57 protein-coding genes and 1 other RNA gene (1 of these 58 running past the window's edge) are annotated in these 57,671 nt (G+C 35.4%); 31 read left to right on the top strand and 27 right to left on the bottom strand.

The window, feature by feature from the left end; all coding sequences use genetic code 11:
• Together KXJ69_RS12865 and KXJ69_RS12860 are read left to right on the top strand one after the other, a co-directional pair.
• On the top strand, nt 1-1,017 hold the 3' portion of the coding sequence (locus KXJ69_RS12865; RefSeq protein ID WP_219053528.1) for an elongation factor G. The gene continues 1,101 nt to the left of window position 1, outside the view; 1,017 of the gene's 2,118 nt are visible here — the last part of the coding sequence; its start codon lies off the left edge, out of view; its stop codon occupies nt 1,015-1,017.
• A gap of 84 nt (nt 1,018-1,101) precedes the next feature.
• Nucleotides 1,102-2,007 carry a mechanosensitive ion channel family protein gene (locus KXJ69_RS12860; RefSeq protein WP_219053527.1) on the top strand — a complete coding sequence of 302 codons (906 nt, stop codon included), beginning with the start codon at nt 1,102-1,104 and terminating at the stop codon, nt 2,005-2,007.
• A gap of 563 nt (nt 2,008-2,570) precedes the next feature.
• Here the strand turns inward: KXJ69_RS12860 and KXJ69_RS12855 are convergent.
• Nucleotides 2,571-3,290 (bottom strand): SOS response-associated peptidase, encoded by a 720-nt coding sequence (locus KXJ69_RS12855; protein WP_219053526.1) that lies wholly within the window; start codon nt 3,288-3,290, stop codon nt 2,571-2,573.
• A 97-nt stretch (nt 3,291-3,387) separates the two neighbouring features.
• On the opposite strand from KXJ69_RS12855, the gene KXJ69_RS12850 reads away from it, so the two are divergent.
• Nucleotides 3,388-3,990 (top strand): outer membrane beta-barrel protein, encoded by a 603-nt coding sequence (locus KXJ69_RS12850; protein WP_219053525.1) that lies wholly within the window; start codon nt 3,388-3,390, stop codon nt 3,988-3,990.
• Nucleotides 3,991-4,021: 31 nt separating this feature from the next.
• Here KXJ69_RS12850 and KXJ69_RS12845 read toward each other — a convergent pair whose 3' ends face one another.
• Both KXJ69_RS12845 and KXJ69_RS12840 read right to left on the bottom strand, forming a co-directional pair.
• The gene (locus KXJ69_RS12845) at nt 4,022-4,483 is read right to left on the bottom strand and encodes a cold-shock protein (RefSeq protein WP_219053524.1); all 462 of its coding nucleotides are present in this window, start codon (nt 4,481-4,483) and stop codon (nt 4,022-4,024) included.
• Nucleotides 4,484-4,594: 111 nt separating this feature from the next.
• On the bottom strand, nt 4,595-5,488 hold the full coding sequence (locus KXJ69_RS12840; protein WP_219053523.1) for a winged helix-turn-helix domain-containing protein: 894 nt from the start codon (nt 5,486-5,488) through the stop codon (nt 4,595-4,597).
• A gap of 110 nt (nt 5,489-5,598) precedes the next feature.
• On the opposite strand from KXJ69_RS12840, the gene KXJ69_RS12835 reads away from it, so the two are divergent.
• The gene (locus KXJ69_RS12835) at nt 5,599-6,192 is read left to right on the top strand and encodes a hypothetical protein (protein ID WP_219053522.1); all 594 of its coding nucleotides are present in this window, start codon (nt 5,599-5,601) and stop codon (nt 6,190-6,192) included.
• A gap of 19 nt (nt 6,193-6,211) precedes the next feature.
• On the opposite strand, the gene KXJ69_RS12830 is transcribed toward KXJ69_RS12835, so the two are convergent.
• From KXJ69_RS12830 to KXJ69_RS12815, 4 genes are all read right to left on the bottom strand, one after another.
• On the bottom strand, nt 6,212-8,089 hold the full coding sequence (locus KXJ69_RS12830; RefSeq protein WP_219053521.1) for a CocE/NonD family hydrolase: 1,878 nt from the start codon (nt 8,087-8,089) through the stop codon (nt 6,212-6,214).
• A gap of 139 nt (nt 8,090-8,228) precedes the next feature.
• A complete protein-coding gene (locus tag KXJ69_RS12825) occupies nt 8,229-8,471 on the bottom strand; it encodes a cold-shock protein (RefSeq protein WP_308701044.1) in 243 nt (80 codons plus the stop codon).
• Between the two features lie 16 nt (nt 8,472-8,487).
• On the bottom strand, nt 8,488-9,492 hold the full coding sequence (locus KXJ69_RS12820) for a fatty acid desaturase family protein (protein ID WP_255571370.1): 1,005 nt from the start codon (nt 9,490-9,492) through the stop codon (nt 8,488-8,490).
• Nucleotides 9,493-9,908: 416 nt separating this feature from the next.
• Nucleotides 9,909-10,325: an OsmC family protein gene (locus KXJ69_RS12815; RefSeq protein ID WP_219053520.1), complete on the bottom strand. Its 417-nt coding sequence runs from the start codon at nt 10,323-10,325 to the stop codon at nt 9,909-9,911.
• 238 nt (nt 10,326-10,563) lie between these two features.
• Here KXJ69_RS12815 and KXJ69_RS12810 point away from each other — a divergent pair, with 238 nt between their 5' ends.
• Entirely contained in the window at nt 10,564-10,824 is a 261-nt protein-coding gene (locus KXJ69_RS12810) for a SemiSWEET transporter (RefSeq protein WP_219053519.1), read from the top strand.
• Nucleotides 10,825-10,876: 52 nt separating this feature from the next.
• On the opposite strand, the gene KXJ69_RS12805 is transcribed toward KXJ69_RS12810, so the two are convergent.
• Together KXJ69_RS12805 and KXJ69_RS12800 are read right to left on the bottom strand one after the other, a co-directional pair.
• A complete protein-coding gene (locus KXJ69_RS12805; protein ID WP_219053518.1) occupies nt 10,877-15,799 on the bottom strand; it encodes a RemA C-terminal-like gliding motility protein in 4,923 nt (1,640 codons plus the stop codon).
• A 113-nt stretch (nt 15,800-15,912) separates the two neighbouring features.
• Entirely contained in the window at nt 15,913-17,568 is a 1,656-nt protein-coding gene (locus KXJ69_RS12800) for a T9SS type A sorting domain-containing protein (protein ID WP_219053517.1), read from the bottom strand.
• Nucleotides 17,569-17,730: 162 nt separating this feature from the next.
• On the opposite strand from KXJ69_RS12800, the gene KXJ69_RS12795 reads away from it, so the two are divergent.
• From KXJ69_RS12795 to KXJ69_RS12785, 3 genes are read left to right on the top strand one after another with little or no spacing between them, the layout of a single operon-like run.
• Nucleotides 17,731-18,369, top strand: coding sequence for a hypothetical protein (locus tag KXJ69_RS12795; protein ID WP_219053516.1), 639 nt, complete (start codon nt 17,731-17,733; stop codon nt 18,367-18,369).
• Nucleotides 18,369-18,806, top strand: a complete 438-nt coding sequence (locus KXJ69_RS12790; protein WP_219053515.1) for a hypothetical protein — start codon at nt 18,369-18,371, stop codon at nt 18,804-18,806. Before KXJ69_RS12795 ends, KXJ69_RS12790 begins: the two co-directional genes overlap by 1 nt.
• Before the next feature lie 60 nt (nt 18,807-18,866).
• Nucleotides 18,867-19,421: an ExbD/TolR family protein gene (locus KXJ69_RS12785; protein ID WP_219053514.1), complete on the top strand. Its 555-nt coding sequence runs from the start codon at nt 18,867-18,869 to the stop codon at nt 19,419-19,421.
• Nucleotides 19,422-19,425: 4 nt separating this feature from the next.
• Here the strand turns inward: KXJ69_RS12785 and KXJ69_RS12780 are convergent, their stop codons facing one another.
• Nucleotides 19,426-20,079: a hypothetical protein gene (locus KXJ69_RS12780; RefSeq protein WP_219053513.1), complete on the bottom strand. Its 654-nt coding sequence runs from the start codon at nt 20,077-20,079 to the stop codon at nt 19,426-19,428.
• Between the two features lie 35 nt (nt 20,080-20,114).
• Nucleotides 20,115-20,291, bottom strand: coding sequence for an adenylosuccinate synthetase (locus KXJ69_RS12775; RefSeq protein ID WP_219053512.1), 177 nt, complete (start codon nt 20,289-20,291; stop codon nt 20,115-20,117).
• A gap of 186 nt (nt 20,292-20,477) precedes the next feature.
• Here KXJ69_RS12775 and KXJ69_RS12770 point away from each other — a divergent pair, with 186 nt between their 5' ends.
• Entirely contained in the window at nt 20,478-21,332 is an 855-nt protein-coding gene (locus tag KXJ69_RS12770; protein ID WP_219053511.1) for an OmpA/MotB family protein, read from the top strand.
• 61 nt (nt 21,333-21,393) lie between these two features.
• On the opposite strand, the gene KXJ69_RS12765 is transcribed toward KXJ69_RS12770, so the two are convergent.
• Entirely contained in the window at nt 21,394-22,119 is a 726-nt protein-coding gene (locus KXJ69_RS12765) for an SDR family oxidoreductase (protein WP_219053510.1), read from the bottom strand.
• A 57-nt stretch (nt 22,120-22,176) separates the two neighbouring features.
• Here KXJ69_RS12765 and KXJ69_RS12760 point away from each other — a divergent pair, with 57 nt between their 5' ends.
• Genes KXJ69_RS12760 through KXJ69_RS12750 form a run of 3 tightly spaced genes read left to right on the top strand, consistent with a single transcriptional unit; the run spans nt 22,177 to nt 24,388 of the window.
• Nucleotides 22,177-22,782 (top strand): M15 family metallopeptidase, encoded by a 606-nt coding sequence (locus tag KXJ69_RS12760; protein ID WP_219053509.1) that lies wholly within the window; start codon nt 22,177-22,179, stop codon nt 22,780-22,782.
• Nucleotides 22,783-22,842: 60 nt separating this feature from the next.
• Nucleotides 22,843-23,127 (top strand): DUF3817 domain-containing protein, encoded by a 285-nt coding sequence (locus KXJ69_RS12755; RefSeq protein ID WP_219053508.1) that lies wholly within the window; start codon nt 22,843-22,845, stop codon nt 23,125-23,127.
• Nucleotides 23,120-24,388, top strand: a complete 1,269-nt coding sequence (locus KXJ69_RS12750; protein ID WP_219053507.1) for a mechanosensitive ion channel family protein — start codon at nt 23,120-23,122, stop codon at nt 24,386-24,388. The genes KXJ69_RS12755 and KXJ69_RS12750 overlap by 8 nt, the downstream gene beginning before the upstream one ends.
• A 5-nt stretch (nt 24,389-24,393) precedes the next feature.
• On the opposite strand, the gene KXJ69_RS12745 is transcribed toward KXJ69_RS12750, so the two are convergent.
• Nucleotides 24,394-24,789, bottom strand: coding sequence for an acyl-CoA thioesterase (locus KXJ69_RS12745; protein ID WP_219053506.1), 396 nt, complete (start codon nt 24,787-24,789; stop codon nt 24,394-24,396).
• Nucleotides 24,789-25,676 (bottom strand): DUF72 domain-containing protein, encoded by an 888-nt coding sequence (locus KXJ69_RS12740; protein ID WP_219053505.1) that lies wholly within the window; start codon nt 25,674-25,676, stop codon nt 24,789-24,791. The genes KXJ69_RS12745 and KXJ69_RS12740 overlap by 1 nt, the downstream gene beginning before the upstream one ends.
• 125 nt (nt 25,677-25,801) lie before the next feature.
• Here KXJ69_RS12740 and KXJ69_RS12735 point away from each other — a divergent pair, with 125 nt between their 5' ends.
• The 3 genes from KXJ69_RS12735 (at nt 25,802) to KXJ69_RS12725 (ending at nt 30,281) form a co-directional block, all read left to right on the top strand.
• Complete coding sequence (locus KXJ69_RS12735; RefSeq protein WP_219053504.1) at nt 25,802-26,581, top strand: LolA-like protein; 780 nt, start codon at nt 25,802-25,804, stop codon at nt 26,579-26,581.
• Between the two features lie 65 nt (nt 26,582-26,646).
• Entirely contained in the window at nt 26,647-29,739 is a 3,093-nt protein-coding gene (locus tag KXJ69_RS12730) for a VPS10 domain-containing protein (protein ID WP_219053503.1), read from the top strand.
• Between the two features lie 134 nt (nt 29,740-29,873).
• Complete coding sequence (locus KXJ69_RS12725; RefSeq protein WP_219053502.1) at nt 29,874-30,281, top strand: glyoxalase; 408 nt, start codon at nt 29,874-29,876, stop codon at nt 30,279-30,281.
• Here KXJ69_RS12725 and KXJ69_RS12720 read toward each other — a convergent pair.
• Nucleotides 30,278-30,958 (bottom strand): DUF2461 domain-containing protein, encoded by a 681-nt coding sequence (locus KXJ69_RS12720; RefSeq protein ID WP_219053501.1) that lies wholly within the window; start codon nt 30,956-30,958, stop codon nt 30,278-30,280. The two genes, KXJ69_RS12725 and KXJ69_RS12720, sit on opposite strands and share 4 nt — an antisense overlap.
• 76 nt (nt 30,959-31,034) lie before the next feature.
• On the opposite strand from KXJ69_RS12720, the gene KXJ69_RS12715 reads away from it, so the two are divergent.
• Entirely contained in the window at nt 31,035-31,466 is a 432-nt protein-coding gene (locus KXJ69_RS12715; RefSeq protein WP_219053500.1) for a hypothetical protein, read from the top strand.
• A gap of 39 nt (nt 31,467-31,505) precedes the next feature.
• Here the strand turns inward: KXJ69_RS12715 and KXJ69_RS12710 are convergent, their stop codons facing one another.
• Complete coding sequence (locus KXJ69_RS12710) at nt 31,506-32,021, bottom strand: DinB family protein (RefSeq protein ID WP_219053499.1); 516 nt, start codon at nt 32,019-32,021, stop codon at nt 31,506-31,508.
• Between the two features lie 142 nt (nt 32,022-32,163).
• Between KXJ69_RS12710 and KXJ69_RS12705 the strand changes: the two genes are divergently transcribed.
• From KXJ69_RS12705 to KXJ69_RS12695, 3 genes are read left to right on the top strand one after another with little or no spacing between them, the layout of a single operon-like run.
• Nucleotides 32,164-33,141: an OmpA family protein gene (locus tag KXJ69_RS12705; protein ID WP_219053498.1), complete on the top strand. Its 978-nt coding sequence runs from the start codon at nt 32,164-32,166 to the stop codon at nt 33,139-33,141.
• The gene (locus tag KXJ69_RS12700; RefSeq protein ID WP_219053497.1) at nt 33,141-33,743 is read left to right on the top strand and encodes a helix-hairpin-helix domain-containing protein; all 603 of its coding nucleotides are present in this window, start codon (nt 33,141-33,143) and stop codon (nt 33,741-33,743) included. The genes KXJ69_RS12705 and KXJ69_RS12700 overlap by 1 nt, the downstream gene beginning before the upstream one ends.
• Before the next feature lie 3 nt (nt 33,744-33,746).
• Nucleotides 33,747-35,495, top strand: a complete 1,749-nt coding sequence (locus KXJ69_RS12695; protein WP_219053496.1) for a sodium:solute symporter family protein — start codon at nt 33,747-33,749, stop codon at nt 35,493-35,495.
• A gap of 44 nt (nt 35,496-35,539) precedes the next feature.
• Here the strand turns inward: KXJ69_RS12695 and KXJ69_RS12690 are convergent, their stop codons facing one another.
• Complete coding sequence (locus KXJ69_RS12690; protein WP_219053495.1) at nt 35,540-36,046, bottom strand: outer membrane beta-barrel protein; 507 nt, start codon at nt 36,044-36,046, stop codon at nt 35,540-35,542.
• A gap of 164 nt (nt 36,047-36,210) precedes the next feature.
• Complete coding sequence (locus KXJ69_RS12685; protein WP_219053494.1) at nt 36,211-36,756, bottom strand: porin family protein; 546 nt, start codon at nt 36,754-36,756, stop codon at nt 36,211-36,213.
• Nucleotides 36,757-36,839: 83 nt separating this feature from the next.
• On the opposite strand from KXJ69_RS12685, the gene xerD reads away from it, so the two are divergent.
• A complete protein-coding gene (gene xerD / locus KXJ69_RS12680) occupies nt 36,840-37,736 on the top strand; it encodes a site-specific tyrosine recombinase XerD (protein ID WP_219053493.1) in 897 nt (298 codons plus the stop codon).
• Nucleotides 37,737-37,815: 79 nt separating this feature from the next.
• Entirely contained in the window at nt 37,816-38,763 is a 948-nt protein-coding gene (locus tag KXJ69_RS12675) for an aldo/keto reductase (RefSeq protein ID WP_219053492.1), read from the top strand.
• Nucleotides 38,764-38,810: 47 nt separating this feature from the next.
• Here the strand turns inward: KXJ69_RS12675 and rny are convergent, their stop codons facing one another.
• The 4 genes from rny to KXJ69_RS12655 form a co-directional block, all read right to left on the bottom strand.
• Entirely contained in the window at nt 38,811-40,376 is a 1,566-nt protein-coding gene (gene rny / locus KXJ69_RS12670) for a ribonuclease Y (RefSeq protein ID WP_219053491.1), read from the bottom strand.
• 54 nt (nt 40,377-40,430) lie between these two features.
• Nucleotides 40,431-40,538, bottom strand: a non-coding RNA gene (ssrS, locus tag KXJ69_RS12665) — 6S RNA.
• A 57-nt stretch (nt 40,539-40,595) separates the two neighbouring features.
• Nucleotides 40,596-40,886: a cell division protein ZapA gene (locus tag KXJ69_RS12660; RefSeq protein ID WP_219053490.1), complete on the bottom strand. Its 291-nt coding sequence runs from the start codon at nt 40,884-40,886 to the stop codon at nt 40,596-40,598.
• An 11-nt stretch (nt 40,887-40,897) separates the two neighbouring features.
• Nucleotides 40,898-41,188: a coiled-coil domain-containing protein gene (locus tag KXJ69_RS12655; protein ID WP_219053489.1), complete on the bottom strand. Its 291-nt coding sequence runs from the start codon at nt 41,186-41,188 to the stop codon at nt 40,898-40,900.
• Nucleotides 41,189-41,336: 148 nt separating this feature from the next.
• On the opposite strand from KXJ69_RS12655, the gene KXJ69_RS12650 reads away from it, so the two are divergent.
• Together KXJ69_RS12650 and KXJ69_RS12645 are read left to right on the top strand one after the other, a co-directional pair.
• Entirely contained in the window at nt 41,337-43,028 is a 1,692-nt protein-coding gene (locus KXJ69_RS12650) for a M23 family metallopeptidase (RefSeq protein ID WP_219053488.1), read from the top strand.
• 9 nt (nt 43,029-43,037) lie between these two features.
• Nucleotides 43,038-45,500 (top strand): TonB-dependent receptor, encoded by a 2,463-nt coding sequence (locus tag KXJ69_RS12645; protein WP_219053487.1) that lies wholly within the window; start codon nt 43,038-43,040, stop codon nt 45,498-45,500.
• Here the strand turns inward: KXJ69_RS12645 and KXJ69_RS12640 are convergent.
• Nucleotides 45,497-46,645, bottom strand: coding sequence for a cysteine desulfurase family protein (locus tag KXJ69_RS12640; RefSeq protein ID WP_219053486.1), 1,149 nt, complete (start codon nt 46,643-46,645; stop codon nt 45,497-45,499). The genes KXJ69_RS12645 and KXJ69_RS12640 overlap by 4 nt on opposite strands.
• Before the next feature lie 106 nt (nt 46,646-46,751).
• Between KXJ69_RS12640 and KXJ69_RS12635 the strand changes: the two genes are divergently transcribed.
• Nucleotides 46,752-47,639 carry a hypothetical protein gene (locus tag KXJ69_RS12635; RefSeq protein ID WP_219053485.1) on the top strand — a complete coding sequence of 296 codons (888 nt, stop codon included), beginning with the start codon at nt 46,752-46,754 and terminating at the stop codon, nt 47,637-47,639.
• Here the strand turns inward: KXJ69_RS12635 and KXJ69_RS12630 are convergent.
• Complete coding sequence (locus KXJ69_RS12630; protein ID WP_219053484.1) at nt 47,636-48,190, bottom strand: DUF8465 domain-containing protein; 555 nt, start codon at nt 48,188-48,190, stop codon at nt 47,636-47,638. The genes KXJ69_RS12635 and KXJ69_RS12630 overlap by 4 nt on opposite strands.
• 146 nt (nt 48,191-48,336) lie before the next feature.
• On the opposite strand from KXJ69_RS12630, the gene KXJ69_RS12625 reads away from it, so the two are divergent.
• The 3 genes from KXJ69_RS12625 (at nt 48,337) to KXJ69_RS12615 (ending at nt 50,924) form a co-directional block, all read left to right on the top strand.
• Nucleotides 48,337-50,226 (top strand): DUF8693 domain-containing protein, encoded by a 1,890-nt coding sequence (locus tag KXJ69_RS12625; RefSeq protein WP_219053483.1) that lies wholly within the window; start codon nt 48,337-48,339, stop codon nt 50,224-50,226.
• 12 nt (nt 50,227-50,238) lie between these two features.
• Nucleotides 50,239-50,526: a DUF2752 domain-containing protein gene (locus tag KXJ69_RS12620; RefSeq protein WP_219053482.1), complete on the top strand. Its 288-nt coding sequence runs from the start codon at nt 50,239-50,241 to the stop codon at nt 50,524-50,526.
• A gap of 74 nt (nt 50,527-50,600) precedes the next feature.
• Nucleotides 50,601-50,924, top strand: coding sequence for a CCC motif membrane protein (locus tag KXJ69_RS12615; RefSeq protein WP_219053481.1), 324 nt, complete (start codon nt 50,601-50,603; stop codon nt 50,922-50,924).
• A 75-nt stretch (nt 50,925-50,999) separates the two neighbouring features.
• Here the strand turns inward: KXJ69_RS12615 and rocD are convergent, their stop codons facing one another.
• Nucleotides 51,000-52,280: an ornithine--oxo-acid transaminase gene (rocD, locus tag KXJ69_RS12610; protein WP_219053480.1), complete on the bottom strand. Its 1,281-nt coding sequence runs from the start codon at nt 52,278-52,280 to the stop codon at nt 51,000-51,002.
• Between the two features lie 154 nt (nt 52,281-52,434).
• Between rocD and rlmD the strand changes: the two genes are divergently transcribed.
• From rlmD to KXJ69_RS12595, 3 genes are read left to right on the top strand one after another with little or no spacing between them, the layout of a single operon-like run.
• Nucleotides 52,435-53,850 carry a 23S rRNA (uracil(1939)-C(5))-methyltransferase RlmD gene (gene rlmD, locus KXJ69_RS12605; protein WP_219053479.1) on the top strand — a complete coding sequence of 472 codons (1,416 nt, stop codon included), beginning with the start codon at nt 52,435-52,437 and terminating at the stop codon, nt 53,848-53,850.
• Nucleotides 53,850-54,347 (top strand): DUF6452 family protein, encoded by a 498-nt coding sequence (locus tag KXJ69_RS12600; RefSeq protein ID WP_219053478.1) that lies wholly within the window; start codon nt 53,850-53,852, stop codon nt 54,345-54,347. Before rlmD ends, KXJ69_RS12600 begins: the two co-directional genes overlap by 1 nt.
• Nucleotides 54,313-55,020 carry a DUF6048 family protein gene (locus KXJ69_RS12595; RefSeq protein ID WP_219053477.1) on the top strand — a complete coding sequence of 236 codons (708 nt, stop codon included), beginning with the start codon at nt 54,313-54,315 and terminating at the stop codon, nt 55,018-55,020. Before KXJ69_RS12600 ends, KXJ69_RS12595 begins: the two co-directional genes overlap by 35 nt.
• 1 nt (nt 55,021) lies before the next feature.
• On the opposite strand, the gene KXJ69_RS12590 is transcribed toward KXJ69_RS12595, so the two are convergent.
• Nucleotides 55,022-56,179, bottom strand: coding sequence for a THUMP domain-containing class I SAM-dependent RNA methyltransferase (locus KXJ69_RS12590; RefSeq protein WP_219053476.1), 1,158 nt, complete (start codon nt 56,177-56,179; stop codon nt 55,022-55,024).
• Between the two features lie 63 nt (nt 56,180-56,242).
• On the opposite strand from KXJ69_RS12590, the gene KXJ69_RS12585 reads away from it, so the two are divergent.
• Complete coding sequence (locus KXJ69_RS12585; protein ID WP_219053475.1) at nt 56,243-56,911, top strand: ZIP family metal transporter; 669 nt, start codon at nt 56,243-56,245, stop codon at nt 56,909-56,911.
• Here the strand turns inward: KXJ69_RS12585 and trhA are convergent.
• Nucleotides 56,908-57,525 (bottom strand): PAQR family membrane homeostasis protein TrhA, encoded by a 618-nt coding sequence (trhA, locus tag KXJ69_RS12580; protein WP_219053474.1) that lies wholly within the window; start codon nt 57,523-57,525, stop codon nt 56,908-56,910. The genes KXJ69_RS12585 and trhA overlap by 4 nt on opposite strands.
• Nucleotides 57,526-57,671 lie beyond the last annotated feature (146 nt).

Here is a 57,671-nt window from a genome sequence, read left to right as displayed (position 1 = left end):
ACCACCAAACTAAAAGGCACCGAAACAAACGATACCTTATCGCAAAATGAAAATGGGCCTACCATTAAACCCATTCAATTTCCTCAATCGCGGTTAGAAAAATCGGTTTCTGCAAACAGTAGTAGCGAAGAGGAGAAACTCAACGAAGCATTGCGACGCATTAACAGTCAAGATCCTACCATTACCATGCAGTACAATCAAGAAACACATCAAACCATCGTGGGCTGTCAAGGAGAATTGCATTTAGCGGTTTTGGAATGGCAATTAGAAAACAGCTACGGACTTAAATGCAATTTCCAAGCGCCTCGCATATCGTATCGGGAAACCATACAGCGGTCTGCCAACGCCAATTACCGCCATAAAAAACAATCGGGAGGGTCTGGCCAGTTTGCTCAAGTGCATTTAAAAATAGAACCGTATTATGAAGGAATGCAAGAACCAGAAGGGTTTAACATTCGTGGTAAAAATGAAATTGACTTAGACTGGGGCGGGAAACTGGTATTCTATAATTGTATTGTAGGCGGTGTGATTGACACCCGCTTTTTACCTTCCATTATGAAAGGCATTTTGGAAGTCATGGAACAAGGTCCATTAACCAAATCCTATGCACGCGATATACGCGTGATGGTATACGACGGAAAAATGCACTCGGTAGACTCTAACGACATTTCGTTTAAAATTGCGGGAGCAACCGCCTTTAAGGATGCCTTTAAACAAGCAAATCCTAAATTATTAGAACCCATTTTGGATGTGAGTATTAAAGTTCCAGAATCGATGGTTGGTAATGTGATGACCGAATTACAAACCCGCCGTGCCATGATTCAAGGAATTAATAGTGAGGACCAATATCAAATCCTGAAAGCGATGATACCCAAAGCGGAAATGAGTGATTTTTCAACCAAATTGAGGTCTGTCACACAAGGACGTGCGAATTTCACATCTACATTTTCAAAGTACGATGCAGTACCCACACACGTACAAAAGGAATTGGTGGCGTTAAATGAGTCGCAAGAATAGAGAATAATCTTATGATGCCTTCAGTGAGATAGGGGTTTTAGTAGTATTTTTAGTCCATCATTCTAAATAGAAAGAAACAAAACTATGGAAGAACAGCTTAAAGAGCTATTATTTAACCCTACCGTTGGGAAGATAGCAACAGTAGTAATAGGGGTGGTTATTATTTGGCTCGTCATTAAGATGATTCAAAAAAACCTAATCACAAAAATAAAGGAAGACAATAACAGGTATCGCGCAAAGAAGCTCGGGAGTTTTATAGGATTCTTTTTAACCATCGTCCTAATTACGGTAGTGTATAGCAATAAATTAGGCGGACTTACAGTTGCCTTGGGAGTTGCGGGTGCGGGGATTGCTTTTTCATTACAGGAGGTCATTACATCCTTTGCCGGCTGGTTGGCTATTATACTAGGAGGCTTTTATAAATCGGGGGATCGTGTGCAGTTAGGTGGAATTAAAGGAGATGTGATGGATATTGGCGTGTTACGAACCACCTTAATGGAAACCGGGCAATGGGTAGATGGCGATTTGTACAACGGACGTATTGTACTAATTGCCAACAGTTATGTGTTTAAAGAGCCTGTTTTTAACTATTCTGGTGATTTTCCTTTTTTATGGGATGAAATTAAAATTCCCATACAATTCGGAAGCAATTACGAAAAAACCACACAGATCCTGTTAAAAGTAGGAAATGAAGTGGCAGGAGATCTTTCAACCAAATCTAGAGAGCAATGGCAAGAATTAAAATCTAAATATAGATTGGAAGAAGCACAAACCGAACCCATGGTATCGTTAGTGGCGAATGACAATTGGGTAGAATATACGTTACGTTATATTGTAAACTACAAAAAGAGACGCGCTACAAAAACAGCGCTATACACCAAAATTCTAACAGAGGTGGATGCCACCCAGGGAGAAATTAAATTTGCCTCTGCCACATTTGAATTGGTAGGAGCACCCGACTTTAAAGTAAACGTACAAAACAAAGCCTAGGTATTTGAGGTGTGCAACAGCTATCATTACCGACCTAAGATTCTCGTATTTCATAAAAGAAGGAGTGAGTCCCTAAATATTCTATTTTACATAATATACATTATAGAACATTTCACACATATCAGGATTTACGTATAGCTCCGCTATTTTGCATAATTACAGATATGACTGCCGTTAGGCTAATATCGATGGTAATTATGTAAAAGTAAATCCACAAGACATGGTTTAACTAACCCTCCATTTTAGATAGCTACGCTATTTGAGCATAAAACCAGTTATTGGGCTTTAGCACTATAACGTTCGGTTTTATGTCAAAGCAATTTGATAAATAAACTTATAGAACATTTCCATACATCAGGATTTACGTGTAGCTCCGCTATTTTGCATAATTACAGATATGACTACCGTTAGGTTCATATCGATCGTAATTATGTAAAAGTAAATCCATTAGACTCATTGTACAACAACCATGCCTTTTTAAAATTAACTTGTGTTTAAAAATCGTATTTTTTATAAATTATAAAAAATATAAAATTTTAAACAATTGTAAGAGCCGTAACCAATTAAAACAATGTATCCATATCCACAGGCTCCACAATATACGGTTTGTTGGTATCGATGCCCCGTTTATACAAATCCCTACTTACGGGATGTGCTTTAAAGGGTGAATTGGTAAATCCCGTGGCAATAAGTTCGTTTATTTGGCTTTTGTTAAGATCGTCCAGCCAATCTTCAAAATAATGTTCATCCAGCACCAAGGGCATTCTTTTTTTACGGTTATGGATTTCTGCAAAGAAAGGATTCGCGGGTACCGTTAAAATAGAACAGCTGTATTGGTTCTCTTCTAGTTGCGAATAGATACCCGCAAAAGCAAAAAGATCGCTCCCGTCTTGGTACCTATCTGTAGGTTGGTAACAGAAATACGGTATGGATACCCCGTTTTCGTGATGGGGTTCAAAAAAACCATCTACCACAATAAGGCAACGATGTTCTTCGATGCTGTCTTTATAGGTGTTAGACTCAAACACCGTTTCGCTTTTGGCATTAAGGGTGTTGTATTTCTTTAAAAATGCGAAGGGGTCTCCACTCGCCCAGTCTGGCACCAAGCCCCACATAGCAGGGATGATGACCGTTGGGTCGTGAATAGGTATGATTTGCAGGTTGTTATGTGTAAAGCCAGACATATGAAAAAAGGGATCATAGGTGGCATCCAGCATCTTCGCAACTTCCAAACGATGAACGATTTCTTCTCTTTTTTTACGGAGGCTTGTTTCGAAACACATAGCTTAAAAGTAATAATTATTTGAGAATTGCTACCCCTGTGATGACATTTTCAATATAACCCGATGCTTTAATAGTAAACACATTAAATGTATACTTATGAAAACGATCTTACACAATTTCATTGTTTTAATATTATTAACGACCACTACTACCCTTCTCGCGCAAGAAAATGAAAATGATGGTTCTTTTTTTGATGGGTGGGACTTTGGTGCCAAAGCGGGGATCAATTTTTCGAATATGTATGGCGACGTTGGAAATAATACGTTCCTCACTTTTGCCCACGCAGGTTTGGTTATAGATAAAAGGACCAGCGACGAGTGGCTCATTAGTTTTGAGCCTCATGTATCTGGCGAAGGACAAGTCCTCAACGGTGGTTACGATAGAATTATCTATTTTAATATTCCTTTTCTAGGTAAGTATCACGTTTCGGAGGCGTTATCCATAGATGGTGGTATCCACCTAGGCGTAAAAGTGACTGAGCAAACAAAATTCCAAAACGGAAATAAAGAAAATAGAAATCGGTTTAAAAGGATAGCTCCAGGTTTTACCGCAGGTGTAACTTACGATATAACTGAAGACTGGTTCTTACAATTTAGAACCAACCTTAAATTATCGGATGTTGTACGTAAAGAAGGCGGCGACTCCGAAGGATCTACCATTCTTGCGTTTCAAGTATCTATAGGAAAACGATTTAATTAAAATCGTTTTAGGCAAACACGGTAGGCTTAAATTACTTTACCAAGGTTACTTTAACGGCATTCATCCCGCGTTGTCCTTTTTCAAGTTCGAAAGAAACGGCATTACCTTCGTTAATTTCATCTATTAAGCCGCTTACGTGGGTGAAGTATTTTTCTTGATTCTCCCCATCTACTATAAATCCGAAGCCTTTGGAGTGATCAAAAAAAGACACGGTTCCTTTTCGTACAGGATCGAAGGCTTCTCTGTCTTCGTCTGTCATTTTAGGAACGCCAATAACGATGTCATCTGCGGCTACTTTTACTTTTTTGGAAGGGTCTGGCGGTGTATCTACTAGATTACCCATATGGTCCACATAGGCAAATTCGATACCTGCGGTTCCGTTTTCTTCTTTTTCTAACTTACGGGCTTCCATCTTTTTACGTTTGTCTTCCCGTTTTTTAGCACGTTTTTTTTCTTTTTCAGTTTTACTATACGTTTGTTGCGATTTTCCCAATGTTATGTTTTAAGGATTAATGGTACATTATAGCTTTTATATTTTAAATTCCCTATTTATTTTAAATAAATTTTTAGGGTCAATACAAATTAAAATAAAAACTACAACTCTTTAGATCACTTCCAGTTTATATCCTATCCCATGTATGTTACTAATTTGAAGGGTTGGGTCTGCTTGTAGCTTTTTACGGAGTTTTGAAATATAGGTATCTAGACTGCGCCCTACCACCACCCCATGGTCTTCCCATACTTTTTTGGTGAGCTCTTCACGAGAGATGGTTTGGTTAGGCTTTTCTGCAAAAATGATAAGAATTTCGCATTCTTTTTTGGAGAGCTGTATTGTTTTATTGTCCGTTACCAAAAGGTGTTGTTCTGGGTACAATAAAAAATTGCCTAAAGCTAAGGAATTATTTTCATCAAGGGTACTGGCTTTAGGACGCTTCTTTTTAAATACTATTACTCCCACAGGAACAAACGCCACAAATAGTAATAGATATAACAAGGAAGGTTTATTGAAAATACCTTGATTCCCTTCTTGGGATACCGTGCTCATGGTGCTTGCAATAAAATGAACTTTCACTTTATAGCATTGTTTTGGCAAGGTACGTCCTCTACAAGGGATAATACTTTCCTCTTCATTAGCTTTCATTTCGTAACTATAAGCCACTTCCCCATCGATACATTGCAATACTTCTACGCGATAATGCTTGGGAAGGATTGCCTTTGTGAAGGTAGCTTCAATAAGGTCTAAAAGCGCATCGGGTTCAATCTCTAAAGACTTTTCGAAGGAAAGTTGGTAGGTATCATTACTTTGATCTATAATGGGCAGTACCAAGGAAGTGGAATCTCCTTGAACCAATAGTAGTTGGTTGCCCACTTCCCGCAAAGAGATTTTAGCCCGTTCGGGGAAGTCGTTTTGTAGCGTTTGGCTATTTGGAAACAAGCCTACAAACACCAAAAAAACGGCTAATCCAGCAAATGAAAATAGTGTGTCGCCTTTAAACATATTGTAAAGTACGTGGATTTTGGGCAATTTTCACAGGGGTTGACACTTCTTTTACATTCTTTTGACAGTTTTGAACCATAAGAAACCTAGTTTTACTAAAAACTAGAAATATGAAAAACATCATTACTCTTATTGCATTCAGTTTTTCACTACTTAGCATAAGTCAGGAGACGGAACTCGTTATTGTAAAGGCCAATAGTACATGGGGGAAAGAAATTATTCCTTTTCCTATTGAATGGGCTCCTAAATTCACTTTTGAAGGATTTGAAGAGCTCCGCTTTGCACCAGAATGGGATAAAAAGGAAAGTGAACAATTTTGGACCTTGGTAATGGCTTGGGAAGTTAATACCGACACTCCTTTAACTGAAAAATCCATAGCCTTTAATTTTGAGCACTATTTTGATGCATTAATGAACCCCAACCATTGGGCAACCACTTTTCCTGCTCCTAGCCTTTTATTGGTTGATATTACAAATAAGGATTATCTTTTAAAGGATAAGCCTACAAAATATAAAGGGAAACTAAAGGTGTTTGATGGTTTCCACAGTGGGGAAATGATTTCTTTAAACCTTTTAGCCGAAGTTCTTTTTTGTCTAAATAAGCAAAAATCGATTATCCTTTTTAGAATATCTCCTCAAAATACTTCTGCCCCCATATGGAATGAACTTAATGCTATTGAGGTTTTACCCGAAGTCTGTCAATAATATCAATAACCTTTTACTTTTAGCGAATAGGCAATTGAATGTATGAAGGATACTTTTTTGAATGATGCACGGTATTTGTTGCAATAACACCTTCAGATTCGTCATAATTATTTCCTCCGGTATTTAAATTACGAGCAAATCGAGGAAAATTACTACTGGATATTTCTATACGAATGCGATGTCCCTTTTCAAAATAATTACTCGTAGACATAGGGGTTAAATCTACTTTATATACGTTCCCCTTTTCCATAAAGACTTCTTTATCGTAGCCTTCTCGATATCGCACCCGCTGAATGGATTCATCTAAATTATAGGCTGTCCCATCAGGATAGACATCTATTAATTTAATGGTAAAGTCTGTGTCCTTAACATCAGATGATACATACAGGGTAGATTCAATAAACCCTGTCACCTCTACTCCTTCTTTAAGTACATCAGTCGTGTACACCAGGATGTCGTCACGTTTTTCCATTTCTTGCTGGTCGTAGGCACCTCCATTTACCGCATTTCCTGTACAACATACATTTCCGCCCCAAGATGTTACAGGATTCATAGGGTCATAGACAAAAGTATCTGGATTGTCTTTGGATGGCTTTTTTGTACTCAAGGAACCATCACCCAGGCGGGAATTGGCTTTTCCATAGCTATTGAGGTAATACGTTACCATTTTGGAATCGGCTGGTGGCCATTGTTCTGCCGATTGCCATTGGTTGCTTCCCATAGTATAGTATTGTACTCTTGGGATGGTTGTTTTAAAATCGTTGGCTTCATTTTTCAGCCATAGATCGAACCATTTGGTAATTTGTTCGTCGTAATTAAGTCTGGCATCACCAATATTGCGCTCTCCAACGATAGTGTTTTCTGTAGCGCGAGTATAGCGACAATGCAAGGTAGGCGCTATGACTAAGTATTGATTATCACGAGTTTCGGCATTTTTAGCATTATTACGCACGTGATTAAACAGAGCCAAATTAGGACTGATACTTACATCGTACCAAGAGGTAAACCAAAAGCTAGGCATATCGATTTCCATATTATCATGATATAAACCACCTGTAAACCAAGCGGGATCGTTGGGTTTGCGACGTACCATTTTATCGAAAATCTCTCGTTTACCCTTCATATTTACCAACATATCCTGAATAGGTAGATATTGTAGCGCTTCAGCCATGTCTATTTCTGGGTTTTCTGGGGCTAGATCGTAAAAGCGTGAAATCCTGATTAAATCCTCTTGGGTTGCACCAGCCGGAATTCTAGGTTTAAACTTATCGTGCTCTACGCTGTACAACCACGCAAAAAACAATAACTGCTCTACGCCACCTCGGTACCAGTTTCCTTGTTCATAATATTCACCTACACGTCCCACACCTGCTCCATATCCTTGTGGCACCATAGCTGCAAAAGAGGGATGATCTAGGGCGGCAACCGCCATTTGCCATTCGGCAGTAGAGGAACAACCTAATGCACCTATTTTTCCATTAGACCAAGGTTGGTCTTTCATCCAAGTAAAGGCATCGTATCCATCGGTTAAAGGTACGCCGAGGATATCCCACTCCCCTTCGGAGAAATAGCGACCTCGTTCATTTTGAACTACATAAGCATATCCTTTTTGCACCCAATTATAGGCAGCTTGAGCGGTTCTAGTTTGTTCTTTTCCATCTCCCCAAGAATTGAAATTATACGGAGTACGCGAAAAAATAATCGGTACTTTTCCTTCCGATTTTGGGCGGTATATATCGGTTGCTAGTCGCACCCCATCTCGCATGGGCATCATTACTTTTTGGTCGATGATAGCAATTTCCTCTAATTTTGAAAGGATATCTTCTTCTGTTTGAGCGCGAACATTTTGAAATACAAGGAGAAATAAGAAAAGGAATGGAATACGGTACAACTTCATAATGATTTAGTTTGGTTTGAAGCGAATAAAGTTAACTAAAAAAAAGACTCTTAGAAGCTTATTACTTTCATTGCAAAAAAGGTTGAAATAAAAAAGCCATCAAGAATGATGGCTTTACTAATACGATTGAGTTTGACTCTTAGATTAAACTCACTTTAACAGCGCTTAATCCTCTATCACCTTTTTCGATGTCGAATTTTACTTCGTCGTTTTCTCTAATATCGTCTAGAAGATTTGTGGAATGCACAAACACTTCTTCGTTAGTGTCTTTTACTGTAATAAAACCAAAACCTTTGGCTGTATTGAAAAACTTTACTGTACCTTCTTTCATAATTGTTACTTTATTGTTGTTTATTAATTTATTTATAAATTGTTTTATCATTATTTCTGTTTTAAAATTAAAATTCATTGTGTTGTATTTCTACAGGTATTAATACTGGTTTTTTTCCCAAACTACGAAGCATTTGTACATGATCCCAAATGGCGTGTAAGAGGTTTCTTTTTACATTGTAGGGCATTCCAAATTCTTTGGCTGTTTCTGATACTATAGTTGCCAACTTTTTATAGTGTATATGGCAAACATCCGGCAAAACATGATGTTCAATTTGGTAATTTAAACCACCTATAAACCAATACATAAGTTTGCTGTTAGGTGAAAAATTAGCTGTGGTAGCAAATTGGTGGGCGTACCAATTGGCATTCATTTGTCCTTCTTTATTTGGTAAAGGAAATTCATTTACTGGCATAATATGTGCAATTTGAAACACAATACTCACCATAAGCCCTGTTATAAAGTGCATACTTATAAACGCAAGCAGGACAATCCACCAAGAGAATGGAAGCATTATCATTGGCAAGACTAGTGCGTAAGAATAGTATAGAACTTTCCAGGCTATCATAGAGGCTAGCGTTTTAGGGTATTCTCCTTTTTTATTTAAAAAACCCATGTCGTAATAACGTTTTAACCGAACAAAATCCTTTGTCGTCACCCATGATAGCGTTGATATTCCATAAAAAAACCAAACATAAATATGCTGAAACCTGTGCAGCCAATAATACTTTGCATGTGGTGAAAAACGAAGGAAAAAAGGAGCGTTTATATCGTCATCTGCCTGTTCAATATTTGTATAGGTATGATGTAATACATTGTGCTGGATTCTCCAAACCGTAGCGTTGGCTCCAATAAGGTTAAAAGTATACCCCAAAAAAGTATTTACTTTCTTATTTTTTGAATAAGAACCATGAATGGCATCATGCATGACTCCCATCCCTATTCCAGACATTCCAAATCCGCTAATAATATATAAAGCAAAAAGCAGTACTGTTGATGTTACTATCCCTGAAGATAGTACCAATATAGGAACAAAAAACAAACATAGCATAATGATAGTTTTTACCTTCATTATACGATTTGCATTTCTATTTTTCCCGTGCAATTTGAAATATGCATTTACCCTGCTTCTTAATGTCTTAGAAAAGTTAGGTTGTATGTTCTTTGAAAATATGGGATTTTTGATAAAATACGTTTTGCTTTTGTAATGAAGTAAATCAAATTATACGTTAAGCTATAATTAATTTAAGTCATATACGCTTCATTGCGCTACAACAATTACATTATAAGGAAAGCAAAGGATTGATTAAATTCTGAAGAATAATAAAAAAAGAAAAGCCGTTCTAATAACTAATTGCTGTAAAGATACTGTAAATAAATGACACATCTCCTATTAATTGTGAAAACAGCGATGGTTTGCGAATAAGTTTATAAAAAACGAACCCCATAATTTTAAAACTATGGGGTTCGTTAAAGGGTAGATTGTTGCTAAACTAAACTAGTATTCAACACTATTTCTGTGTTTAGTAGTTTTGAAATGGGACAAACTTCCTTTGCTTTTACTGCAATTTTTTCAAATTTTTCAACTGAAATGTTAGGAACTTTTCCTTCAAGATTAAGAGCAATTTGAGTAATGCTCCCATCTTCAAAAGTAACAGTGGCCCCTACATCCAATGTATCTGCTGTGTAGTTTGATTCATTGAGTAAAAAGCTTAATTGCATGGCAAAACATCCTGCATGAGCCGCCCCTATTAATTCTTCTGGATTGGTTCCTCGTCCGTTTTCAAAGCGTGTACTAAAAGAATACTGAGTATTTTCTAGTATTGTACTGGCCGTGGTGAGTGTCCCTTTTCCTTCCTTACCACTCCCCTTCCATTGTGCATTTGCTTTACGTGTAAATTTCATGTTTTTTATTTTTCATAAAATTAATTCAGCTAGCATCAAGAAACAAAAATTTATAACTAAGGTTTCGTTAAAAAAATAAATTGGCTAATACAAACCTTCTAAATTTAATAGCCAATTTAACATCAAAAAATCAATATTATAAATAAAGAGCTAAGTTAAAATTCAATAGAAAGTTGCTATTAGAGTTGTTAAAAATCAGGCGGTGATGTTCCACTTTTGTATTGTTATTTTTTATGTTATGGAATTAAATTCAATATTAGGAAATTTTGCAGCTTTTTTAACTACGGTTAGCTTTTTACCTCAGGCAATAAAAACAATAAAATCTAAGAATACAAAACAATTGTCATTGCCTATGTATTTGATGTTTGTTTCTGGTGTCTTCTTATGGATATGCTATGGAATTATGAATAACCAAATGCCTATTATAATAGGTAATATAATTACTTTTATCCTTGCGGGTATAATATTAGCATATAAATTAAAAGATGTTAAGTCTTAACATAAAAAAAACGCTTCTAAAAAGAGGCGTTTTTTTATGATTTTTAAGGGTATTATTGTTTGATTATTTTCTTATTGATTGTACCAAAATCTGTTCTAATTTTTACAAAATACACAGAGGGTGTTAAATGAGAAATATCTAATCTTACTGAATTTCCAGTTTCTTCTTTTAAGGCTACTTCTCTCCCCTGTAAGTCAAACACGGTAACGCTTCCTACCTGTGCATTTGGTGATAAAATTGTTATCTCTCCTTTTGAAGGGTTTGGAAACATGGATATATCATTCAACACAACTTCGTCTGTAGACAATCTTAAACTGGCTCGTTGAAATACTAGGAAAAACCTATCTGCAAATGTGCCAATACCACTTTCAAATTGATAAGTCCCATTTTTTAGGTTTGCTGTGGTATTTTCATAGGTATCTAGTAGTAGGATTCCTGCTCGGTTGATGTTTATTCCCTCTAAGTTGGTAATTGAAATCTCGTAGCTTACTTTTTCTTCAATTAAAGTTGAGAACCCTAAGGGAATTTTCATTCCACGGTTAAATGGTTCACGGGTTTGAATACCAAGCTCTCCAGTACCATCCTCTAACAAACTATACAATGATACTACCGTAGCCATTCTTCGGCTATCGTATCCTCTATCGATATCTGGTGTACAGTTCTCAGAAAATGCAATTAACGTACTGCTTTGCATTTCGTATTGTGGGGTTGCAACCTCGAGCCAAATTCGGTCTAGGTTTTCCTCATTATTTCGCAATGTATTATTGTTATCTGTTCTACGCATTGTATTGTTAAAGGTTGCTGTTCCTGCGGCATTTGCCTTAATGGCAAAACCTTGTCCTGTGGCTATGTAGCCATTAGGGGCCGTTCCTCCACTAGCAGCTGCAGTTCCTCCACTTAAGTTGTACATTGAGATATCTTCCATTGAGAAATTCATTGCACCAGCTCCAGGCATTGTTGGACTTGGAGGGGTATTGTGTTCCCAAAAATAGACTTCGTCTACCATGGCATTTGCATTGATAAAATCGTTAGCCCAAATAGCACTTGGGTATGGATTTGCCAAGATATTGGGCGATGCATTTTTGTTATCTGCCGGTAGTGGCCCTGGGGTGTTATACAATACTGAGAAATTTACATTTCCGTTGTTTAGCGTTCCCTGTTGATAGGTAAAGTTAAAAATACCTCCTGGCTGCCCGTAGCCTGCCTGTGGACGAACAATATATCCTTCTCCGGGAGCAATACCTAATGCGTATTCTTGCCAATTATCATAATTGTCGTCTGCAAAGTTTTCTGCTAAAGGAAATGCAGCTGCTACCGCTGCATTGGGTACGAAATTGCCTGTAAGGTGGTCTAATACCAAAAAGGAAGTATTCCACACTCCCGTTCTTGTTTCACCGGTCATTGGGCTACCCATAATCATAAAATCACGCGAGGCTAAGTTGGGTGTAGTTACATTTACGTTGATGGTGCCATTGTTTAACACCACCGCATCTGCATCTATTTGTACTAAACTTCCTTGATGCTCAATAAGTAAGATTCCATCTATGGTAATACTGTTCACAGTTTGTAAATAATTGTTTGCTGACACGGTTAAAGTAACACCCGAGTTTACAGTTAATGAGCACGCATTTAAATTACCGTGTATATTAGTATCATAATTACCGTTAATAATTACAGGGTTTGATCCATCTGGAGCTCCAAGTGGACTCCAGATAGCTCCATCCCAAGTTTTAGTGATTCCGACACAGGTTACAAACGCACTTGGTGGACCAAAATAGTAGGTACCATTTAGACCTGTAAAGTCGCCCGTTAATGTAACATGAGAGCCAAAAGTTCCAATAGTTAATGGAACTAAATCAACTACTGAAGTTGCACTACCCCTAATAGCCACTAAATCGGCTCTTGTAAAAAATGGGGAAACTGCACTTTCCCAGCCAGCTATTTCCGTTTCTTCGAAATAAAACGTTAGGGTTGTATCGCCAGTACCTGTTGTGCTTGTGGGTATTATTTCAAAAGTTTTGTCCATTACTAAATTAGGAGATAAACTACCGTTATAGGATTGTGCACCTGTTCCTGAGCGACTAACAGCAACATCTGTACAACCATAGTTAAATGTATTGTTATTAGTAATATTTGCCATCATATCGCCAGTGGAAGGGTCACTTGCATAAACGCTTCCTGTAAAAGGGATATTGATTTGATCTGGACTTCCACTATTTACAGCGGTTTGTATTCCAGTAGTAACCGTTGTTGTAATTGTTACATTGTCAAATAAAAGGATTCCATTGTTAGAAAAAGAATTAAAATGTCTAACAACAAAATAACCTGTTTGACCAGCTATTGCGGCATTGTTTAACGTTCTAAATTCTCCTGCGTTTGATAAAGAATTTCTCTCCTCTAGTTGTATACCAGCATTAATATTAGCAGCACTACTAATGTTAGTAGCCCAATAAACAGCATAGTGTTCTATTGTATTATACCCTCCTATTCCAAAAACAAATTCTGTATTAGTAGCGTCTGAAGGAATGGTGATTTGAGGGCTAATAAAGTAGTTATTTGCATTTGCTTTACCGGATCCCCCTAATATAGTAAGATTAGTTTCAGATCCTGGGAAATCACCTGATATTCCTGTATAGGTTAGTCCGGTTAATCCTATGAAGTTTCTTCCATCTCCATCTCCATCTAATAAAGACCATGAGTAAGCCCCATCAAAATTTTCATCTAATAAAACAATATCTTGTGATACTACAGGAGCAGTATCATCATTAATAATAGTTAGTGTATAAGTATCTGCATTGGTATCTGCTATAGCATCTCCTCCATTGGCATTTACTGTAAAATCAATAATTGCGGTTTCATTACTTTCTACAAAACCATCTTTATATACTCTAATGGTCATAGTTTGCGGTGTTGTGGATCCTGCAGGAAAGGTAACACTTGAAGTAAGCAAATCGAAATCCAATCCAGAAGATGCAGAACTACTACCATTAATAGTAAAATTAACATCTGCATTTGCTGACGCACCTAATCCAATAAAAAGAGCTACATCGATGTCTGTAAATCCACATTCTGAACCTTCAGCGATATTACCCGAAGTAGTTGCAAAAGAAATTTCTGGAGTACACATATTTACGTAAGCTGCTCCTACTCCCACAGCATACCAAGCATTGGTTACAGATTCAACTTCGGGTGAACATGCACCAAAAGCTGTTGTTGCTGCTTGAATAGATAGGGTTCTAGCATTGGCAAAGGTTGAATTTGCACTCAATAAAAGTAGAGTAGCATAAGCAATTTCTGAAGCATCTGCCATACCAATGCTGGTTACATTATAATTACTGCCAATATCGTTTGTTCCAGAACCTCCTTCCACTAAAAGGTAAAACCAGTAGTTTAAAACACCACTATTGGTATGTACTCCACAATAATCATTACCATTTGTAGGAGTTCCACAATTTGGATTAATCCAATAAGTACCTCCATAAGTATCGGGTTGCCCTTTTGCATTTGGATTACTCATAGACCGAAGAGCAATACTCCCACTACGTCTATCGATTTCATCCCCAATGAGCCAAACTTCATCGTTTGGATTGTTATCTGGTCCAGTGCCTTTTGCAAAATATTCTACAGCAGCACCCCAAATATCTGAAAATCCTTCATTCATGGCTCCTGATTCTCGTTGATAGGCTAGGTTTGATGTATAAGTTGTTACAGCATGTCCTATTTCATGTGCAGCTACATCGATTGATGTAAGTGCATCAAAACCAGAGCACCCCTCTGTATATCCACAAGAACCATCGCCATAGGTCATCACACTTCCATTCCAAAAGGCATTATTATATCCTGGGTTTCCAACTACATCATCATAATGGACAAAGCTTCTTATTTCAGCACCCGACCCATTAAAACTATTCCTTCCGTGAATTGTAAGCCAATAATCATATGTCATTTCTGCACCCCAATGAGCGTCAAGGGCAGCATTATCTTTATTTACATTGTCGTGTTCTGCAGCAGTCCAATTGTTATCTGCATCAGAAAAATTTGTTAATGGATAAGTAGGTGTCCTTCCACTATCATACGTATTAATTCCATTGCCTCTAGTATTGTCTCTAAGTCTATATATACTAGAAATAACTCTGGTAGTAATAGTTTGAGTTCCACTATATCTTGTTGCTGCTGTACCAATTGCTAATGGGCTATAATTTTCAACATCTTCAGTCGTTTGGCAAAATTCTTCTTCCGTTTTCACAGTTACAATATCTTTACCCTCAAATCCGAATGTTTCAGCGTGCTTAATAATGGCATCGTAAAAAAGTACTTCTCCGTTTATTGCATCAATATATAGATTCCCGCGGCTAACAGGATAGGTAGCATATATATCAAACTTATACGCAAGTTTCATTTGTTGAATTTCTCCAATATCCTTTTCAACCGAATAATTTGGAAGAATAACTAATTCCCCTTTAGGTTTTTCATAGTTATCCATTACAGCAGCATCTTCTGGATGCTCCCACATATAGTTTTGAGCACCTATATGTTGTAGGGCTTTTTGAAATGCAGCTTCAGCTGTTATGGATGGTGACGTGTTGAAATTATCTGGAACGGAATAATATTCAGAAGTTAAAAACTCCACATTATTGTTTTTCCCATGTAAGGCAACAACGGCAAACTCGACTTTTAAGTTTTTAAAATATTGTTGCCATTTTTTATGAATGACACCTCTCTTATCTTTTTCTTCTGAAAGAAATTGGAAAGAAGTTTTTGTTGAAGGATTTAAAACTTCTTTGAAAATTTCTTGTGCATCTTGTAGCTTTTTACTTTCTGAAGCTTTAAAAACAACCAAATCGGTATTTGTGGTTGTAACTTCTTGAGTAGTAGATTTACGTAACGGGGCTTGTGAGTTTTTTTGAGTATAGCCACTTAATCCAAATAATAACAATAGGATTAAAGCATAAAAACTCTTTGTACGAACTCTCATAAGGATACTATTTTTTTCAAAAATAGCATTTTATCGGTTTTTTACAACATTTTATCCGATAAATATCGAAAATATAACATATAATAAAGCTAATTACTTAATAAAAGTAAAAATTACCTTATTATAAGTTTAATTGCTTCGGAAGAATTACCAGAATTTAATTGTACAAAATAGATTCCACTTTCTAAAGAACTATCCAAATTCCATGAGATGTTTTCTTCACCTTGACATCCCCCTTTGTAAACATTTGCTACTTCTCGACCAAGTAAATCGAAAATTTTGACATTAATGTTTTGCGATTCTTTGCAAGAATAACTAATAATAATATTCTCACTTGATGGATTTGGTATAACCGAAAGATTAGAAATTGGCGATGTATTATCGTTGATTGAAAAAATATTTTCTGGCGTGATACGGGTATAATAAACATCCTGACCTCCATTGAGCGTGTTAGCCCAAGCGACGTGAGCATAATTATTATCGCTTACCATATCGAAGTAGTCCCCCATTTTATTTTGCTGTGGCCAGCCTATAGTTGAATTGAAGGACGGTGACAAAAACTCATTATTAGACCAAGTATCCCCTTGATCTTCAGAAAAAGAATAATACAACCTTGATTCAAAATTATTTACGTCATCTCTAGTATCTAACCAAACCACATCAATTCTTCCGTTTGGTGCAACACTCATAGTGCCAAACCAATTATATCCACCTAATGCATCTGTATTTATTCGAATAGGTGCCTCAAAAGTAAGACCTCCGTCTGTACTTCTAGCAAACATGACATCACAAGGATCGTTATCTCGCTTTACCGATGCCAACACATATACAATATCTTCGAAAGAAGCATTTGAAATATCAACGTCTACCCAAGCTTGTCCCACCAATCCTTGCGGATTTAAAGGAAATGCAGCGTCTAATTGTCCGTCTAAATCTACATTTGAAACAAAATCCCAAGTAATTGCTTCATTTGGGTCTTGTGCATTACTGGATTTAGCCACAATAATACTTCCTCCACCGGCACCCGTTACATACAATGCGCCATTTCTATCTACTGCCAAAGTTCCCCAAAAGGGGTCTCCATCTATCATGATACAATCTTCAAAAGTAAAACTTCCGTCTGTGGATCTTGTAAACTGCCCAGGTTCGCAAGTGGTAAAGTTGGAATTCCAATAGGAATAATTATTTCTATCCCCTATACCTCCTGTTCTGTCCATCCGCATCCATTGTTTATCACCACCCTTCGCAGGGAAGGGTCCAGACCAGGCAATACCTCCATCGGTAATTTGATATACATCGCAATTAAAATTTCCTCTAAGGCTATTATAATAGAAATTTCCTTGTGAATCAAAATCCAAAACAGGATCTGATCTAAAAACCCCCGGATTTAGAACCCCTGGAAAAGTCCAGGTGAGTCCACCATCAAGTGAATATCCACAGCCTGCTTGTCTAAAATTACTAGTAACAATATCAAATTGTCTCCACCCAATTACAATTCTATTAGGATTTGTTGGATCCACTGCAATGGAAGGTTCATTTCCAGCATCACCTATAATATCTAATCCATTGGCATCAACATTAACTTGTGAGGTAATTATATCAGACCGTCGAACACTATACCCGACTTGTCGTGGCATAATTGATTTATCAACTTGCACATACTCATCATCTGGCAACTCGTTGTGTATTCCTCGCAAACTTTCTTGACTTTTCACAACGAGAAAAGCAAATAAGAAAAGTAATAATATGGATAGAGATTTAAGTTTCATAAGGTTATAATTTTTCTAAAAATACATTTTTTATGCATTAGCTCACTTCGGAACACCTTAAAATAGTGTGCCTTTTTATAAAACAAGACTCATTGTTCGGGTGGAATTAAATTTTTTAGAATTTATCATTTATTAGTATCTTCGACCACTAAAGAAAAAGGAATGCTCAAAAAAATATTATCTCTATCATTTTTACTTGTTGTTACCACTACAACCCTTTTCTCGCAAGAATATACTGTAGAAATTGAAGACAAATTAGAAAATAACAAATTGCTTTTATATGCTGTAAATAAAAACTTAGTAGATCTTGATGTCTCCATAGAGGTTGAGGGAAGCGGATTTAGAGCCAGAGGTGGGAGACAACTTTTATACCGTGTTCCTGCTACTTCAAAAGTGAATATTGCTACTTTAATTGTTGAAAGAGGTTGGCAAGCTATGTATACTTATAAACTATATGTAAGTGATAGCTTATCGCGTAGGGTTCGCAAAGTGCCTTTTGAATTAATAAAAATTGACCCTAAAAAACCAATTACACTATTTATTCCAAAGAATTGTACAACTAAATGTGATACACTTGTAAGTTCATTGAATGAAAGTCCTTATAAATACCGTAAGGTTATAATTGAAGATGATGAACGTGTAAAACAACAACTATCTGGTGCGTTAGTAGGTGGGATAGAACGATTAGATTCCATGGAAACTCCAATTGTCTCTATTGGTGGAAAAATGTACGTTACGCTTGAGTCCTACCAAGAGTTAATGGCTCGTATGGAAGAAGAGGAAGTACAAGTAAAAAAATAATGCAACATAAGTATACTGAAATAGATGCTTTAGAAAAGTTTTACGATACTAATAACATTCTAATACTAAATATAACACCTTCAATTTTTGAAGGTGTTTTTGTTATCACGATACTTTTAAATGATGTTTCTTACAAAGTCTTTATTCAAGATGAGTACCGAGATCTTGAAATTAGAAATACCTTATTACATGCTGTTCTTGTATTACGTGAATGGGAAATCATAGATGATAGTACCGATTATTTAGATTGGTGTCGACAACAAGGCTTTCCTGTAAAGAATGAGGTTTTAAGACAATATTATCAAGAGACTTCTGCCAATATACCTCAAATTACAAGTTATTTTAAGGATAACAAATTAAACTCGTTTATTACTGATTTAGACTTTCAATTAAACGCTAGAGCTGCCCAGTTTTTAAGAATCACGACATACAATTAAACTTATTTGTGAGTTTGGAATGTTTATTGGTTTTACCATAAAACCTAAAACCATCATCTCATGAGAACTGTAAGATTCACTCCCGAAATTAATGCAGGAAGTATGGCAGACATTGCTTTCCTATTACTCATATTTTTTTTAGTGGCAACAACAATTCCTAACGATAAAGGTATTGTTAGAAAACTTCCCCCCAAATGTCTTACTGGGGATTGTACTGTCCCTGCTAAGGAGCGAAATGTCTTTAGAATATATTTAAACAAAGACAATGAACTATTTGTAAATAATGCGCTTATATCATTTTCAGAATTAACCGAAGCTATTAAATCTTTTGTAGATAATAATGGGGATGGAACTTGTTTGTATTGTAAAGGAGCCTCTCTTGAAAACCTTTCAGAAAATCCAAAAAAAGCAATTATATCTTTAAATTCTTCTGGGGAGTCAAGTTATAAAAGCTTTATAGCAGTTCAAGTAGCCATTAGCCAAGCATTTATTGAATTAAGGGAAAGTTATACCATGCAATATCTTAAAAAAGAATTTGCACAACTTTCGGAAAAGGAATTATTAACATTAGGAGAAATATATCCCATTTTACTTACAGAAGCAGCTTTAAAATAAAAGGTTATTCTTTAATTACAGTAATAATAGCTCTTCTACCTGTAAGTAAATTCCATTCTTTCGCAGATACAATAAGCCCATTATCATCGTAAACGTGTAATTCGGCTGTGTTAGGTCCAGAAGAGCCTTGATTTAAAGCTTCAAATTCTATTTTATTGATACCTTCCTCTAGGGTGAGTGTAAATCCAGAAAAAGAGCTATTTAAAAAAACACTGGATTGAACTATATCATCATTTACATATACTCTAATTAAATCTCCATCTACATATTCATGATCTCGATATTGAACACTTACAAACCGTGCTCCCGTTTTAATATCGCCTAAATTCATGTCCCTATCAAATTCTAGCGATGGCTCTTTATCCTTTGTAAAAGCCTTAGGTGCCATGTCTGTTTTGTTATCTAACAATCCATCGGTTTTAGTCATATCCAATTTTTCATTTTCTTCTTCTCCTATAGACATGGTTGTATTAGGGTCACGCTCTTCTAATGGAATTGTTAACGTAGGTTTTTTTCTTGCAGGTAACTCAAGTCCTGTACTTTCAGGAGTATTGGTTTCATTAATTTCGAACTGAATAGAATTAGTGTTGTTTTCAATTTGCGAACAAGCCAATTGAAATACAAAAAGACAAATGATAAAAAGATAGCTTCTTTGCATAGCGATTGAATTAACAATATTCAAGCCAAATAATACTAAATATCTTCTTTTTTTGAATCCGCATTCTCTTTCCCTTTTTTCCGATGTAAAAAATAAAATACAACTAACAACAGCGGAGCTACAATAAATAATAGCACGTCAAAAATATTTGACAAGTCAATAGGAGTATTATTACTTGGGTTAGGAACCTCTGTCGGTATTTGAAGTTTCATAGCGGTTTATTTTGTATAAAAATAAAGAAAATGCGTTGGTTCAATTTAGTAATTCCGAAGATTTTAATAAACATTAACAAATACGGATGAAATGCAGGTTTAATTAACAAAACAATAGCAGTCTTTAACGAATAATTTTACGCTACCCCACCGTTATCATCCTCATAAAACATAAAACCATTTACTATGAAAAAAGTTATTGCACTAACCATGACCGCAGGTCTATTAAGTTTAACCGCCTGCGTTTCCAAAAAAAAATATGTTGAATTAGAAAATCAATACAACGATACTCGATCAACATTGGTTAAGACCCAACTAGAAAAGGAAGAAATTGAAGCAAAATATGCCAAGATTGAAGAACGCGTAGCGAATTACAATGCAAAAATTAAATCATTAAGTGACGCAAATGTAGAATTAGAAAATACAAGTTTAAAAAACTATGGTAACGTTGTTTTATCTAATAAGGATAAAGCTCAAATGAAAGCAGCATTGACAAAAGTAGATGCCAATGAATTGGCACAAGCGAGAACCCTAGAAGATTCTATGAATCTTATTATCTCCTATAATTTGAAAAAGAACCTTGATGATACATTTGTTTCCGAAGGTGAAAATGACGACATAAGTGTAGACATTGATGAAACCGTTGTGATGATAACCATCTCTGACAAATTATTATTCAATTCAGGAAGTTACAGAATTAACCCCAAAGCAAATAACCTATTACAACGATTGGCCGATGTTATTAATAGTGAACCTGCTATGGAAGTTCTTATTGAAGGACATACCGATGCTCAAACAGTAAAACCAGGTGCTTATATTAAAGACAATTGGGAATTAAGTGTAGAACGATCTACCGCTGTTATTAGAAAACTACAAGATGATTTTGGTGTTGACCCTGCAAAATTAATCGCAGCTGGAAGAAGTAGTTATCACCCTTTAACCGAAAATGAAACCAAAGAAGGGCGTTCAAAAAATAGAAGAACCCGAATTGTGATATTACCTAACTTAGATAAGTTTTTAGCCTTACTTAGCGCAAACTAATCCATACTTGCAAGCTTTGTAAAACAGCCCCTTAATGGGGCTGTTCTTTTTTTATAAACTATTATTTAGACGGTGGCATAGATGGTCGCACCTCAATTTTACTTGGTAACGTACGAGGGTGCATCTTTAATAAATCCACTACAATCTCACCAATATCTTCCTGTTGTATCTTCCAAGAATCTTCATCGCTAGGAGTTCGCCCATTAAAATGTGTTGCTACAGAGCCAGGCATAATGGTACTTACTTTAATGCCATGTTGGCGTAGATCTAGCATCGCTGCTTGGGTAAAACCTGTGAGTCCAAATTTACTTGCATTATAGGCACTTCCGTTTGCAAAAAAGTTAGTCCCTGCCAAACTGGATATGGTAAAATAATACCCTTTGTTTTTTATAAGCTCATCTACCGTTGCTTTCAAAGTAAAAAAAGCCCCAGTTAAATTTGTTTCTATTGTTTCGTTCCATTGGGAAACTGTGAGTTCATGTACAGGTCCAAAATGCCCTACCCCCGCATTGGCAATCACAATGTCAATCTTACCAAACTCTTCTACTATTTGACGCACGGCTTCCTTTTGGCTTTCATAATTTCTTACATCTGCCTCAATTCCAATAGCATAAGTAGCGTCGTTTCCACCTCCATTCAATTGTACCAATGCCTCTCTAACTGTTTTTTGATGTCTTCCAGTTATAGCCACATGAATTCCATTCTTTAATAGAGCTTCAGCAATGCCAAAACCAATTCCTTTTGTTCCTCCTGTAATAAGAGCTACTTTACTATGTGTTTTTTGCATCAAATTCTTTTTTTCAAAGATAATGTATCTTTGAGTATTATACACTTTTACTTTTTTATGATAAAGTATGCTTCCTTTATTTTTTTCTGTTTTTATATTGCTCAAGGATTTGGTCAAAAGTCTTTGGTTGCGATTGAATCCTTATCTACTGAATTTGAATTTGAAATAAGATATGCAACCCCACAAAATTTTATGGGTGAAACCTTATATCCTTGTGCAAAATGTGTCTTACAGCCAGAAGTAGCTAAAGCCCTAACCCTTGCAAATGACTATTTCTGTGAAAAAGGATACAAAATAAAAATATACGATTGTTACCGTCCATTAGACATCCAAAAAATGATGTGGAAAAAAGTACCTAATGCAGCCTATGTTGCCAATCCGTATGGCAAAGGATCCATACATAACAGAGGTGCTGCGGTAGATATTACCTTGGTAACCCTTGAGGGCTGTTATGTTGAAATGGGAAGCGATTATGATTTCTTTGGAAAAGACGCCCATATAGATAATTATAATTTTTCGGAAGAAATATTGAATAATAGAAAGCTATTGATAGAAGGAATGAAACAATTTGGTTTTCAAACCATTAGAACTGAATGGTGGCATTTTAGTTATCAAAAAAACTTCCTATACCCTATTTTGAACGAGCCTTTACCATGTGATTAAAAAATCGTTAAAATAGCAGTACGCCCAATACAAAATGTATCTTTGCAAAAATTTTACCTAATGGATATTTCAATAAAGCAATTTAAAATTATCAGTACGCTGGAAGCTATTTCATTTTTGTTATTACTGGGAATAGCAATGCCCTTAAAATATATATTCGAAATGCCTCAAATGGTACAAGTTGTGGGAATGCTTCATGGAATTCTTTTTATAATGTATGTTATGGCAGCTTATTTTATGAAAGAAAAGCTGCAATGGCCCACCTCTACTTTTCTTATTGTGTTACTTTGCTCTGTATTGCCATTTGGTCCTTTTTACGCTGAAAGAAAATATTTAAATGGATAAAAAAGACATAATTCAATATGCCGATATGCTTCGGAAATACCTTTACCAACAAGGTATGACCGATTTTTGGGCAACACTTCTCAACACTATTGTTGTTGCTATTATTGGTATTATTATTGTTTTTATTCTTGATTACATAACTCGTAATGTTATTGTGCAGCTTTTTAAAGCCTTCAGTAACAAAACGAAAACTACGTATGATGATTTTCTAGTAAAAAGTAATTTTCCTCGTTTTGTAGCACATCTCGCTCCATGGTTTTTGATTTGGTATTTAATCCCCATTATATTAAACGACTATCCAAAAACTGAAAAATTTAGCCTTATGATTGCCAAAATTTTATTGGTGATTTTATCTGTCTATATTTTTAGGAGTATCCTTCGTACCACAAAGAATTACTTACGAGAAAGTAACGAGAAATTTAATGACAAGCCCCTAGAAAGCTATCAGCAAGTATTAATGATATTTGCTTGGGGAGGTGCCATTTTTTTAATTGTAAATTTAATTTCTGGATTTAGCATTGAAAGTTTGGCTTCATTGGGGGCAGCTTCTGCTGTATTATTACTCATTTTTAGAGATACCATTTTAGGTTTTGTTGCAAGTATACAAGTATCGGTCAATGATATTGTGCGTATTGGAGATTGGATTACCTTCAGCAAATTTGGCGCAGATGGTTATGTAACTGAAATAAATCTCGCTACCGTTCGTGTACAAAATTTCGACAATACATATACCACCATTCCTACCTATAGCTTGATTGCCGACTCCTTTCAAAATTGGAGAGGAATGCAGGAATCTGATGGAAGAAGAATAAAAAGGTCCTTATTCATCAAACAAAACTCGGTTAAATTTCTATCTCCAGAAGAAATCGAAAAATTAGAAAAAATTGAGCTCATTAAACCCTATTTGGACCATCGTGAAAGGGATGTAAAACGCTACAACACCGCACATAATGTTAATAAAGAATTACTTATAAACGGGCGTAATCAAACAAACCTTGGAGTTTTCAGAAAATATGCAGATGCATTTATTAATGAAAATCCTGCTATTAACAAAGAATTGTTTTTAATGGTTCGGCATTTAGCCCCAACAGATCGTGGGATACCCATTGAAATATTCTGTTTTAGCCACGATAAAAGATGGGAAAACTACGAACATATTCAAGCAGATATTTTCGACCATTTAATCGCTGCCATCCCCTATTTTGGATTAGAATTGTTCGAAATTCCTTCAGGTAAAGATTTTGAAGGCCTAAAAGGTTAATCCTTCTAATCGTTTTTGTTTAACCGGTCCTTTACATATTCAATTTGGGTTTTCCCATGTGGTACAGGGATTCCATCCTCGTCAAGATTCACCATTATAATTTTATCAATGGTTATGATGGTTTCTCGTGTCATTTTATTTCTCACCTCACACTGAAGTGTAATTGACGATTTACCAAAATGTACTACTTCAATTCCAATTTCAACGATATCTCCCTTTTTTGCTGAACTTCTAAAGTTTATTTCGCTCATAAACTTAGTTACTATTCCAGGGTTTTCTAGCTGAATAATGGTGTACATGGCAGCTTCTTCATCAATCCATTCTAGCAATCGACCACCAAATAAAGTACCATTAGGATTTAAATCTTCGGGTTTTACCCATTTTCTACTGTGAAATCTCATTAAAACTTATTTTTAGGGTTGTCCATTTTAGGAATAACCAAATTTGTCCCTAAACGGTTATTTATATTTTTTATAAAATGTGAAGAAAGCAACGGAGATGCCTTTTCAATATTTTGATGAACAAAAAAATAGATATTCTCTAATCCCTGTGAAACCCACTCCTCTAGCCTATCTACCCAATCGTCCAACCGATCATAATCACTTGGGTGATTTGCCCCATTATAGCGAATAAATGCCGTTGGGGTTGTCATTCGCATATGTAATAAATCTCTTCTGCCGGCCGTATCAACGATTACATTTGAGATTTCGTTTCGCTCTAAAATATCGTACAATTCGTTTGCAACAACGGTATCATTAAACCAATCCGTATGGCGAAATTCAATTGCAGGCTTTATATCTTTAGGAAGCATTTTAAAGAACGGCTCTAGTCTTTCAATATTTTTGGGTCCAAAATTATCTGGCATTTGTACAAAGGGCATTTCAAGCTTTTCTTTTAGATTTGAAGCGTGTAAAACGTATTCATTTAATACTTCCTCACAATCTACAAGGCGTTTCCAATGGCTTATTCCTTGAAAGAACTTTGGGAAGAAGCGAAAATTTTCTGGAGTCTTTTCATACCAACCGGCAAAGGTATCCACGGGAAAAATTCTATAAAAAGTAGCATTTAATTCTATTGAATTAAACTGTGTGGAATAATATGCTAATTCATCTTTAGTGCCACGAGGATAAAATCCTTTTAAATCGGCTTTATTCCATTTTGCACATCCCACATACACTTTAAGAGGGTTTTTCAATTTATTTTTTTGTAAAAGTTCTTTTGTGGATGGATGATCATTAGGAAGTGAGAAATCTATGTTATCTGGATCATCTACTTTTCCGAATTTCATATATCAAAATTTTTGTAAAGATACCCATTTTGAAAGTGAATTTAAATTTCAAAAAAATATTAATTATTGTAACAATAATGTAAAAATCGATACTTACTTTTACGTAAAATCTTAATAAAACACTTATGAACAAGTTAAAACTTATAACATTAGCCATTTTATGCTTTGGAGCAACCACATTTCTTCAAGCACAAACTGCGGATGAAATTCTAGCCAATTATTTTGAAAATACTGGAGGACTTGAAAATTGGAAAAATGTAAAAACGCTATCTTTTGAAGGAAGTGTTAATTTTCAAGGAATGGAGTTGCCTATTGCCATGATTCAAATGAATAATGGGAAATCGTTAATGAAAGCAGACTTTCAAGGGCAAACATTTTATCAAAATGTGTATGATGGTGAAACACTTTGGGCAACCAACCAAATGACCATGGCTGCCGAGAAAAGTGATGCTGAAGCTACTAAGAACTACAAAAATGATATAAATGATTTTCCTGATCCTTTTATTGATTATGCATCAAAAGGACACTCTGTGGAGTTAGTGGGAACCGAAACCGTTGAAGGGACTGAAACCTTCAAAATAAAGTTAACCAAAGAACCCATTATGGTTGATGGGAAAGAAGAACAAGATATTACCTTCTATTATTTTGATGCTGAAAACTTTGTTCCTATAGTTGTTGAAAAAGAAATCAAAAGTGGGCCTGCAGCTGGAATAGTTGGACAAACAAAATTTAGCGATTATCAGGAAGTTGAAGGATTGTATTTTCCATTTTCCATTACCGAAGGTGCTAAAGGACAACCTGGCGGACAGCAAATTACTATCACCAATATTGTTATTAATGGTGAGGTAGATGAAAGCATCTTTAAATTTCCTGCTCCAGCTTCAGATGGCGGAAGCAAAAATTAATTTTATTGAATACAATTTAAGATTCCTGCCTAGCGGGAATTTTTTTTAAACAAAACTCAACCAAAATGAAACATATTCTAATACTCTTTGCCGCATTACTTTTAATTCCTTTTTTTGGAAATTCTCAAGATGTTTCTCTTAAGGGAAAAGAATTATTTGGAGATATGACGGCACGGCAAATAGGCCCAGCACTTATGAGCGGTCGCATAAATGATATCGAGATGCACCCTACCAATCCAAGAATCATGTATATAGGAGCCGCAGGTGGTGGTGTGTGGAAAACAACGGATGGAGGTGCTACTTTTTCACCCATTTTCGACGACTATGTGCAATCCATTGGAGTTGTAACACTGGACCCAAAAGATCCGGACAATACCATTTGGGTAGGAACTGGTGAAACTTGGACACGGAACTCGGTTTCTATTGGGAATGGCTTGTTTAAATCGACAGATGGTGGAAGCACATGGAAAGAGGTTGCTGGATTCGAAGATAGCGAGCGTATTGCATCCATAGTGATTAACCCAAATAACACTAATGAAATATATGTAGGTGTTCTAGGTGCTTTATGGAGCGATAGCGAGACACGAGGTGTTTATAAAACTATTGATGGTGGAAAAACTTGGAACAAGATTTTATATATAAATCCCTCAACGGGTACAGGAGATGTAATTATGGATCCTAAAAATCCTTCTACACTTTATGCTTCCATGTGGGAATTTAGAAGATCTGGATGGGGGTTTAATTCGGGAGGTGTTCATAGTGGTATTTATAAATCTGTGGACGCTGGAAATACATGGAATAAAATTCATAATGGTTTTCCATCGGGTTCGCTCGGAAGAATTGGTTTGGCACTAGCTCCTAGCGATAGTAATATTCTGTATGCTGTTCTAGAAACAGAAGATAAAACGAAAAATGGTCTTTGGAAATCTACCAATGCTGGTGTAAGTTGGGAACATCTAAATAATGACTTCGGATTGGTGGTTCGACCCTTTTATTTTTCTCGAATTACAGTGGATCCTCGTAATCCAGATGTAATTGTAAAAGGTGGCTTAAGCGGATCTATAAGTAGAGATGGAGGGAAAACCTTCAAAGATTTAGGGAATATGCATAGTGATATTCACGATATTACATTTCATATTAACGACAGTGATGTTATGTTTTCTGGCACCGATGGCGGATTCTATCGTTCTTGGAACGGAGGAACTACTTTTGAAATTACCGAAAACTTACCGTTATCCCAGTTTTATCACATTAGCGTTGATAATGAAAAGCCTTATAATGTATATGGTGGACTTCAGGATAATGGAAGTTGGTATGGTCCCTCCTCTTCACCGGGTGGAATTGAAGCCCGTGATTGGAACAGCGTAGGATACGGAGACGGCTTTAGAGTTTTAAAACATCCAACAAAGAATATTATATATTCTGAAATGCAAGGAGCTGCTAGTGTTTGGAGATATGATGTTGATAAGAATAAAACAAAAACCATTCAGCCTTTAGCTGAAACAGGAAAACCAAAATTGAGATTTAACTGGAATGCCCCTATGGCAGTGAGTAATCATAACCCAGATCGCTTTTATATGGGAAGTCAATTTCTACATAAAAGTGATGATATGGGAGATAGTTGGACCATTATTTCTCCAGATTTAACCACCAATAATAAAGCTAAACAAAACCAAGAAGAATCAGGTGGCTTATCCATGGACAATAGTGGTGCAGAAAATCATACAACCATTTTCACTATTGCAGAATCTCCTCTGGATGAAAATGTTATTTGGGTTGGTACGGATGATGGAAATGTGCAGTTAACTACCAATGGTGGTACCTCTTGGAACAATGTTACTCCAAATTTAATAGGTATTCCAGCAAATACTTGGGTATATCATATTGAAGCAAGTGTCCACGGTAAAGGGACAGCCTATGTGGTTTTTGATGGACATACATCGGGTGATTTTAAACCCTATGCCTTAAAAACAACAGATTACGGAAAGACTTGGACAAATATTATTTCAGAAGATATTGAGAAAAATGCTTTTGTCCGTAACATACAAGAGGATTATGAAAATGAAGATTTGCTGTTTTTAGGTACTGAATTTGGACTGTATGTCACTATTGATGGAGGAAAAAATTGGTCTAAGTTTACTAATAATATGCCAGCTGTCGCTGTTCATTTTATTGATCTTCAAAAAGAAACCAATGATATTGTGATGGGAACTCACGGACGAGGAGTAATTATTATTGACGACATAAGTCCGTTACGTCAAATTAACCAAGATGTTCTTTCAAAAGATGTACACTTTTTTGAAACAAAACCATTTACCATGGTGGAGCAAAGTGGTTTTTCCGGAGGTTTTGGAAACGAAACCCAATTCGTTGGTCCCAATAGGTCTACTGCAGCACGTATAATTTATTATTTAAAAAAGCGGCACACCTTCGGTAAAATGGAAATGGAAATTCAGGATATGGATGGAAACAAAATTACGTCTCTTCCCGCCGGAAAATCTAAAGGAATTAATGTAGTCAACTGGAATTTCACTTCTGCTGCGCCCAAAATGGCCGAAGCAAAAACACTTTCGTTTGCAGGTTTTAGTCCTAAACGCGTTCCTGCTGGGAAATACAAAGTGCTATTATCAAAAGGAAAAGACACGTATGAGCAAGTCATAGAACTAAAATATGACGAAACTTCTTTAGGCACGTTAGCCGAAAGAAAAGAACAGGAAGCACTCACCAACACCTTATTTAATATGGTGGAAGATTTAGCGTATTTAGTTTATGAAATTACTGAAACTCAAAAAGTAGCGCAACTTGTCATTGAAAATCATCCCAAAGGGAAAAAGGATGCTCAAAAACTATACGATGCCTTAGAAAATCTTAGGAAAGATTTAGTAATCACTACGGGTGATAACTATGTGGCTTCTGCAGAGCCAGAATTGCGTGAACGCATGGGGGAATTATATGCAAACGTTGCTTCAAGTTACGATAGAGTTTCTGGCGCTCAAAAGCAGAATTATAAATTAATTTCTGAAGAGTTCGAAAAAGAAAAACTACGCTTTAACGAGATTATGGGAAAAGAAGGTAAAAAGTTTACTTCCTTTTTAGAAAAGAACAATCTTGAAAAGCCTGCAGTTTTACCCAAAGAAGAATATTTAGGTAAAAAGTAACCTTTTAAATATTATAAAGCCCTGTTATTATTGACGGGGCTTCTTTTTTTATTGTTGAAATCATTGTGCATAACTTCATCTAGTTGTAGCCTTTTTCACACTTCAAATCCATAATTTTATTAAAACACATCACCATGGAAACTCGAGATGAAGTGCTTTTAAGTCTTCGCCCTACAATTGTATCCGCAAAAATTACCCCTGGAATGTCTTCCGACGAAATTTTTCAAAATCAAACATTACGCCCTGTTACTAAGCTTCAAAACGACTTATTATTGGCTGTTTTTAAAAACTATGTTGCAAAACACAAAAACGTTTTTTACGATCTTACTATTGAAAAACGGCTAGATTATATTGAGAATGCCATTCACAAGGATATGAAATTCAGAAATTCTTTGAAGGGAATTATCATAGGACAATTTACACTTGCTGAATACGAAACCTATATTCAAAACTCATCGGCTCTTAATAAGCGAATGATGAATATTGTAAAGGATCGTTTAAAAAGTAATATCCAACTCCTAGAATACGCGGAACTTTATTAGGTAAGTGTAGATACTCCATTTAGGTCAGTGGTAAGTACTTCACTCAAATAATCAAAAAATGGGCGAAGAAGTTCGTAGTGATGTAAAAGTTTATCTTTAAAATCTGGTGAAGTTACCTCTTTATCTGAAAACTTATGAGTAACAAAAAAGCTTTTCAAACGGATTAAATCGATATTGGGATCTTCTTTGCTAAATCCTTTTGGGGCAGTTTTCACTTTATATTCTTGAATAAAACCTCCAAAGGCTTTATTAAATTCTTTCGCTGCTAAAATTTTACGAATTGGAGTCGCATCCATTTCAAATTCTTTTCTAATTCTTAACAAATCAGCAGGATTGGGTTCAAAAAACCCTCCCGCCATTAATGTATTTCCTGGTTCAATACGCAAGTAATAGCCGCCTCTACGATGTTCTCCTGCCCTACTAAAACTTACACTTCGATGAACATTATATGGTGTTTTATCATTGCTAAAACGAATATCTCGATTAATGCGAAAGACTTTTAGCTTTTCAATTTGGTCCTTTTGATTTAACCCTTTTTCCACTTCAGTATAAAAGCTTTTAAGTGCCTTTTCATTTTGCTGATATTCTTTTTTATGCTCTTGCATCCAATCACGGTGATTGTTTGCTCTTAAATCTTTTAAAAAACTGAAAACAGTTGAAGGAATCGTTACAGACATAGTTTAAATTTATGCCTAAATATACTATATAATATTTTTTGTACTTTTATTTCAAACAACTTAAAACCAAAACATTATGACAACAACTAACAAACCCTCTGCTGTTTTTTGGATAATTGCAGTAATTGCGGTTATTTGGAATGGTCTAGGAGCTATGGCCTATGTCGCTCAGCAGTCAATCACTCAAGAGGAATTAGATATGCTACCAGAAGCAGAAAGTGCACTTTATAATGATATTCCTGTTTGGGCTACTTCTGCTTTTGCTATTGCCGTATGGGCAGGATTATTAGGGTCCCTATTACTTATATTCAGAAAAAAGTGGGCTAAACCCGTGTTCTTAGTATCCCTAGTTGGGATTTTAGTCCAAATGGTGTATAATTTATTCCTTAGTGGTGCTATGGATGTATATGGTCCCGGCGGAATGATTATGCCAATTATGGTCGTGGTCATTGGGTTTTTCCTTGTTTGGTATTCCAATAAAGCAATTGCGAAGGGATGGTTAAAATAGATTAAAGAACATTTCTAAAAAGCCCAAATTGGGCTTTTTTTATGATTCATTTTTTGTGTTTAAATCATAATCTTCGTAAAACCCTAAATCCTTATTTTTAATGAGTTTAATCCAAAAGGCTATTTGCCCTGTATGATAGGAATAATGCTCAACAACGTGGATAATTATTCCTATGCCCGAAAGTGTAAATCCTTGCACATTTCGTTCCCGCAAAAATTCTTCATAAGATGTAGTTAATAAGGTTTCCTTCACCTTTTCCACCGTATTTTTAAGTTTTAGAAGCAGTTCTTGTTTTGAAAATCCACCTCCTGTTAAAAATTCTTCATCTCTATTTCTTGTATCTGGAAGATTTCCTAAAGAAGCAATAGCATATTGTGTCATATTACCACACAAATGAAGCAAAAGATTCCCAATACTATTAAGATTATTATTTGGTTTTCTCCAAAGTTCCTCGAAAGAAATTTCTTGCAAACTTTTTTCAACCATTCGGGTGCTTTCATCTATGCGATAACATAGATTTTGCTTAAAATCATTTAAAAATTTATGGTTTTCCATACGTATATTAATGCTTGTCAATTTAAAGTTAATAAATCGGTTAAAATAATAGACGTTGAATATTCTTACACCTTTATAATTTTGTAAATTTGTCTATATAGTGCCCCGCAAAACAATAAATTATAACAGCCTAGCTCCGTAAATGAAAAACTTCATCATAGCTTTTTTAGTTTTTCTTATTTGGTCATTTTTTGGTTTATGGCTGTATTCATGGCTTAACCCGGTAAAACAAACCGATAAACTTAGTGACATCACTCCTATTGAAACAAATGAAGAAGTCCCTCTAGTGAGTATGGACACTTTAGATACTTCACTTATTGACACTTTAAATCTTACCGAAAATATTCAGAATACTTTTGAAGAAGAACCATTAAGTAAAGGATTGCGAGCTACCAATCAAGATGGAGATGTTATCTTTTTGTTTACAAAAGGAATTACCATTTTTAAAGATACTTCTACGGTTGTCATTCCGCCAGAGATTTTAGACTTCAAATATAAAATCAACACCTACCTCTTAGAACACCCGAAGGAAGAAGTCCAAATTATAGGGCTATATGCCGCTTCTGAAAAAATAAAAAATCCAAATCTTGGGATACGAAGAGGGAATAAGATTCGAGATATTTTGGAAAGTGTGGGAATTCCACGAGAAAAATTAGCTATAAAATCAATGATAAAGGATTTTAACTATGATAATAATGGTGCTTTTCCGTATGGTATCTCGTTTACTTTTAAGCCCTTAGATACAGTTAGACTTAATTCGTTAAAATTTAGATTGCCAGAAGACAAAACAATTTACCCAAAGTTGGTAAATAATGATATTTTTGTAAATGACGTCCTTAAGGAATTATTGGAAGAGGTTAAAAATGTTCTTTCATCAAATCCAAATGTAAGAGTTGAAATTGTTGGGCATACCGATAATATAGGAAATGCCAACGATAATTATATGCTTGCCTTAAAATATTCTAGACAAGTTCGTTGGTATTTAATAAACAAAGGAGGTTTAGCTAAAGATAAAGTAATTGCATTGTCTGAAGGAGAAGCAAAATCTATAGCAAATAATAACACCGAAGAAGGGCAATTTTTAAATAGACGCATAGAAGTAAAATACAGAGCAAATTAATGAATCCATTGAACGAGTTTATAAATCAATTACCAGATTACTTTGGGATTTTTCTCTTAATGCTCAGTACGTTTTTAATTGGCTACTATGCCGCTTGGTCTATTCAGCGTTCAAAATATTCAAAAATTGTAAAGAAAATTAAACGACAAGCTAACCTTAACAAGCTAAATAATCTTTCTCCAAACATCTCAGACATAGAAACTATTTTTACTGAAATTAAGCCCAAAATAGTGGAAGTTGTTAAACAAACCCAGCAGGAAACCATCGATAGAAATAAAGAAGAAGCACTTGCAAAGTCTGCTGAAGAAATTGTTGAAAAAGCAAGAACGAGCTTTATTACCTATACCAAAAATAAACCTGAATTAAATTTTGAAAACTTTGGTTATGGTTCTAAGGAAAACAAAGACGATCTTACTCAAATTAACGGAATAGGCCCCTACATAGAGCAGCGACTTAACGAAATAGGAATCTATAATTACGACCAAATTAGCCGATTTAAGGAAGAGGATATTCGTATACTTACCGAGCTTATTGATTTTTTCCCTGGCAGAATAGAGCGCGACAACTGGATTGCACAAGCAGAATCCCTAAAAACGTATTAACAAATGGAATTAAGTACACTTGATTGGATTCTTATATTTTCATTCTTTGCTATTTTTCTTCTTATTGGTGTTATTGTAAGCAAAAAATCGGGTAAAAATACACAAGAGTTTTTTCTTTCTGGGAAGAACATGCCTTGGTGGCTTTTGGGTATTTCTATGGTAGCTACGACCTTTTCTGCCGATACCCCTAACCTAGTCACAGATATTGTTCGCCAAAACGGAATTTCAGGAAACTGGGTTTGGTGGGCATTTTTATTAACGGGAATGTTAACCGTTTTTGTTTATGCAAAACTATGGCGACGTTCTGAAGTACTTACCGATTTAGAATTTTATGAATTGCGTTACAGCGGAAAAGAAGCTGCATTTTTAAGAGGCTTTAGAGCTATTTATTTAGGTGTATTTTTCAATGTTATGATTATGGCAGCGGTCTGTCTAGCAGCCATAAAAATTGGTGGAATTTTATTTGATTTGGAACCTTGGGAATCTGTTGTGTATGCTTCCGTAATTACAGTTATATATAGTTCTATTGGTGGTCTTCGTGGGGTAATTTTTACAGATTTTCTTCAGTTTATTATTGCCATGGTGGGTTCTATTTGGGCTGCTTGGTATATTGTTCAAATGCCAGAAGTAGGTGGATTGGATACTTTATTAGCAAATGAACATGTAGCCGACAAACTTAATTTTCTCCCCGATTTTAGCGATTCGAAATCCCTTTGGACATTATTATTAATTCCTATTGCTGTGCAATGGTGGAGTGTTTGGTATCCTGGTGCAGAGCCTGGTGGAGGCGGATACATTGCGCAACGTATGCTTTCTTCAAAAGATGAAAAAAATGCTATTGGTGCTACGCTCCTATTCAATATTGCGCATTATGCTATTCGCCCTTGGCCTTGGATTTTAATAGCCTTAGCGTCTTTAATTCTGTATCCAGAGCTCTCAGATATTTCGAATGCCTTCCCAAATGCTAAAGCCGGCCACGATTTAGGGTATTCTGCCATGCTTACCCATTTGCCTTCTGGCTTATTAGGATTAGTCGTTACTTCCTTAATTGCCGCTTTTATGAGTACTATTTCAACTCATTTAAATTGGGGCTCATCTTATATCTCATTAGACTTTTATAAGCGCTTTGTAAAAAAAGATGCTTCTGAAAAGGAATTAGTAAACATTGGTAGGCTTTCTACGGTAGTTTTAATGATCCTTTCGGCATTATTGGCACTTCAATTTGAAAGCGCTTTAGATACTTTTAATATTCTCCTACAAATTGGTGCCGGAACGGGGTTAATTTTTATTCTACGATGGTTTTGGTGGCGTGTGAATGCCTATAGTGAAATTACTGGAATGATTGTTTCTTTTGTGGTCGCCATTTTGTTCCAAATGGTGGATTTTGGACTGGAAGACCACGAAAAATTAGTCTTAGGAGTTTTAATTACTACAGTAAGTTGGATTGCAGTAACACTTCTCACCCAACCTACTAATATGAATACGTTGGTTAACTTTTATAATAAAGTAACACCCTATGGCGTAGGCTGGAAATCGTTTAAACAAAAAGCTTCTTCAAACTATCATTTAAAAGAAACCCACGATCGATTTACCATTGATTTTGCCTCCATGCTCCTAGGAATTGTATTTGTATATACTTTCCTCTTTGCAACGGGGTATTTGATCTATGGAAATATATTAGGAGCAACAATATTATTTGCTGTCGCAGTAGTTTCAGCTATTGTTATTTTTAAACTTTGGAAGAAAAAATAAAGGAGCTCCTAAGAGCCCCTTTTATTTACAAAATCCGAAATTGATTAGTCGATACCAAATTCTAATCCAAGTGATATAATATTCCAACTTCCACCATCAAGACTTACCCCTCTATATCCAAGAACAATATCAATTAAATCGCTTACAGAATAGGCTGCTCTTGGAGCATAATAAAAGCCTCCATCGTTTCCGTCTGGTGCTAATCCAACTGCGTACCCAAGATCAGCTCCTAATGAAAAAGCATCAGACACATTAAAACGTGCAGCTGCAGCTATAGGGAGGAAAGTAGCATCTTCACCATCAATTGTGACAGTCCCTACCCCTGTATCAAGTTCATATTCCTTTCCAAAGTTATGTTGTACTCCTAAAGTTGGTCCGGCTGAAAAACTATCCGAAATTTCAAATAAATACCCCAAATCTACCGCAATGGCAAAAGTAGCAACATCTCCAGAATCCCCAACAGGAAGACCTCCAGAAACACCAGCGGTGAATTGAGCATTTGCTGTAAATCCTGTTACAGCAATAAATACTAATAATAATACTTTTTTCATGATTAAAATAGTTTGATTAATATGTAATAAAGCTATTAAATAATAACATACCATGCCTATAGGTCATTTGCCCTATTTTTCAACAAAGTTGTTAACATATTGATACCCAATAAAAAAAGGCAACAAATGATGTTGCCTCCTCTAAAATTTATAGTGTTTCTAAATTACAAGAACGAATATCCCGCAGATACGATAACTACACTGTTTTTTCCATCCCCTCCCTCAAAGACATCGGTAAGACCAAAATTATACCTTCCGTCCAAACGAATCCCAAAAGGCAAATCTACTCCTACTCCAATTACTCCAGTAAGGTCAAAACTTTTAGAATCCACATCTTCTTCAATATCTTGAAAAACAGACTTAACATTATCATCTACCACAAATCCAAACTGTGGTCCTCCGTGAATATGAATACTTTCTGTAAGGAAGTATTTCAAGACAACTGGAATGTTTACATAATTTAAATCAATTTCACCACCATCAAACTCAGCTCCCTGTTGAGAATATAATAAATCTCCTTGTATTCCTACTTTATCTCCTAATTTAGCCCCTGCAAAGGCTCCAAAAACAAAGCCAGTTTTGTTACTTAAACCAGTGGCGTCTGTAATATTAGAAAAGTTCATCCCAGCCTTAATACCAAGATCAAGGTCCTGTGCATAAAAGGTAGTCGAACTAAGAGTAATTGCTAATAAAATCAGTACTTTTTTCATATTATATATTTGTTTGTTTATTCTACGAAATTATAACGAAATTTGTAACTAGCACATTTTTTAATAAAAAAATAAGATTTAACGTGAAGTGGAGCCAAGCCCTTAAAGATTATCAAAACTACTTGCATATTGAAAGAGGGTTATCTCAAAATTCAATTTCTAGTTATCTTTTGGATATTAAAAAATTAATGAAATGGCTAGAGACCAATACTATAGAAGAAAGCCCTGAAAAGATAACCGATAAAACAATTCAAGAATTTATTTATCAAATAGCAAAAGAAGTGAATCCTCGATCGCAAGGTCGTATCATCTCTGGGCTACGTGGTTTTTTCAACTACCTAATTTTTGAAGAATACCGAAAAACCAACCCATTAGAACTTATTGAAAGCCCGAAAATTGGTAGAAAACTCCCCGACACCCTTTCAGAAAGTGAAATTGATGCTATTATTCAGCAAATAGATTTAAGTATGCCACAAGGGGAAAGAAATAGAGCGTTGCTGGAAACCCTTTATGGTTGTGGTTTGCGTGTTTCGGAAGCAACAAACCTTAAAATATCCGATTTATTTTTTGAAGAAGGTTTTATAAAAGTAACTGGTAAGGGTGATAAGGAGCGATTTGTTCCCATCGCGAATAACACGATAAAATACATTTCCATTTATTTGAAAGAAATACGTGTACACCAAAAAATAAATGAAAAAGCTAAGGACACCGTTTTTTTAAACCGAAGAGGAAATCCACTCACCCGTGCCATGGTATTTACTATTATTAAAGACTTAACCGAAAAAGCTGGAATACATAAAACAGTGAGTCCACATACCTTTCGACATTCCTTTGCTACCCACCTTTTGGAAAACGGTGCCGATTTACGCGCCATACAACAAATGCTAGGTCACGTAAGCATTACCACAACTGAAATTTACACACACATTGACAAGTCGCACTTAACCAAAGTAATGGAGCAATTTCATCCTAGAAAGTAAAGGTTAAAAAAAGGTTATTTAATGAATTACGCTTTACGACCTCTTTTCCTTTTTGTAGTTTTAAAGAAAAATATAAAACGTGAAAACATTACAATTTACCAATGGTGATACTATACCAGTTGTGGGCTTGGGAACATGGAAAGCAAAAGGAGACGAAGTAAAGCAAGCTTTAAAAACGGCTATTAAAATAGGCTACAGACATATTGATACGGCCGCCATTTACGGAAATGAGGTCGATATTGGCGAAGCATTAGCAGAAGTATTTGCCGAAGGAAATGTAACTAGAAAAGATTTATTTATCACCTCTAAACTTTGGAATGATGCACACCATCAAGAAAATGTCATTCCAGCTTTAAAAGATTCGTTGCAAAAACTGCAGCTAGAGTACCTTGACCTCTATCTTATCCACTGGCCAGTTGCCTTTAAAGCAGGAATCCCTATGCCCGAAAGTGCTTCAGATTTTGTACCGCTCTCTGAAGTTCCCATTAGTAAAACGTGGAATAAAATGGAAGAAGCAAAAGAAAAAGACTTGGTAAAGCATATTGGCGTTTCAAATTTTAGTGTCAAAAAGCTTTCAGATTTAATTGAAAAAGCGAAGGTAGCTCCTGAGGTTAATCAGGTAGAGCTTCATCCCCTATTACAACAAAAGGAATTACTTCAATTTTGCACTAAACACAACATCCTGTTAACGGCTTATTCTCCTTTAGGTTCTGGAGATCGTTCGGAACAAATGAAAGCGGCTAACGAGCCTAATTTGTTTACTATTCCAGAAATAACAAGTATTGCACAAAAACACAACATTCATCCTGCACAAGTATTAGTGAGTTGGCACGCCAATAGAGGAACTTCGGTAATTCCTAAATCGGTTACTCCCAAAAATATGGAAAGTAATTTAAAGGCAGGTGAAATTAAGCTAGATGAAACCGATATGAAACTGCTAGCAAGTTTGGATAAAAACTACCGGTTTATTACAGGTAAATTCTTCGAAATGCCTGAAAAAGGATATATTAATATATATGATGAATAAAAAAAGGCTCATATTTGAAGCCTTTTTACTTGTGTAACAATATTACACTATTTGGCAATATTGACCGCTCTAGTTTCCCGGATAACGGTAACTTTTACTTGACCTGGATAGGTCATATCTGTTTGAATCTTTTGAGAAATTTCGAAAGACAGTTGTGCTGCTTTATCATCACTTACCTTTTCACTCTCTACCATGACACGTAATTCTCTTCCTGCCTGAATAGCATAGGCCTTTTGTACGCCTCCAAATCCAAAGGCAATATCTTCTAAATCTTTTAAACGCTGAATGTAAGAATCCAATACTTGCCTTCTTGCTCCTGGGCGTGCCCCGCTAATGGCATCGCACACTTGAACAATAGGCGAAAGTAAATCGGTCATCTCAATTTCATCATGGTGAGCACCAATCGCATTACATACTTCAGGCTTTTCACCGTATTTCTCAGCCCATTGCATTCCAAGGATGGCGTGAGGCGTTTCTGTTTCAGCTTCCGGTACTTTTCCAATATCGTGAAGTAAACCAGCGCGCTTTGCCAATTTTGCATTCAGTCCTAATTCCGAAGCCATGACGCCACAAAGTCTCGCTACTTCACGAGAGTGATGCAATAGGTTTTGGCCGTAAGAAGACCGATACTTCATTCTTCCTACAGCTTTTATTAGTTCTGGATGTAATCCGTGTATCCCTAAATCGATAACGGTTCGCTTCCCAACTTCGATAATTTCTTCCTCAATTTGCTTGGTGGTCTTTTTAACCACTTCTTCAATTCTGGCAGGGTGAATACGACCGTCGGTTACCAATTTGTGCAATGAGAGTCGTGCAATCTCTCTTCGAACTGAGTCGAAGCAAGAAAGAATAATTGCTTCTGGGGTGTCATCAACAATAATTTCTACTCCGGTGGCTGCCTCAATGGCACGTATGTTTCTTCCTTCTCTACCAATGATACGCCCTTTCACATCGTCGCCTTCAAGATTAAAAACCGACACACAATTCTCTATGGCTTCTTCAGTTCCTATTCGTTGTATGGTATTAATAATGACTTTTTTTGCCTCTTGCTGAGCAGTCATTTTAGCCTCTTCCAGGGTGTTTTGTATGTAGGCCATTGCATTGGTCTTGGCCTCCCCTTTTAGGCTCTCTAATAGTTGATTTTTAGCATCTTCTGCTGATAGGCTTGAAATAACTTCAAGCTGTTCAATTTGACTTCGATGAAGTTTATCTAATTCGGATTCCTTCTTTTCAATATACTTTAGTTTTTCATCGAAAGCGTGTTTTTGAGACTCTAAATCCGAACTCAACTTTTTATTTTTTGCTAACTCGCTCGAAATTTGAGATTCTTTATCACGTATTCTCTTTTCGGCATCAGCTATTTTTTTATCACGGCTTAAAATAACTTTTTCGTGTTCAGACTTAAGCTCAATAAACTTCTCTTTGGCTTGAAGTATTTTTTCCTTTTTAATAGATTCTGCTTCAGTATTTGCTTCTTTAAGTATAGCGGCTGCGCTTTTCTTTGCAGATTTCATCATTTGTGAGGCTTGCTTTTTTTCAAGTATTTTTGAAATAACAAACCCTATTATCAATCCTGCAACTGCCGCAATTATTATTGTAATTATATTGTCCATTGTTGTTGATTTGGTGAAATAAAAAAGCCTACATTAATAATTGTGATTTTGTATAAACTCCTTAAAAACAAGTTTAGGGTTAACAAGCTGGTCAAGTATCCGCTCAAAGACGGCTCGCTTTTACAACTTCAACTCACCCTTTTTAAAGAATTCCTGTTGAGTTTACCAAAAAATAATACTAATGTAGGCAGTAACCTTATTATTATATTTTAAAGAACGTTATGCTAAATGATCTTGTAATAGTTTGTTTAAAGCTTCAAGCTTCTCCTCTATTTGTTCTTGATCATTTACTTTATCAATGTCTTTTTGTTCTACCTGAGCTGCAAACTGAAGAGCACACATTGCCAAAACATCTTGTTTGTCTCTTACGGCATAACTATTTTCAAAACGCTTAATCATCTCTTCTATTTTCTTAGTGGCCTTTCTAAGCCCCTCTTCTTGATTAGGGTTAATCGTTAATGGGTAAACCCTGTCTGCAATAGAAAGCTTTATTTTTAACGCGTTGGACATTGATTTTATTGTTATTCGGAAAGTTGAGCAATGCATTGATCTATTTCCCGAACTAAAGCATTTATTTTGAGTTTTGTATCTCGTTTGTATTGGTCGCTGCCAAGCATTGAGTTTGCTGTTTTTAAACTCTCAAACTTTTCTTTCCAATCATCAATTTGTTGTTTAGACTGACGTTGTTGTTCTTTTAAAATCTGAACTTCTTCTTCAAGTTTAAGCTTACTTTGCTTCAGTTTTTCAAAATTATGAAGCAACTTACTTATTCTATTTTCAAGAGAGTCAACAATATCTGAAAGTTGAGACATTCAATGAGCTTTATCAATACTTATTTCACAAAGTTAACATTCGGGTTTAAATAAGCCAACTCTTTTTCTGTATTTTTTTGTAATATTGATACGAAGTACAATAAAATCGAAAACTCCCCATTAATTCTTAGTGAAACAACCTCATAAAATGAAGCACTTTATCCTTTACATTTTCCTTTCTACGTGCTTGGTCCGTAGTCAAGAAAATATTCCAACAGATTATTTTAGCAATCCGTTAGAAATTACGATGATACTTTCTGGAAATTTTGGTGAGTTACGGAGCAATCATTTTCATAGTGGGCTCGACATTAAAACACAACAAAAAACGGGTTTTCCGGTCTATGCCCCTGCCGATGGCTATGTAAAACGCATTAAAGTATCACACTATGGCTATGGGAAAGCTTTGTATATCCAGCATCCTAATGGATACAATACAGTGTATGCTCACTTAGACAAATTTGATGGTGAAATTCAAAAATATGTAAAGAGAAATCAATACAATAAAGAAACTTTTGAAATTGAACTTTTTCCGGAAACATCTGTATTGCCTGTAAAAAAAGGCGATATTATTGGGTTTACGGGTAATAGCGGAAGCAGCGGCGGTCCACATTTACATTTTGAAATTAGAGATGCGGCTTCCCGCCCTATGAATCCTATGCTTTTTGGTATTGAAATTCCAGATACAAAAGAACCACTTATAAACAGTGTTTTTGCATACCCAATAAGCGAAGACGCACACGTAGATCAATCACAAAATCCTGTAAAACTTAGATTGAAAAGGCAAAAAGACGGTTCTTATGTCGCTGAAAATATTAAAGCCTTTGGAAAAATTGGCTTTGGAGTGTCTGCTTACGACCAACAGAATGGAGCTTCCAACAAAAATGGAGCCTACCAAATTAAAACAAAGTTTAACGGTGAAGAACGATTTACTGTCCTTTTTAATAAATTTTCATTTGATGAAACTCGCTATTTAAATAGATATATAGATTATAAATATTTTGAAACCAATAAGAGTCGTGTTCAAAAACTATTTAGACAATCTAATAATCCGCTTAGCGTCATTACACAAGAAGTTGATAATGGATATGTTCAGGTAGAGGACGGTTTTGCTTCGGTTTACACCATAGAGGTAAAAGATTTTAAAGAGAATTCGGTGTTAATTACCATTCCTATTGATGGAAAAAAGGATGAAATTCTCACCCCAAAAATAGTGGAAGAAACTTCAGATTATATTTATGCAAATCAGGCAACTTCCATAACAAAAGGAAAATTTAGCATCTATATTCCTTCCGAAAGTTTATATGAAGACACCTATCTTTATATAGAAACTAAGGGCGATACGCTAAACTTTCATGAAGACATTATTCCAATTCATAGAAATATTAGTATCACCGTTGATGCTTCAAACTATGAAGAGTCAGATTTAGACAAACTCTATATCGGGAGAATTAATTATAGAGGAACTCCGTATTATAATTCTACTTCTCGAAAAGGTTCAAAATTAACCGCAGGAATTCGGACCTTTGGTAAATATTGCCTCGCCATGGATACCATTCCCCCTATTATAGAACCTAAAAACTTTAAAGATGGACAATGGATTAGTAAACTTGATGAATTAAAAATTAAGATTGATGATAAAGAATCTGGAGTAAGTAGCTATCGTGCCACCATAAACGGAAAATTTATTTTAACAGAATATGATTATAAAAAAGACGTTCTTATATATGATTTTAATGACAATGTGATTGAAGAAACCGAAAACAATTTAAAACTTATCGTTGTGGATAATGTGGGAAATAGTACTACATTTGAAGCAACTTTTTTCAGAAAACAACTTTAATTTTTGCTTTTGAAGACGCTACAATTTACCCTACTGCTCCTTTTTACACTTTTAACAACTTTAGTTTCGGCACAAACAGCTACCATAAAAGGACTTGTTTTTGACGAAAACAATAAGCCTATCTCTGGTGTAAATGTTGTGGCTGGCGATAGCGGAACACTCACTACTTTTGAGGGCGCGTACATTCTTGAAATTCCTTCAAACCAAGATGTTACCATTGTATTTTCCTATATGGGATTTAAGGACGCAAGACTTACATTAAACTTAAAACCGAATGAAGATTTTGAGTTTAACCCTACTCTAAGCGTAAGTATTGAACAAATTGGGGTTGTTGAAATTGATATTAAAAAGAGAAAAAGAGTTGAAGGAATTACATCCCTTACTCCTGAAACTATAAGACGAATTCCAGGCGCTAATGCTGGAGTTGAAAATGTATTGCAATCGTTTGGAGGCGTTAATGCGAATAACGAATTAAGTACACAATACGCTGTGCGCGGTGGAAACTATGATGAAAACTTAGTGTATGTTAATGAAATTGAAGTCTATCGTCCTTTCCTCATCCGAAGTGGACAACAAGAAGGATTGAGCTTTGTGAATAGTGATTTAACTTCAAGTGTCGATTTTTCAGCGGGTGGATTTCAAGCAAAATTTGGCGATAAACTTTCATCCGTATTAGACATTACCTACCGTCGCCCCACAAGTTTTGAAGCTTCCCTAGATGCTAGCTTATTAGGCGCAAGTGTTTCGGTGGGTGGAAAATCCAAGTCAGGACGGTTAACTGGAATTGTCGGACTTCGATATAGAGACAATAGCCTTTTTGTTAATGCCAAAGAAACAGAAACTAATTTTAGACCCAAATTTGCAGATGCACAAACCTATTTAACGTATAAAGTAAGTAGCAAGTTTGAGTTGGGAATTTTAGGAAATGTTTCTATAAACGATTATCAATACGAACCTTTAACGCGTCAAACAAACTTTGGAACTCTTGCCGATCCTCGTGCGTTGTTGGTGTTTTATGAAGGTCAGGAAGAAGATAGATACAATACTTATTTTGGAGCTTTAAAAGGCACCTACGCCGTATCAGATAACTATACAGCTAAGTTTATTGGTTCTATTTATCAAACTACCGAAAAAGAATACTACGATATTCTTGCACAATATTTATTAGGTGAAGTAAATACCAATATTGGAGATGAAAATTTAGGCGAAGTTGAATTTGCTGAAGGCATTGGCGGACAACTAACTCACGCAAGAAACGACTTAGATGCACTCATTATGAATTTCCAACATAAGGGTATATATGATATAAAAGATAGCCGAATTGAATACGGAATAAAATATACTCGCGAAGATATTCGTGACCGTATTCAAGAATATGAAATTATAGATTCTGCTGGATTTTCTATTAGACCTCCTCTTGAGGACTATGCGAACGATCAGCCATATGAAGCATACGACTCCCCAATTGTACCCTACACTACTATTAGAGCACAAAATGATGTTCAAATTAGCAGAATTTCTGGTTTTGCACAATGGAGTAAAAGAACCACTTTAGGAAATAACGAGTTATACCTTAATGCTGGTGTTCGCGCACAAAACTGGAATGTGAGTGGCGAAGGTATTAAAAGTACAACGCAAACCGTATTTAGCCCAAGAGCTCAAATTACATTAAAGCCTGATTGGGATATGGATATGTTGTTTCGTCTTTCAGGAGGGTTTTATCATCAACCGCCCTTTTACCGTGAATTGCGAGACTCAACTGGAACTGTTAGACCAGGTGTAAAGGCACAACAATCTATTCATATCGTTTTCGGAAATGATTATAGTTTCGATTTATGGGAGCGTCCTTTTACATTAAATTCGGAAGTATATTACAAAAGCCTTACCGATGTAAATCCCTATACCCTTGAAAACGTACGAATTCGTTATAGAGCTAACAACAATGCCATTGCGTACGCCTATGGAGTAGATTTACGTTTAGCAGGTGAATTTGTACCTGGAACTGAGAGTTGGGTGAGTTTTGGATACCTTAAAACAGAAGAAAATATAGATGACCGTGGTTATATTTTTAGACCTACAGACCAGCGTTTAAAGTTTGGAGTTCTCTTTCAAGATTACGTGAAGATAATTCCCGATTTAAAAATGTATCTCAATATGGTTTATAACACCGGATTACCAGGAGGCTCCCCAAGTTATGCAGACCCTTATAACTTTCAAACCAGGTTAAACGATTACAAAAGAGCAGATTTAGGCGTATCCTATGTATTAATTCACGACAAGAAAAGAAAAGACAGTGGGATATTTAAGTCGTTTAAGGAATTAACTATTGGTGCAGAGATATTCAATATTTTTGATGTACAAAACTCTATTACAAACACCTTTGTAAGAGATGTATATACCAAAGTTCAGTATGCCATTCCGAATTATTTAACTCCTAGAGTTTTTAACGTGAGAATAACTTCGAGATTTTAATTTTCGACAAATTCTTTTAGCGTCTTGATAACATAATCAATTTCTGGCTTTGTGTTAAAACAAGAAAACGAAAATCGAATTGAAGGATTTTTTAGTTTGTAGGGAGAAAGTATTTGTTTAAGAACATGCGAACCTTCATCACTTCCACTCTGGCAAGCACTTCCTTGCGAACAAGCAATGCCTTTTAAATCCAATTGAAATACTAACAATTGAGCTTTATCTTCAGGGATAGGTAAATTCACACTTAATATAGAATAGGTGCTTTGTTCGGAGTCACCACTTAAACCATTAAAAGTAACGTTGTTAATGCTTTTTGTTAATTCAGTTTTAAAATATTCCTTTAAAGAGGCTATATATTGTTTTTCATCATCCAAATTTTGATATGCAATTTTCAATGCTTCTGTCATTCCAGCAATTGCATAAACTGCCTCTGTTCCTGCGCGAAGACCACGCTCCTGTCCACCACCCACAATAAGAGGTTTTAAGCCGGAATTCTTTCTTACAAAGGCAAAACCAACGCCTTTTGGCCCATGGAATTTATGCGCTGAAGCTGCTGCAAAATCTATAGGCACTTTTCCAAAATCGGTTTTAAAATGTCCAATAGATTGTACCATGTCACTATGCAACAATGCGCCATTTTCCTTTGAAATTGAAGCAATCTTCTCGATAGGTAAAAGCGTTCCTATCTCATTATTAACGTGCATTAAGCTAACAAGTGTTTTATTTTTACACTTTTTTAAAAGAGTTTCGAAATAATCAATATCGATACTACTATCTTCTTTATGATTTACGTATAAAACTTCAACCCCCTCTTTCTTCTGAAGGGATTCAACCGTATGTAGCACTGCGTGATGCTCTAATTTACTAGTAATAATTGTTTGAACTCCTAAATTCCTAACACAACTCTGTATGGCAAGATTATCGGCTTCGGTACCACCAGATGTGAATATAATTTCTGAAGCCTGGACATTAAATAGCTTCGCAATTTCTTTCCTACAATTTTCAAGTAACGATTTAGATGATCTACCGTATGTATGTGTAGATGAAGGATTTCCATATTCTGTTTTAAGAACATTCGTCATGGTGTGGATTACCTCATTTCGCAACTGGGAGGTTGCCGCGCTATCAAAATACACTTTCTTCATAAAACTCTATTAATCGTAAGATTCTGCAAAAATACATATTAATATCTCTTATTGGCGGACGCTTTACAGAAGAATTCCTTTATTTTGCATTACAAATAAAAAAAGTATGAAAAGACTTCTTGGTTTTTTTCTTCTAAGCATCCTATTCATTGGATGTAATGACGGAGATGTAATTGTTACTTCTTTCAGCTTTGAGGATACCAATCTTCAATTTTGCACTGGAAGTGACTCGTACCTATTTTTCAAGATTAATAACGCTGATACCGAATCTATTTCCTTGCTTTTTCAAGGTGACTCGGATATTTTTTTTACTTCAGATACCACTAGGGTAACCCTTGATGGAACTTCAAACTATATAAATTTCAGAATTTATAATGGCCAAGTTAGTTCTAGTTATTTCTGCAATGAAGTCCCGCCTACCACACCACAAGCTATTGATGAATATCTAGGCAACTCAGGAGTCGCCGAACTCGTAACTATTGCTAGTTATGATGATTTAGACGGAATCGATAGTGACGACGAAGGATTATTGGACACAGATGAAGACGGGATTTTAAATTACTTCGATTTTGATGACGATGGTGATAATGTTCCAACGCTTCTTGAGTTGGATACTGAAAATGCGGACGGCGACAACAATCCTTTAACAAATCCAAAAGATACTGATGGAGATTCAATTCCAGATTATTTGGACGATGATGATGATGGAGATGGAGTATTAACTAGATATGAAGATTCAGACTTGAATTTAGACCCAACTAATGACATAGATGATGTAACTGTTGGCCCAAATTTCTTGAATCCGAAAGTTTCTAATAGCTATATTTTAGACATCTACAGAGAACACTCATTCGATTTTTCTACTAATATTGTATTAAAAATTTACAATTTAGTTCTTACCAATGGAAAGGAGCAAATAACTTACGAAACTCTTATTTTGGGGAGTATAGAAGGAATACAAGCTGGGACCCTATTGACTACCCCTAACTTCTAAACCCCCATTATGGATTGAGGAATATAGACTTCAAGAGCACCTCGACCATATTTTTGATAATCAGCATCGTAACATTTTAGACCTTCATACCTCCCAATTAAAAACTCTAATTCTGCTCGTAGCACACCCTCTCCTATCCCATGAATAAAGACAATTCTTTGAATTTTTTTTCTAATGGCAAATTCTAATTTATGCTTTGCACCATCCATCTGAATATTTAGTATTTGATAGCTTGATAAACTTTTATGGTTATTTACTAATTGTTCTATATGTAAATCTACTTCCATAGGAGGCAAAGCTCCTTTTTTAGGCCGTAAAATTTCCTTTCTTTTGGATTTAGAATTTATTTCAGAATGGATTACATAATCAATTCCCTCAAGATATTTATCCTTAGGAATTCCTTGATCGACAACAATTTCATTTCGATTAAAGGTCATTTCAAAACCATCCTTAGTTTCAATAACAACAGATTGTCCATCTATCGCTTTAACTATTCCAGATATGTCTTCATCTAAAACAGAAATTCTCACTCCAACTTTTAGGCTTTTCATAGATAATATTATTCACTTTAACGAAAATTAGTTCAAATATCACTAAAAATGAGGAAATTACTTTCAATTATTCAAAAATATTGTTATTTTTACAACTTGAAATAGAAGGCTTTACCCCAAATAGACCCTTCATAAACATAATAAGTATGAAAAACCTACTACTATTATTGGCTGTTGCAACAATAGCTAATGTATCTTATGCTCAGTTGTACGTATCCCCCAACGCAACTACTTCAACAGACTCTTATGTCTATGTCAAAGACCAACTTTTATTTGTTGAACAGGACATTAACTTAGTTTTAAATACAAATAATCCTACGACTGTAGGAAGTATTTATTTACGAGAAGGATCTCAACTTTTACAAGGAAATTCAAATTCTACCAATAGTGGGACTGGTCATATCTCTGTTTTTCAAGAGAGTAATGCCGATTCATATGATTATAACTTTTGGTGTTCCCCAGTAGGAAGATTAACCGGTTCTGGTAATCAAAACTTTGGAGTTCGCCGTCTCTGGGATTCCTTAAATGTTACAGAATCTTTAAGGTCTGAAACCACGGGGAATTTTAATTCAGTTTCATCACCATTACGAATAGCCACTAGATGGCTTTATACCTTTAATCCTGTTAATCAAAGATGGGCCGCAACAGGCGCATCGGATCTTGTTCCAGCAGGATATGGATTTACAATGAAAGGTACAGATGTTACTGTACATTCAGATCCTTATAATGAGCCCCAAAACCAACGTTACGATTTCAGAGGACGACCTAACAACGGAAACATCACTATACCAGCGCAAACTGCTGCAATTCCATTTACTGATGGAACTAATTATTATTTTACTTTTACAGGGAATCCATACCCTTCTGTTTTAGATTTAAATTTATTCTTTAATGATTCTGACAATCAAGAGATTGATGCAATTCGTTTTTGGGATGAAGATAGATCTATTAACTCACATTTATATATTGATAATAAAGGTGGTTATGGTACCTGGATACCTGGACCCACGCCTTATGTAGATGGTGGAGTTTATACAGCGCCTAATTTTATGAATTATGATAGCCAAGGAAATCCAACTACAGATACTGGTGTAAATGGCGCTTCTTTTGAAAGACTTTATGCTCCTGTTGGACAGGGATTTATGGTTTCATCAAATTCTGGAATAGTTGATGCAAGTCCAAATCAACTTATTTTAAAGAATAGTCAGAGAGCAACTACTTTTATTAAAGAAGGTGCTGGAAATTTTTCTGAATTTAGAAATTCTGTTGAGGCAACCCCGCTTCTAAGACTTCACGCAATATTTGGAGATAACACGCACTTTAGAGATATGGTCTTAATGTTTCACAATTCTGCCACGTTCGATTTTGATCGTGGGCTAGATGCTACACATCCCAGTGATGGCGCTATAACAGAAGCATATTTTACCATTAACGGTGATGATCCAGCCAAGAAGAAAAATCTTGTTATCCAAACGGTTCCGTATAAAGGTGGAGATAATATGTTCATTCCTATCTCTTTTAAACTTAATCAACAAGAGAATGTTAAACTTATTTCTGCTGAAATAGTAAATCCACCATTTCAGAATGTTTATTTATATGATAAACTTAATGGCACTTATTTGCCAATTTATCCAGATGAATCGGCAAATGAAAATCCTGAAACAGCATCTATATTGCTAGATGCTGGAACATATGAAGGACGATTCTTCATAACATTTAAAGATAAACAAATTATCTCTGATGAAGATGATGAAGATGTTCCAATTATTAGTGAAAGAGGTATTACTCAATCTGTTGATTTCTTCCAAAACAATCCTGCAAAGCAATTAGAAGTTTCTAATCCTGATGGATATGATATCAAAACACTTAACATTTTTGATATGGGTGGAAAGTTGGTATACTCGGAAAGTAATGTAGGAAATAGTTCTAAACTTACATTCCCAACAGCGAATTTAAGTGATGCCGTATATCTAGTTAGATTATCAACTACAGACAATCAAACTATTGTTTATAAAATAAATGTAATTAATAAATAAGATTTTTAAGACATGGAAGAGTATATGCTCCCCTGTCTTAATAAAAAACTATTCGGAATTGAATGTTTAGGCTGTGGCATACAACGTGCCACGGCCTTTCTTTTTAAAGGAGAATTCCTCTTAGCATTTAAGGCCTATCCAGCAATATATACCCTTATTCTTCTTGTACTTTTTCTAATTTCGACATTTTTTATTGAATATAAATATGGAAAGTTTATTAAAGTATTCCTTATTTCCATAAACATCTTGATAATAATAGTGAGCTATTTTATAAAAATGTATACTACATATCACGTATAAATTTAACAGAAACTCTTGTAGCTTAGAGATTTTTGCTTAAATTTAAAGGATAATAACTAACTAATCATATCATTATGGAACAACAAAAATTACCTAATGCAACGCTTATATTAGTGTTTGGTATTATTTCTATTGTAACTTGCTGTTGCTATGGAGTACTCGGTTTAATTTTTGGTATCATTGCAATTGTAATGGCTAAAAAAGCGACTCAAACCTACTTAGAAAATCCAGAACAATATAGTGGTTATCAAAATGTAAAAACAGGGAAAATACTAGCGTATATTGGTATTGCCCTTAATGTTATTTATTTAATATATACCGTTTGGTTATTTGCTACTCTTGGTTCAGATGGAATTATGAATATGCAACAAGAAATGCTTGAGAAGTACGGAATGTAATTTTTTAAACTAAATACAAAAAAAAAGCGACCTTAATAGGGTCGCTTTTTTTTTGTAAACAACAGGCATTAGCCTTTATTTTTCAAACTCTTTTAATGTTTTAACAATAATTGAAACACAATCCAAAAGTTGATCTTCTGTCATTACCAAGGGCGGTGCAAATCGGATAATATTCCCGTGGGTTGGTTTTGCTAATAATCCGTTATCTCTTAAACGAAGACAGATATTCCAAGCCGTATCACTTTCTTCAGTATCATTGATAACAATAGCATTAAGAAGTCCTTTACCTCTTACCAGTTTTGCAATGCTGCTATTTTCTATATATTCATTTAACTTCTTTCTAAATAATTCACCCAAGACATAAGCTTTCTCGGCCAGTTTTTCTTCCTGCACGACCTCTAAGGCAGCCATCGCAACAGCCGCCGCAATGGGATTTCCCCCAAAAGTAGATCCGTGTGAACCCGGTGTAATGACATTCATAATAGCGTCGTTTGCTAAAACGGCTGATACTGGGTAGGCTCCCCCACTTAATGCCTTTCCTAAAATTAAAATATCAGGTTTCACCTCTGGAGTACCACTGCAATTTTTATTTTCGCAACTACAATTACCACAAGTAGCTAATAATCTCCCTGTTCGAGCAATTCCCGTCTGTACTTCATCCGCAATAAACAAGACGTTATATTTTTCGCAAAGAGCCTTAGCAGCTTTTAAATAGCCCTCAGAAGGTACATACACTCCTGCTTCACCTTGAATGGGCTCCACCAAAAATCCAGCAACGTTCTTATTCGATTCTAGAGCAGCTTCAAGTGCTTTTAAATTATCATATTCAATTTTAATAAACCCTTGTGTATAAGGTCCAAAATTCTTTCTTGCCACAGGATCGTTAGAAAATGAAATAATGGTAGTGGTTCTTCCGTGAAAGTTATTTTCACATACAATGATTTGTGCATCGTTTTCAGAAATTCCTTTTACTTGATAAGCCCAACGACGACAAATCTTTAAAGCTGTCTCAACAGCCTCGGCTCCTGTATTCATAGGTAATAACTTATCAAAACCAAAGTATTCTGTGGCATACTTTTCATATTTCCCCAGCATATCATTATAAAACGCACGTGAAGTTAATGTAAGCTTTTGCGCTTGACTCGTCATTGCATTTACAATTTTAGGATGACAATGACCTTGGTTTACGGCAGAATACGCCGAAAGGAAATCGTAATACTTTTTTCCTTCAACATCCCAAACATACACACCTTCTCCCCTAGATAAAACCACAGGAAGCGGATGGTAATTGTGAGCACCGTACTTGTTTTCTAAATCGATTGCTTTTTGCGACGAAGTTTTTTCTAAAACTGCCATAACATAAATTTTTAAGAGTAATAAATAAAAAATTCCTGCTATACCTTTATTTTTTCGAAGACTCGAAAATTCAGCGGAGGAGAGAAATCATCCTTGGGCGCAAATTACTAAATTTTATGTACATTTTTTATAGAAAGACATTACTTTTGCGCCTATGGCTAGACGAAATAAACGGAAAGTTTTTAAAGACATAGAAGTGATTGATGCTGGGGCAAAAGGAAAGGCCGTGGCTAAGGCTCCAGACGGGAAAGTTATCTTTATAAATAATGCTGTACCTGGCGATATTGCTACGGTACAAACCACAAAACAGCGAAGTGGTTATTATGAAGGAACCGCAATTGAATTTTCAAAATATTCTGAAAAAAGAACAACACCCGTTTGCGATCATTTTGGTACCTGTGGAGGATGCAAATGGCAACAAATGGCGTATGAACATCAGTTATTCTTCAAACAAAAAGAAGTTGAAAATAATCTTAAGCGCTTAGGTAAAATAGAACTTCCAGAGGTTACTCCCATTCTTGGCTCCAAAAATGAATATTTGTATCGCAATAAAATGGAGTTTTCCTTTAGCGACAGTAAATGGCTTACCAAAGATCAAATTGAAAGCGATAAAGTTATTGAAAACCGAAATGCTTTAGGGTTCCATATTCCAGGAATGTGGGACAAAATTTTAAACATTTCGACATGTCATTTACAAGCAGATCCAAGTAACGATATCCGAAATTTTATTAAAAAGAAGGCTGAAGAATTAAAACTTCCTTTTTTTAACACCCGAAATCAAGAAGGCCTATTGCGTACTTTAATGATACGAAATACTTCCATAGGAGAAGTGATGGTATTGCTTCAGTTTTATTATGAAGACAAAGAAAAAAGGGAGTTACTTTTAACTGCTATTTCTAAAGAATTTCCTGAAATAACATCGCTTTTATATGTTGTTAATTCAAAAGCAAACGATACTATTTACGACCAGGAGGTTATTTGTTTCAGCGGAAGAGATCACATTTTTGAAGAGATGGAAGGTTTAAAATTTAAGATCAATGCTAAATCTTTTTATCAAACCAATAGTGATCAAGCCCATGAATTGTATAAAGTAACAAGAGATTTTGCAAATTTAAAAGGTGACGAATTGGTGTATGATTTATATACTGGAGCGGGAACCATTGCGCAGTTTGTTGCTAAAAAAGCAAAGTATGTTGTTGGCATTGAAGCAGTACCAGAAGCCATTGAGGCTGCCAGGGAGAATGCAAAACTAAATGGAATTGAAAATGTAAGCTTTCATGTGGGTGATATGAAAAAGGTGTTTAACATTGCTTTTATTTCAGAACACGGAAAACCCGATGTGGTTATTACCGATCCTCCTCGTGACGGAATGCATAAAGATGTGGTGGAGCAACTTATCCGGCTTTCACCCAATAAGATTGTTTATGTAAGCTGTAATAGTGCTACACAGGCTCGAGATTTAAGTTTAATGAATGCTTTTTATAAAGTGACAAAGGTGCAACCAGTAGATATGTTTCCGCAGACACATCACGTAGAAAATGTTGTACTTTTGGAAAAACGAAATTCTTAATGGCCCTTAGATTATTTTCAGCTTTATTTTTATTGGCACTCTTTATGGGTTGTACCCGAGATGATATTTGTCCTGAGGATACTGCTACCACTCCCCTTTTATACATTGAATTTAGAGACATCACAGATAGAGAATCGACCAAAGCTGTACAAGATTTGGTTATTTATGTAAATAATGCAGACAGTACTTTAGTCACCGCTTCTGCCATTAATGATACGGAAGTTTTAATTCCATTGGATACCGAATTAAATCTATCTTCATTCCTTTTTGAATATAATAGCACTAGTGAAGAAGATCATAACTTTGATGCAATTTCCTTTAATTATTCAAGAGAAGAAGTTTATATAAACAGAGCTTGCGGATTTAAAGTAATTTACAATGATTTATTTGTGGATTTGGAAGAAGAACCTTTAAACGGTAATTGGATTCTGGATACTGAAATTTTAAAAACAACTGTTGACAATGAAAACGAAGTACATATTACTATTTTCCATTAGTATGCTTTGTGCTTCATTTTCTATGACAGCACAAGAAACTTCTGAAACGACTACGGACACAACAAAAGTAGCTACACAAAAATATGGTTTACGTGTTGGCGGTGATCTTTCAAAATTAGCCAGAACAGCTTTTGAGGATGGTTATTCTGGTTTTGAAATTGTGGGGGATTTACGTTTTTCAGAAAAGTTTTATGCTGCTGCAGAAATTGGAACTGAAACGCGAGACTGGGATGAAGATAGTTTAAAAGCAACTATTTCTGGTAGTTACATAAAATTAGGCGCCGATTACAATGCGTATAATAATTGGATAGGAATGAACAACGCCATCACTGCTGGATTGCGTTATGGATTTGCGACTTTTTCTGAAGAATTAACAGCTTATCCTGTCTACACTACAGACATTACGTTTCCAACTGAAATTCGAACAGATCCCATTGAATTTTCAGGATTAAATGCCAGTTGGATTGAATTTATATTGGGAGTAAAAACCGAAATTTTCACTAACCTTTATCTCGGCATTAATGTGCAAGTAAAACGAATGATAAGCGAAAAAACGCCAGACAACTTTGATAATCTTATCGTTCCAGGATTTAATCGAACGTATGACTTTAGCAAGTTTGGTGTGGGATATGGATACAGTTTGTCGTATTTAATTCCAATTTTTAAGAAATAACTTATTGTTTACTTGCCTTTTTACTGCCTGAATACATTTCGTATTTCACTAATTTTGCTTCCAACTTTCCGTTAAATAATTTAATTTTTTGTGAAGGTCGTAATCCCACACATTTTAGTGCATCCATATTAGAAGTAATCATCCAGGCTTGTGAACCTGGATAGCCATGCTTTAAGGTGTTTCCAATATTCCCATAGAATTCTTCGATATTTTTTACAGAAAGGCGTTCGTCATAGGGAGGATTAAAAACTAAATGTAGGTATTTATCATGTTCTTTTTTGCTTTCAAAGAAGTTCTGTTCTTTGATTTCTATAAAATCTTGCAGGTTCGCATTCTTTACATTCTCTTTTGCTTTCTTTATGGATATTGGATCTATTTCATACCCAACAATTTTAAAATGAAAATCTTTAATTTTTTTCAAAGAAGCACTTTCTATAATTTCGTATAGATCTTCATCAAAATCGGGCCACGTTTCAAAACCAAACTCATCTCTATTTAAATTTGCAGGGATATTACAGGCTATCATGGCTGCTTCAGTAAGGAACGTTCCACTACCACACATAGGATCTAAGAAATCACATTGCCCTCTCCAACCAGAAAGCATCAAAATTCCTGCAGCTAAGACTTCATTTATTGGCGCCAATGCAGAACTTACTTTATATCCTCTTTTATGTAATGATTCGCCAGAACTGTCTAATGAGATAGTACAAATATTTCTGTCGATGTGAATATTGATTCGTAGGGTAGGATGATCTAAATCTACATCGGGACGCACCCCTTCCCTATCTCTAAAACGGTCTACAATAGCATCTTTGGTTTTTAAAGCGATATATTGAGAATGGGTGAAAACTTCAGAAAAAACAGTAGCATTAACAGCCAGCGAGCCATCACTTGTCATATAATTTTCCCAAGGGATGTCATATACTTTTTTATAGATGTCGTCTTCCGTAAATACATTAAAATAATCGATGGGTTTCAATATTTTAATGGCAGTTCTACAACATAGGTTGGCTTTGTACATAAACCCTGTGTCCCCTTCAAATGAAACATTTCGGATCCCTTTTTCTATAGATGAAGCTCCAAGTTCTTGAAGTTCTTTTGCTAATAAATCTTCCAGGCCGTAAAGGGTCTTGGCAATCATTTTAAAATTATTTTCCATGTATTGTGTTCAAACTCTTTGCAAAAATAGCCTATTTTAGCAAGGCATTACCAAATTTAACCCATGGTTTATTTACTTCCATTTTTAGCAATAGGTGCTGGATATATTATTGCGTTACTAATTTCTAGCAAGAAAGTATTGATTCATCAATATTTACTTTCATTTAGTGGTGCTTTTCTACTATCCATTACGTTATTTGAATTACTCCCTGAAGTTTTTGAAAGTCCTTCAAAAAGTATTGGAGTACTTATTATGATAGGTATTCTGCTTCAAATTATTCTTGATTTTATCACCAAAGGAGCAGAACATGGACACGTTCATTTACATGGTGACCATAAAGATTTTCCGTGGTTATTGTTTTTAGGATTATCGATACACTCTATTATTGAAGGGTTTCCCATCACTGAAAATGCTGATGTTTTATGGGGAGTTGTCATTCATAAAATACCTATAGCGGTGATTCTTACCATCTATTTTATAGCTGCTGAATACTCAAAAAAAACAACGGTATTTTTTTTACTATTGTTTGCATGTATGACCCCACTAGGAAGCTTTTTCAAAAATAATATCTCAGTACTTTCAGATTATTCTACAGAAATAAATGCGATTGCTATTGGTATCTTTTTACACGTATCCACCACCATTTTATTTGAAAGCAGCAAAGACCACAAGTTTAATTTAATGAAGTTAACTACTATTTTTATAGGTGTGATACTCGCTTACCTACTTTAAATGACATCGAGAAATATAAAAAAGAAATGAAACACACTTCCCGCTAGGACAAATACGTGCCAGATAGCGTGATTATAAGGAATTCTTTCAAAGGCATAAAAAATAGTCCCAAGAGTATAAAATAAACCTCCCAGTCCTAATAATGTAATTCCTAAAGCCGATTGAACTTCCCAAAGGTTTTTAAAATCGAATATAATTAACCACCCCATAGCTAGATATAGTAAAAGGGAAAGTTTATCATATTTACCTGTGAAGAAAATTTTTAAAATGGTTCCTGCAATAGCAATTCCCCAAACCGTCCAAAAAATGGTCCAACCATTTTCATTCACTAAAGAAATAAGTGCAACAGGAGTATAGGTTCCCGCAATTAAAAAATAGATCCCTATATGATCCAGTTTTCTGAAAAAAAATTTCCATTTTTCACTAGAAACTGAATGGTAAAGCGTGGAAGCTGAATACAGAAATACAAGCGTAGCTGAATATAGAACTATACTCAACGTATCTAATGCATTGCCATTATTAAAAATTAATAACAATATTAGCGCCACAAAAGATAATAGTATACCTATACCATGGGTAACCACATTCCAAAATTCTTCCTTTTTGCTATACATATTGTAGGTAACTAATTTTCAACAAAAATAGTATAAAAAAACCCCTCCAATATTTTGGAGGGGTTTTTAAAAGAAGGCGGCGACCTACTTTTCCACATAGATGCAGTATCATCGGCGCAATCGGGCTTAACTTCCCTGTTCGGAAT

The sequence above is a fragment of the Halomarinibacterium sedimenti genome, assembly GCF_019312585.1.
Classification (GTDB): domain Bacteria; phylum Bacteroidota; class Bacteroidia; order Flavobacteriales; family Flavobacteriaceae; genus Halomarinibacterium; species Halomarinibacterium sedimenti.
This window is presented reverse-complemented; position numbering and strand designations above follow the sequence as displayed.

Bases quoted from the DNA above. Each gene is read 5' to 3' on its own strand.
- KXJ69_RS12660 (WP_219053490.1), bottom strand. From the start codon at position 40,886: ATGTCCAACGCGTTAAAAATAAAGCTTTCTATTGCAGACAGGGTTTAC.
- KXJ69_RS12830 (WP_219053521.1), bottom strand. From the start codon at position 8,089: ATGAAGTTGTACCGTATTCCATTCCTTTTCTTATTTCTCCTTGTATTT.
- KXJ69_RS12750 (WP_219053507.1), top strand. From the start codon at position 23,120: ATGGATAAAAAAGACATAATTCAATATGCCGATATGCTTCGGAAATAC.
- KXJ69_RS12765 (WP_219053510.1), bottom strand. From the start codon at position 22,119: ATGCAAAAAACACATAGTAAAGTAGCTCTTATTACAGGAGGAACAAAA.
- KXJ69_RS12635 (WP_219053485.1), top strand. From the start codon at position 46,752: ATGAAAAGACTTCTTGGTTTTTTTCTTCTAAGCATCCTATTCATTGGA.
- KXJ69_RS12805 (WP_219053518.1), bottom strand. From the start codon at position 15,799: ATGAGAGTTCGTACAAAGAGTTTTTATGCTTTAATCCTATTGTTATTA.
- KXJ69_RS12775 (WP_219053512.1), bottom strand. From the start codon at position 20,291: ATGAAACTTCAAATACCGACAGAGGTTCCTAACCCAAGTAATAATACT.
- KXJ69_RS12760 (WP_219053509.1), top strand. From the start codon at position 22,177: ATGATAAAGTATGCTTCCTTTATTTTTTTCTGTTTTTATATTGCTCAA.
- trhA (WP_219053474.1), bottom strand. From the start codon at position 57,525: ATGTATAGCAAAAAGGAAGAATTTTGGAATGTGGTTACCCATGGTATA.
- KXJ69_RS12625 (WP_219053483.1), top strand. From the start codon at position 48,337: ATGAAAAACCTACTACTATTATTGGCTGTTGCAACAATAGCTAATGTA.
- KXJ69_RS12840 (WP_219053523.1), bottom strand. From the start codon at position 5,488: ATGTTTAAAGGCGACACACTATTTTCATTTGCTGGATTAGCCGTTTTT.
- KXJ69_RS12815 (WP_219053520.1), bottom strand. From the start codon at position 10,325: ATGAAATTTACACGTAAAGCAAATGCACAATGGAAGGGGAGTGGTAAG.
- KXJ69_RS12730 (WP_219053503.1), top strand. From the start codon at position 26,647: ATGAAACATATTCTAATACTCTTTGCCGCATTACTTTTAATTCCTTTT.
- KXJ69_RS12785 (WP_219053514.1), top strand. From the start codon at position 18,867: ATGAGAACTGTAAGATTCACTCCCGAAATTAATGCAGGAAGTATGGCA.
- KXJ69_RS12725 (WP_219053502.1), top strand. From the start codon at position 29,874: ATGGAAACTCGAGATGAAGTGCTTTTAAGTCTTCGCCCTACAATTGTA.
- KXJ69_RS12850 (WP_219053525.1), top strand. From the start codon at position 3,388: ATGAAAACGATCTTACACAATTTCATTGTTTTAATATTATTAACGACC.
- KXJ69_RS12755 (WP_219053508.1), top strand. From the start codon at position 22,843: ATGGATATTTCAATAAAGCAATTTAAAATTATCAGTACGCTGGAAGCT.
- KXJ69_RS12695 (WP_219053496.1), top strand. From the start codon at position 33,747: ATGGAATTAAGTACACTTGATTGGATTCTTATATTTTCATTCTTTGCT.
- KXJ69_RS12820 (WP_255571370.1), bottom strand. From the start codon at position 9,492: ATGAAGGTAAAAACTATCATTATGCTATGTTTGTTTTTTGTTCCTATA.
- KXJ69_RS12810 (WP_219053519.1), top strand. From the start codon at position 10,564: ATGGAATTAAATTCAATATTAGGAAATTTTGCAGCTTTTTTAACTACG.
- KXJ69_RS12790 (WP_219053515.1), top strand. From the start codon at position 18,369: ATGCAACATAAGTATACTGAAATAGATGCTTTAGAAAAGTTTTACGAT.
- rlmD (WP_219053479.1), top strand. From the start codon at position 52,435: ATGGCTAGACGAAATAAACGGAAAGTTTTTAAAGACATAGAAGTGATT.
- KXJ69_RS12595 (WP_219053477.1), top strand. From the start codon at position 54,313: ATGAAAACGAAGTACATATTACTATTTTCCATTAGTATGCTTTGTGCT.
- KXJ69_RS12615 (WP_219053481.1), top strand. From the start codon at position 50,601: ATGGAACAACAAAAATTACCTAATGCAACGCTTATATTAGTGTTTGGT.
- KXJ69_RS12705 (WP_219053498.1), top strand. From the start codon at position 32,164: ATGAAAAACTTCATCATAGCTTTTTTAGTTTTTCTTATTTGGTCATTT.
- KXJ69_RS12855 (WP_219053526.1), bottom strand. From the start codon at position 3,290: ATGTGTTTCGAAACAAGCCTCCGTAAAAAAAGAGAAGAAATCGTTCAT.
- KXJ69_RS12690 (WP_219053495.1), bottom strand. From the start codon at position 36,046: ATGAAAAAAGTATTATTATTAGTATTTATTGCTGTAACAGGATTTACA.
- rny (WP_219053491.1), bottom strand. From the start codon at position 40,376: ATGGACAATATAATTACAATAATAATTGCGGCAGTTGCAGGATTGATA.
- KXJ69_RS12835 (WP_219053522.1), top strand. From the start codon at position 5,599: ATGAAAAACATCATTACTCTTATTGCATTCAGTTTTTCACTACTTAGC.
- KXJ69_RS12710 (WP_219053499.1), bottom strand. From the start codon at position 32,021: ATGGAAAACCATAAATTTTTAAATGATTTTAAGCAAAATCTATGTTAT.
- KXJ69_RS12800 (WP_219053517.1), bottom strand. From the start codon at position 17,568: ATGAAACTTAAATCTCTATCCATATTATTACTTTTCTTATTTGCTTTT.
- KXJ69_RS12735 (WP_219053504.1), top strand. From the start codon at position 25,802: ATGAACAAGTTAAAACTTATAACATTAGCCATTTTATGCTTTGGAGCA.
- KXJ69_RS12720 (WP_219053501.1), bottom strand. From the start codon at position 30,958: ATGTCTGTAACGATTCCTTCAACTGTTTTCAGTTTTTTAAAAGATTTA.
- rocD (WP_219053480.1), bottom strand. From the start codon at position 52,280: ATGGCAGTTTTAGAAAAAACTTCGTCGCAAAAAGCAATCGATTTAGAA.
- KXJ69_RS12780 (WP_219053513.1), bottom strand. From the start codon at position 20,079: ATGCAAAGAAGCTATCTTTTTATCATTTGTCTTTTTGTATTTCAATTG.
- KXJ69_RS12770 (WP_219053511.1), top strand. From the start codon at position 20,478: ATGAAAAAAGTTATTGCACTAACCATGACCGCAGGTCTATTAAGTTTA.
- KXJ69_RS12630 (WP_219053484.1), bottom strand. From the start codon at position 48,190: ATGAAAAGCCTAAAAGTTGGAGTGAGAATTTCTGTTTTAGATGAAGAC.
- KXJ69_RS12795 (WP_219053516.1), top strand. From the start codon at position 17,731: ATGCTCAAAAAAATATTATCTCTATCATTTTTACTTGTTGTTACCACT.
- KXJ69_RS12860 (WP_219053527.1), top strand. From the start codon at position 1,102: ATGGAAGAACAGCTTAAAGAGCTATTATTTAACCCTACCGTTGGGAAG.
- KXJ69_RS12640 (WP_219053486.1), bottom strand. From the start codon at position 46,645: ATGAAGAAAGTGTATTTTGATAGCGCGGCAACCTCCCAGTTGCGAAAT.
- KXJ69_RS12745 (WP_219053506.1), bottom strand. From the start codon at position 24,789: ATGAGATTTCACAGTAGAAAATGGGTAAAACCCGAAGATTTAAATCCT.
- KXJ69_RS12700 (WP_219053497.1), top strand. From the start codon at position 33,141: ATGAATCCATTGAACGAGTTTATAAATCAATTACCAGATTACTTTGGG.
- KXJ69_RS12825 (WP_308701044.1), bottom strand. From the start codon at position 8,471: ATGATAAAACAATTTATAAATAAATTAATAAACAACAATAAAGTAACA.
- KXJ69_RS12600 (WP_219053478.1), top strand. From the start codon at position 53,850: ATGGCCCTTAGATTATTTTCAGCTTTATTTTTATTGGCACTCTTTATG.
- KXJ69_RS12650 (WP_219053488.1), top strand. From the start codon at position 41,337: ATGAAGCACTTTATCCTTTACATTTTCCTTTCTACGTGCTTGGTCCGT.
- KXJ69_RS12620 (WP_219053482.1), top strand. From the start codon at position 50,239: ATGGAAGAGTATATGCTCCCCTGTCTTAATAAAAAACTATTCGGAATT.
- KXJ69_RS12685 (WP_219053494.1), bottom strand. From the start codon at position 36,756: ATGAAAAAAGTACTGATTTTATTAGCAATTACTCTTAGTTCGACTACC.
- KXJ69_RS12590 (WP_219053476.1), bottom strand. From the start codon at position 56,179: ATGGAAAATAATTTTAAAATGATTGCCAAGACCCTTTACGGCCTGGAA.
- KXJ69_RS12585 (WP_219053475.1), top strand. From the start codon at position 56,243: ATGGTTTATTTACTTCCATTTTTAGCAATAGGTGCTGGATATATTATT.
- KXJ69_RS12715 (WP_219053500.1), top strand. From the start codon at position 31,035: ATGACAACAACTAACAAACCCTCTGCTGTTTTTTGGATAATTGCAGTA.
- KXJ69_RS12740 (WP_219053505.1), bottom strand. From the start codon at position 25,676: ATGAAATTCGGAAAAGTAGATGATCCAGATAACATAGATTTCTCACTT.
- KXJ69_RS12655 (WP_219053489.1), bottom strand. From the start codon at position 41,188: ATGTCTCAACTTTCAGATATTGTTGACTCTCTTGAAAATAGAATAAGT.